This window comes from Merdibacter massiliensis (genome assembly GCF_900155395.1).
GTDB lineage: Bacteria > Bacillota_I > Bacilli_A > Erysipelotrichales > Erysipelotrichaceae > Merdibacter > Merdibacter massiliensis.
Genome location: NZ_LT699728.1, coordinates 173014 through 230684, shown reverse-complemented (window position 1 = coordinate 230684; position 57671 = coordinate 173014). Strand labels below are relative to the sequence as shown.

The following is a 57671-nucleotide window of genomic DNA, read 5'->3' as shown; positions in this document are numbered from 1 at the left end:
TGCGTCCGCGGGCAAACAGTTTCTATGCTATTTTTCGTCTGCGCTCTGTTTTGTCGATGGCGATTCATGAATTTTTCCAAAATCAGGGCTTTGTGTATGTGCATACGCCGTTGATTACTGGAAATGATGCAGAAGGTGCCGGAGAGACCTTTACTGTAACGACGCGGGATGATGCCAATTATGAAGAAGACTTCTTTGGCAAACATGCTTCCCTGACTGTTTCAGGACAGCTGCATGTGGAAGCATTCGCGATGGCTTTCCGTGATGTGTATACATTTGGACCAACTTTCCGTGCTGAGAATTCCAATACGACACGCCATGCTTCTGAATTCTGGATGATCGAACCGGAGATTGCATTTGCTGATCTGGAAGATGACATGGACCTGATCGAAGATATGGTGAAATACTGCATCAACTACTGTCTGGAAAATGCACCGGAAGAAATGAAGTTCTTTGAGAAGATGATCGATAAGGATTGCATCAAACGGATCACGAGCGTACGAGACAGTGAATTTAAACGCATGACTTATTCGGAGGCAATCGAATTGTTGAAAAAAGCCGATGTCAAGTTTGAAAATAATAAGATCGAATGGGGCATGGATCTGCAAAGCGAACATGAGCGTTATTTGTGCGAAAAAGTCGTAAATGGTCCTGTCTTCTTGACAGATTATCCAAAAGATATCAAGGCATTCTATATGCGTTTGAATGATGATGGAAAGACCGTAGCAGCTTGCGACTTGTTAGTGCCTGGTGTCGGCGAATTGGTCGGCGGCAGCCAGCGTGAAGAGCGTTACGATGTCTTGGAAGCGCGCATGAAGGAGATGGGCATGGAGTGTGAAAGCTTGCAATGGTATATGGATCTGCGCCGTTATGGCGGATGCAAACATGCCGGATTTGGACTTGGCTTTGACCGCATGCTGATGTATATGAGCGGCATGCAAAATATCCGCGATGTTGAACCATTCCCGCGTACGCCAAAAAATTTGGTATTTTAAGAAACAGCGAAATTCATCGCTGTTTTTTTCCTGCGTTTCACACGGGGAATACATTGTAATTTTTACGGTTTCTGCTATACTATTTATACGATTGGCAAAGAAGCAGAAAGGAGGATCGATATGCGATATGAACCTCGGAAAAGAAGTTTTCGCATGACATGGAAATTAGGAGTTTTATTTGTTTGTGTTGCGGTATTGATCTCCTTTCTGCTGATTCATTTTTTACGTCAGCCAGAAATACGGGGAAGTTTTCATGCCTGTAATTTCAGCAATAGCGAAATGAAAGATCTCCAAGATCAGTCGACAAATGTCATTGAGCTGGAAGACTATCTGTTTTATGGAGAAACCTTGTCATTGTATATGGATCCATATGACGGGGAACAGGATCCGATTTATGGAAAGATGATGGAGCTGGTCAATATCTGCAGCGGAGAACAGTACAGCTTTACGATCGGAAATACGGCAGACCGCCAGATCTACCTTCCGGATCTGAGCGATGGAACCTATGAAATTTATTTGATCGACAGTTTTGAAAAGAAGCGTGTCGTCTTTTCAAGTGCGATTAGCAGCGATCCCTTTCAAACGATGCGCCGCGATGGAAAAGTGAAACAGGCTACGCTGACCGCTTCACAAGATGCACTGGATATATACGGCGGTTCTTTGACAGCAAATTATGCTTTTCTTACCGTTGAAACAGTGACCCCAAGTGCAGAGAAAGCGGATGTCCTGATCGATCCGTTTGGATTATATACGACGATCTGGGGCGGTGTCGATCAGGGATATAGCGGAAACGGCATCGTCGAATATGAAGAGAGCTATCAAGTAGCGTTGAAGATGCAGGAATATCTAGAAAGTTATGGATTAAAGGTCCTGCTTGCCCGCGGCGAACAAGAGGTAGTCGAATATTATGGTGAAAATTCACGTGCATCCAAAGGGTATCAAAACGACGCCAATTATTTGATCAGTGTCGGTTTTACCTATGGCAGCGGCCATGCGGGAATTGAGACATATCACGGCATTCAGTCTTCCTCACGTCTGACCAACGGGATCATGTATTATTTATTGCAGACATATGGGATCAAGGGAAGCACGACATATACTTCATTGACCAATGTAGCAGGGATCTTTTCCTCTTCAGCAACACAGGGGGAAGATGGAAGAAGTGTATATGATGCGATGCCGGTATTCAGAGAAAGCGGCGGAAAAGCTACTTTGACCGGACAGTACAATGAAAACAGCAAGCAGAATGCAATGTATGCTGACGAGAACGGCATGCAGGGCATTGAACTGGATCTTGCTTGTTTGAGCGATGAGGACGATGTACAAAACTACAAGAAAAACAAAGAAACGATCATCAAAGGATTGTGTGAAGGTTTTCTTTCCACATTAGGTATCGACGTTCAGGCAAATTCATAATAAAGGGGGATGAGAAACATGCGCTATCAGATCAATAAAGGAACAAAAGCATATGGTGCATCTACGATCTTCCAGGATATACAGTTTGAGATCAGAAATAATGAGAAAATTGCCGTGGTCGGCCGCAATGGGTGCGGCAAGACCACTTTATTAAAGATCATTGCCCAAGAAGAAGAATTAGACAGCGGTTCGATCCATAAAGAAAATGGGATACAGATCGGTTACTTGGCACAGACGACATTCAAAGATGAAGAACAAAGCGTTCGAAGCGAGATGGAGAGAGCATTTGAGCGCGTCAAACAGTTGGAAAAAGAATTAAATGCAGCGGCCAAACAGTTAGAAGCGAGTGCAGATGAAAAACAATTGGAAAACTATGCACGGATACAAGAGGCATTTGAAGAGGCCGGCGGCTATCAGTGGGAAAGCGAAATGATGAATATCGTTACCCGTTTTGGCTTCACCAAAGAAGATCTGCAGCGCAAGATCAAGGAATTCAGCGGAGGACAGCGTACCCGTTTGGCATTTGTGAAACTGCTTTTGTCCAAACCGGATATCTTGCTGCTGGATGAGCCGACCAATCATCTGGATATTGAAACGATCGAATGGCTGGAAGGCTACGTGGCACATTATCCCAAAGCTGTCGTGCTGGTATCCCATGACCGCACCTTCTTAGATCATGTCTGCGATGTCGTCTATGAGATCGAGTTTGGCGTCATGCGCCGCTATCCGGGCAACTATACGCACTATGTAGAAACGAAAAAACAAGACCTGGAAATTCAGAAAAGCGCTTATGCCCGACAACAAAAAGAAATTGCGCATATGGAAGAATTGATCGAGAAATTCCGATATAAGAAGAATAAAGCGGCATTCGCCCAATCGAAGATCAAGTATCTGCAGCGCATGGACAAGATCGAAGATCCGCAAAGCGACGATGTGACGTTTCATGCAAAATTTCATGTTGCCAGACGCGGCGGCAACCGTGTGCTGGATATCGAAAATCTGCAGATCGGGTATGATCATCCTTTATGCAATGTCAACTTACAGATCTTGCAGGGACAGCGTGTAGCAGTGATCGGACCCAACGGGCATGGAAAGTCGACGTTGATGAAGACATTGATGGGACAAGTGAGACCGTTGGCGGGCACCTTCTTATTCGGACATCAGATCGACATTGGCTATTTTGATCAGGAACTTGCCCAGTTTGATTCAACAAAGACGGTGTTAGAAGAAGTATGGGACAGTTTTCCGCAATTGGACCGTACGCAGGTGCGTACCGCATTAGGCAGCTTCCTGTTTACCCAGGATGAAGTATTTAAGACGATCGACTGCTTATCCGGAGGAGAAAAGGTGCGATTGAGTTTTGTGAAACTGCTTTTGTCACAGCCAAACTTCCTGATGCTGGATGAGCCGACCAACCATTTAGATTTATTGGGAAAAGAAGCATTAGAAGAATCCTTGGAAAACTATGAAGGAACGATGCTGTTCGTATCACACGATCGCTATTTTATCTCAAAATTAGCAACATCGATCTTGGAGATCAAAGATGGAAAAGCAGTGTATTATGCATTGACATATGATGAATACATGCAAAAAGATCAACAGCAGCCCTCCATCATCGAGAAGGAACAGGAGCCTGCAAAAAAAGGCTATGTCCGAAATTTCAATTATGCCAAAGCGGTCAAACAGCTGGAAGAAAAGATTGCAAAAAAAGAAGAGGAATTGGAATCGCTGCGTCAGCTGCGTTTTGAACCAGAGTATTACCATGATTTTAAAAAGATGAACGCACTGGATGAACAGATTGATCAAGTCCATCTGGAAATTGATCACATGATGGAACAATGGGAAGAATATAGTGAACATTTGACTTAAACAACGACCGGACAACTAAAAATTGTTCGGTTTTTTAGTGCTTCTTTTTTTGTTTGCGTATACATACAGTATCAATGAAGCGGGGGAAACAGATGGAAGAAGCAAAAATGAAGATCCAGGATTTTTATCATATGGTAAAGATCCATGCAATGATGGGAAATGAGGCGGACATATTCACTATTTCTACAGAAGAACTGCAGGGGCTGCTGCGCTGCTATTTGTATTGCTTAGAAGGAATCTTATCGGATCTCAGGGAGAGAACTTGTGAAAGGTGAAAAGATCAATGATTCCTTGGTGCACATGGAGCATTGTATGCATGCATTATTGCGACAATGTAAAAAAAGGGATGAACAAGGACAGAATTTTTTACAAAAAGTGATGGCAGAACAATTGCAGAACCTGATCGAAGCCGCATTTGCAAAGTGTGATTATGAAAATGAAGTGCTGCTGCGCAAGGTATATATCGAAAGACGCTCTTTAAAGGGAATGAGCCAGGAAAGACAAGCCAAAAAGAAAAAAGCCGGACTGAAACAATTCTTTGATTGCTTAAATATGTGAAAAATGTTATTATAAACGTTAGAGAAGCATGTAAGCGATTTACTGCTTGATCTGTTGCAAAGCATATAAAGATTGTATCAGTAGAGGAGGATTTTGTATGTTAAAAGGTATTGCGGCATCTGCCGGTATTTCAATCGCAAAAGCGTATAAGCTGGAATCTCCAAAAGTTGAGATCGTAAAAAAAGAAGGAGATCCTGCTGCAGAGGTTGAAAAATTCAATGCGGCATTAGAAAAAACAAAGAAAGATATTGAAGGGGTCAAAGAACGTGCTGCGAAACGTTTGTCAGAAGAAGAATTAGCAGTATTCGATGCCCATTTGATGATGGCAGGCGATCCAGAATTTGCTGGTCAGATCGTTTCTATGATCGAAAGTGAAAAAGTTAATGCAGAATATGCTGCAGATACAGTAGCAAATCAGATGATCACGATGTTTGAATCGATGGACAATGACTATTTCAGAGAAAGAGCTGCAGATATCAAAGACGTTACTTTCCGTTTAAAATGTAATTTATTAGGTCTGACGATTCCGGATCTGACAGCAATCGACGAAGACAGCATCATCGTTGCTTATGATTTGACACCATCCGATACAGCACAGTTGAATGAATATGTCAAAGGTTTTGCGACCAGCATCGGTGGAAAGACAAGCCATTCTGCCATCATGGCAAACTCATTGGAAATTCCTGCAGTTGTTGGTTGTGGCGATGTCTTGTCAGCAGTAAATCAGGGCGATCTGTTAGTATTGGATGCCATTGAAGGAAAAGTCATCATCAATCCAGATGAAGCAACTGTAAAAGAATATGAAGCAAAAGCAAAAGCTTACAAAGAAGAAAAAGAAGCACTAAAAGTATTGATCAATGCAAAATCTGTTACGACGGATGGACATGAAGTAGAATTAGCCGGTAACATCGGCGGTGTGAAAGATGTAGAAGGCGTATTGAAAAACGGCGGTGAAGGCGTTGGTCTGTTCCGTACGGAATTCCTGTATATGGACAGTGATCACTTCCCAACAGAAGATGAGCAGTTTGAAGCATATAAAGCTGTATTGGAAGGCATGGGCGGAAAGAAAGTCGTTGTTCGTACACTAGATATCGGCGGTGACAAGAAACTGAAATACTTTACTTTCCCTGAAGAAATGAACCCATTCTTAGGTTATCGTGCAATTCGTTTATGCCTGGATCGTACAGATATCTTCCGTACGCAGTTACGTGCGCTGATCCGTGCATCTGTATATGGCAAACTGTGCATCATGTTCCCAATGATCGCTACGGTCAAAGAATTCTGTGATGCAAAAGCAATTTACGAAGAAGAAAAAGCAAACTTGATCAAAGAAGGAGTACAGGTTGCAGATGACATCCAAGTAGGTATGATGGTAGAGATTCCTGCAGCTGCAGTATTGGCAGATCAGTTCGCAAAATATGCCGACTTCTTCTCTATTGGTACAAATGATTTGATCCAGTACTCTATGGCAGCTGACCGTATGAGCGAACATGTATCTTATTTGTATCAGCCATACAATCCATCTGTATTGCGTTTGATCAAGATGACGATCGACGGCGCACATAAAGAAGGCAAATGGGCAGGTATGTGCGGTGCCATGGCTGGTGAAGAATATGCAGCACCGATCTTGTTAGGTTTAGGTCTGGATGAATTCTCTATGTCAGCAACACAGATCTTGAAAGCTCGCCAGATCATCAATGGTCTCAGCAAGAAAGAAATGGAAGCTGTCGCTCAAGAAGCATTGAACAAACAGACAGCAGATGAAGTACTTGCTTACGTAAAGGAAAAATTAGGAAAATAATCATCTGATCAGAGGTGTGTTCATTTTGAACGCACCTTTTTTATGAAATAAGAGGAAATCTTCCCTGAAACCTTATTCAACCGGTTTACTTTTTGCTCAAAATATCTTAAAATTTAATAGTACGTAAAATACAATGAGGAGGAAACTATGAAAATTTCATCACTACAAAAAGCTAGATATGCGTATTCTCCAAAACTTCCAGGAATGCTGAGACACGGCATTGCAGATATCTGCGTTAAAGAAGGGGAAGCTACACAAAGCGTGGCAGATCAAGAAAAGATCAAAGCTTTGTTCCCAAATACGTATGGTGAAAAAGAAATCACTTTCGCGAAAGGAACAAATACAGCACCAGCTAAAAAACAGGTCGTTGGTGTTATTCTTTCCGGTGGACAGGCGCCAGGCGGACATAACGTAATTTGCGGTCTGTATGATGCTTTAAAAGCAACGAATAAAGAAAACGTATTGTACGGTTTCAAAAATGGACCAATCGGTTTGATCGAGGACAACTATGTGATCTTTGATGATGAATACATCGATCAATACAGAAATACAGGTGGTTTTGATATCATCGGTTCAGGAAGAACAAAATTAGAGACAAACGAACAGTTTGCAATCGTTGCAGAAGTATGCAAGAAACATGGCATTACAGCAATCGTTATCATCGGTGGCGATGATTCCAATACCAATGCAGCTGTACTTGCAGAATACTTTGCAGCACACAACACAGGTGTACAGGTAATCGGATGCCCTAAAACAATTGACGGTGACCTGAAAAATGAAGACATCGAATGTTCTTTCGGTTTCGATACAGCAACAAAAACATACAGCGAGATCATCGGCAACATTGAGCGTGATGCAAACTCAGCTAAAAAATATTGGCACTTCATCAAAGTCATGGGACGCAGTGCTTCTCATGTTGCATTGGAATGTGCTCTTGAAACACAGCCAAACATCTGCTTGATCTCTGAAGAAGTGGCAGCTAAAAAGATGTCTCTTTCACAGATCGCCGATTACATTGCCGATTCAGTAGAAAAACGTGCTGCAAAAGGCATGAACTTCGGTGTTGCCATCATTCCTGAAGGTGTTGTTGAATTCGTTCCGGAATTCTCCGTACTGATCCAGGAAATCAACGAATTGCTTGCAGGCAGCAAAGCTGATGCATTTAATGCACTGCCAACATGGAAAGACAAATATGAATTCATCGAAAACGGTCTGACAAAAGAGTCTATGGAAGTATTCGCTATTCTTCCAGAAAGCATTCAGCAGCAATTGTTCTTGGAACGTGATCCACATGGCAACGTGCAAGTATCCTTGATCGAATCAGAGAAATTGTTCTCTGCATTAGTAAAAGACAAATTGGAAGAAAGAAGAAAAGCTGGTACATACAATGGCAAGTTCAGCGCATTGCATCATTTCTTAGGATACGAAGGAAGATGTGCATTCCCTTCTAACTTTGATTCTGATTACTGCTATTCTTTGGGTTACAATGCATGCATGCTGATCCAATACGGATATAATGGATATCTGTCAAAAATCTCTAACTTGTCAAAACCTGCTTCAGAATGGGTAGCTGGCGGTATGCCAATCACAAAAATGATGAACATCGAAAGACGTCACGGTGAAGACAAACCAGTTATCAAGAAAGCATTGGTTGAACTGGACGGCAAACCATTCAAGTATTTTGAAGCACACAGAGATGAATGGTCAGTAGAAACTAGCTTCGTATATCCAGGTGCAATCCAGTACTATGGACCAGAAGAAGTTTGTGATATCACTACAAAAACTTTAGCTTTGGAACATGAATAATAAAGAAAAATAGGGAACAGTGAAAGCTGTTCTCTTTTTTTACCAATAAAGCGACCATATTTGCCACAATGATCGAAAAAGAAAAGAAGTGTGCTATAGTATAAGTGTCAAAAGAAAGAGCTTATAACACAGCTTCTCAAAGAATGCTTAGAGAAAAAGGAAAATAAGGAAACTGTAAAAAAAAACAGAAAGAAGCAGGAGAGAAGTTGTTAAAAAATCAATATCGTGAAACAAGTAAGCAAGAGAGGAAAGGAGTTCATCTGGGATCATAATACAGGATGATGAAGGAGATTCCCTCAAGCAGAAAGTAAAAAAGAACGATATTGGTTCTGAAGCAAAGGAAATGAATGAGACTGATCAGCAGGTGAAAGATACGAAAAGATCAGGAAGTTCAGAAGAAGGTACAAAGCTTCAGGGTTATAGAAGAGAAGGGATGCCGATCGGCATCTCTTTTCTTTTGTCTATAAAAAAAGAAAAAAGCTCATATAACATAGGAAGATAGTGATTGTAAAAAAAATGAGGTAGGGGTATAATGATTTTAGATACAGTAAGTAATACAGAAAGGATGAAAAAAATGAAGAAGTTGTTAAGTTTATTAGTATCGGGTTTTATGATATTCACTTTAATGTCACCTGTACTGGCGGCAAATGAACCAGTAGCAAGTGATGGTGAACAAGAATTTGATACCTTGCAATCAGCTATTGATTCAAATGCTACTAAAATTAAGTTATTAAAAGATGTGATATGATCCCACTAAAGTGGACACACGAAATAAATAAACGTGGTTCTATGGAGGTGGGATTTTTCTATGGGGAGAAAACCAAAATTATCAGTTGAACAAAAAGCGAATATTTGTGAACAGTATTTAGGTGGAAAGAAAAGTGTAAGAGAACTGTCTCAAGAATTTGATGTTGGTGTAACCGTTATACGACTATGGTCAAAGATGTATCAGGCAAATGGTGTAAGTGGTTTACAGACAAGTTTACATAATGCAACCTATACGAAAGAGTTTAAGCAACAAGTGGTGGAAGCTTATTTCAACAAAGAAGGTACCATTAATGATCTGATAATTAAATATAAAATTCCTTCATCTACTACCCTAAGAAAATGGATCAAGAAGTATAATGACCTCGAAGAGCTTAAGGATTATGATCCTAAGCCGGAGGTATATATGAAAGATCGCACTAGAAAGACAACGCTGGCAGAACGCATGGAAATCGTAAATCATTGTCTGGAACACGGGAACAACTATAAACAAACAGCCGAGGTATTCGATGTCTCTTATACGCAGGTCTATCAGTGGGTCAAGAAATATCAGTCATATGGAGAAGACGGACTTGTCGATCGTCGTGGACAGCACAAGAGGAATGAGGAGCTCAGCGATAACGAAATATTAAAGCGTAAGGTCAGGATACTTGAACGTCTGCTTAGAGAAAAGGAGATGGAGATCGATCTATTAAAAAAAGTACAAGAAATCGAAAGGAGGCGATCTTCTCTAAGACGAAAAACGAAGCAAAATACCTAGCAGTCAAGGAACTTCACAAGAAGAAGGATTACAGTATTCAATGGATGTGCAAACGTTTGAATACGAGGCGTTCCGCATACTATAAGTGGCTGAAACGTTCCATACCCAGCAATGAACAGGAAGATATGGAATTGGCAGAAATCATCATAGGCTACCATAAAAGATACGGTGGTATCTTAGGATATCGCAGAATGCGCCTATACATCAATCGCGATTATGACAGGCACTACAATACAAAACGGATCCATCGAATCATGAAAATCATGGATGTACATTCATCCATCAGGAGAACAAGAACGTGCTGCACAGTGGCAAACAAAGCAAACCAAACAGTAGAGAATGTACTTCACCGCGAATTTGAAGCGTCAAAGCCGAATGAAAAATGGACAACGGATGTAACGGAATTCAAGGTCCCGCATTCAACAGAGAAAATATATCTTAGTGCATTTTTAGATCTGTATGACCGTTCGATCATAGCTTGGTCAATCAGTAAGCGAAATGATAATGCGCTTGTATTCGATACGCTTAATAAGGCAATTGAGAAATATCCTGACACACATCCTCTATTTCATTCGGACCGGGGATATCAATATACCAGTCCATTATTCCAGAACAAATTGAAAAATTATGGAATGGTACAATCGATGTCCAGGGTAGCCTGTTGTTTAGACAATGGTCCAACAGAAGGATTATGGGGTATCATTAAAACAGAGATGTACCGAATGTATGAGATCCATACAAAGGAAGATTTAATTCAAGCAATTAGCAAATACATTGATTTTTATAACAATCGACGTTATCAAGCTAGATTCGATTCCAAAGCTCCTATGGAAGTAAGAGAGGAGGCGTTCAATAATAAGGCACCTAAAAAATATCCAATTGCATATAATCCAAAAATAGCAAAATATAAAGAGACCCTAAAAAACAAAGCCCAATCAGCATGATACTAATTGGGCAAGACTTTTTACTTATTAAACATGTCCACTTGACAGGGACCAGATCAATGTAAATGAGAGCATTGTTATTAGTAGTGATAAAGCTGTTACTATTGATCTAAATGGCAATGCTATTACTGCAAATGATGCAGATGCAATTTATGTTGCAAAAGGTGCATCATTGACCATTAATGGCGATGGAGAAGTGATTGCTGGTAAAGCAGGATGTGCTTCTGTTTTCAATAATGGAAATACAGTATTGAATGGTGGAAAATATACAAGAGATGGAGCAACCAATTGGTATACAATTGTCAATCATGGAACAATGACTTTATACGATGGGGTTGCTGTAGAAAATTTAAATACTGCTGATGTTTCAAGTTTAGTAGAAAATGGATACTATAGTTATAGCGGAAATAATGAGAGAAATAATTATGTAGAAGGTACAAATGAAGCGGAACCAGTCCTTACGGTCAATGGTGGTACGTTTAATACTGCAGGCTATAATTCTGTAAAAAATGATGAAGGAGGTTCATTGATTATAAACGGTGGATCCTTTACATCACAGAGAGCTAGCGGATCAGTTATTCAAAACTGGAATAAAGTGGAAATTAACGGTGGTACATTTACTGCTACTAAAGAAAATACTGCTGTGATTTCAAATGGAACATGGGGAAATTATGCCAAAGGCAATGCAGTAATTACCGGTGGTAACTTTATTGTTGATGAGAATGCTGCGAAAGCTGTGATATTAGGTTTTGGTGAAGGCAGTAGCACAGGTGGATCTTTAACTGTTGAAGGCGGATCATTTGACGGTTCTTTCGGTAATCCAACTGTATATTCAGTGGCTATAAAAAACTGTACATCAACAGTAGCTGTACCTACTGATATGCTTGCATCAGACGTTTCACAGATCATGCTGTCAGGAGATACTACTGCATACTATGTTGGAAACCAAGATGTTTTAGCAGAGACCGTTGCTAAAACTAATGATATGAAAGAAATTCAAGTATTAAATGGATCTATTACTCTTTCTAATATTCCAAATGGTGTGGTTGTAACAAATAATAGCGATGGTGAAGTGATCATCAACAATGAAACGGTGGGAAAAGATGATACGTTAACAGTTCATGTATGTGTATATGGAGAACCTACTTTCAATTGGAATACTGATAATTACAGTAAAGCAACTGCTTCTTTTGATTGCGTGGATGGCGATAGTACAGTTAGAATGGATGCTGTGATTACTTCAACAAGAGTTGAGCCAACTGTAGAAAAAGAAGGAAGCATTACATATGTTGCAAAAGTAGTATTTGAAGGAAAAGAGTATACAGATACAAAGACTGTGATATTAGATAAATTAGCACCAGAAGAAAAAGCTCCAATTATTATAAGCGGAAATAATGCTGTTTGGAATCAAGGATCTACAAATGGTTTATCATTTACATCAAATGCTGAATTTAAGGATTTTAAAAATGTCTTAGTGGATGGTAAAGTAGTTGATGCTCAAAATTATTCAGTTAAAGAAGGTAGTACAATTGTTACCTTAAAGATCGAATACTTAAATACATTAAGCGCAGGTACACATACTTTAAGTATTGTTTCAACAAATGGCAGTGCTGATACGAAATTTACTATTAGTACAAAAACAAATAATGAAACACAATCTTCTACAGAAACAACGAAACCAAACACTGAAAGTCCAGAAACAGCTGCTGCAATGTTTGGCGGAATGTTTGCAACGATGGCTGTATTAAGTGCAGGAATTGCAGTTGTTTTGTGGAAGAAAAGAGAACTTTCTAAATAACAAAGGAAGAAGAGGCTGTAACGAATAAGGAATAGCCAAAAATAAAAAATGCATCTAATCTCGAAAGAGAAAGGATGCATTTTTTGGTATAATTTAGCTATGAAAAACATCGAAGTGTTAGAGCTAAATCATTCCTATTTGAGCAATAGGAATTATACCGCATTTCAGATGATTTTACCACTGGATTGTGAAAAAAAGATCGATTCTTCTGATCCGGTGTACAGTTTTCTTGAAGTGATGGAAGGAGTCAACTGGAACAAATATCTTGATCACCCTGCTCACAGAGGGCGTGAAGAATATAATCCCTTCAAGATGATCAAAGTCATCCTGTTTGCGTTCATGAATCATATTTATAGTCTAAGAGATATTGAAAAAAGCTGTAGAACGGACATCCGTTTCATGTTCTTGATGCAGGAGGAAACGCCAAGTCACATGGCATTTCATCGTTTCATCCAAAAGTATTTAAAATATGACATCCAATTCATTTTTAGAGATATATTTGAATCAATTGAGATATTAGATCCGTCAATTGATCATGATACGGTTTATATTGATGGAACCAAGCTTGAGGCCAATGCCAACAAGTTTACTTTCATCTGGAAAAAGACCGCAATCAAAACAAGAGATAAAATATTCACTCGATTAAACGAATGGGTCAAGAAACTGGGTGATCGTATTGAAGCATCTCAAAAAGAGGAGTGGACAATAAAAGACATAGAGAATATGGCTAACCAAATTTTTCATATCGTTGAACAAGAGGGAATCACTTTCATTTATGGAAAAGGTAAGCGAAAAAGCCAGATTCAGCGTTATTATGATGAATTGATGAAATACAAAGAAACACTGCAAAACTGTTTGGAAAGAATTGAACTATGCGGACCTGACAGAAACAGCTGTTCGAAAACAGACCACGATGCAACGATGATGCACATGAAAGAGGACCATTACATGAAGACAGGAATCTTCAAGGCAGGATACAATGCACAGATAGCAGTAAGCAGCGAATATATCCAATTGGCTTGTATCTATCAGGATAGAACCGATCAAAAGACATTTATCAAATTTCTTGAAACATTCAGAGCACTTTATAACAGGATGCCTAAAACAGTAGTAGCGGATGCAGGATATGGATCCTATGATAATTATTTCTTCTGTTTAGAAAATGATATGGAAGCCTATATCAAATATACGATGTATTCAAAAGAAAAAGAAACGAGCTACAAGAAAAAAACATTCATCAAATCAAACTGGAACAGAAATGGAAATGGAAGATATATCTGCCCGGCAGGACATGAATTTAGCTGTATCAATGAAACGGTTGATAAGAGAAGCAAATATTATCGAATCAATCAAACGCACAGCTGTGGCAAATGCACGGATTGCCCACTCAAATCTCAATGTACGAAAGCCAAGGGAGATCGAACGATAAGCGTGAATCCGATACTTGAGGAGTTTGAAAGAACAGCGAGAAAAAAACTAAATAGCGAAGAAGGAATCCATCATCGAGTGCAAAGATCCATACAAAGCGAAGGAGCATTTGGAGTGATAAAAGAAGATTATGCTTATGACAGATTACATAGGAGAAGCATCAAAAATGTAGAAATGGAGTTCCTGTTGGTGTGCGTAGGCTTTAATCTGATGAAATATCATAACAAAAAAACAAGAAAAAAAGCACAAGCATAAATAATGTTGATGGGTTTTCCACAATAGGTGTTTTCATAATGCCAAAAAACAGGGATAATTGGGAGAATTGAAACAATTTCAAAGTAAAGAAAAGAAAAAAGAGGTCGTAACCTCAATAGACAGATTCGTTTAATTAAAATCTTCTATTTCGTTACAGCCTCTTTTCTTTTTTTACCAGTAAAGCGACCATATTTGCCACAATGATCGAAAAAGAAAAGAAGTGTGCTATAGTATAAGTGTCAAAAGAAAGAGCTTATAACACAGCTTCTCAAAGAATGCTTAGAGAAAAAGGAAAATAAGGAAACTATAAAAAAAAACAGAAAGAAGCAGGAGAGAAGTTGTTAAAAATCAATATCGTGAAACAAGTAAGCAAGAGAGGAAAGGAGCTCATCTGGGATCATAATACAGGATGATGAAGGAGATTCCCTCAAGCAGAAAGTAAAAAAGAACGATATTGGTTCTGAAGCAAAGGAAATGAATGAGACTGATTAGCAGGTGAAAGATACGAAAAGATCAGGAAGTTCAGAAGAAGGTACAAAGCTTCAGGGTTATAGAAGAGAAGGGATGCCGACCGGCATCTCTTTTCTTCTGTATAAAAAATAAAAAAGCTCATGTAACGTAGGAAGATGGTGATTGTAAAAAGAACGGGATGGTGGTATAATATTTTCAGATAAAGTAAACAATATGGAGAGGATGAAATAGGATGAAGAAAATATTGAGTTTATTTCTATCAGTTTTTATGGTGTTTTCGCTGTTTTCAATTACTTCGGGTTATGTAATTGATGTAAAAGCAAAAAATTCCAGTTCTTCTGTAGTTAGAATTCAAGATACAGAAACATGGTACTCAGATGAAACAAAAAAATTTAATACATTAGATAGCTTTTGGAATGATGTGATTACTGAAACACCTACTGATTATGTTATAGATGAAAATAATAAAAAAGTAGAAATTGGTAGTGCAGATGCATTGGTTTGGTGGGAAAAAGAAGTTAATGCAGGAAAAAATTTTTCTGGATATACAGTTTGTTTAACTTCTAATATAGATTTATCAGCACATTATTGGACACCAATTTGCACTGGTACTGTTTCTTACTCTAGTGATGGTAAATATTCGATTGCTAATAATAAAGTTCTTCAAAGTACAGTATTTGATGGAAATGGTTATTCTATTAATGGACTTACAACATCTACGGGGGTAAGAGGACCAAATCAAGACAGCAAGCCTGGAGATGGACAAAATTGTTATTACGATTCAGCTTTCATTGGATATAACTGTTGTGATATTACTTTTCAAAATTTAAATTTTAATGGGGCTCGTATAGCGATTTGTAATCCTTTTGACGAAGTAGTGAATACATATGGTAGCAGTATGATTGCCGTTATTGTAGGTGCACAGAATGGAGGATCTTTAACATTAAAAAATGTAAATATTGATAATGCTAATGTACTAGCCATGCAGAAAGCTTCCGCTTTTGTTGGAAACCTGTTAGGAGAATCAACGCTTTCTTATGAAAATTGCTCTATCACAAATAGTACATTTAGCGGATATTTCATGGTAGCACCAATTGCAAGCTATGGTAAAAGTAGTCAAGTTGTGAATGGAGGAATTAAACTAGAGAATAACACAATACAAGTTGTTGAGCAATCTTCTTCATCCTATACTTTTGATTCAAAAAATCAAGCAGAATATTGGGAAGGAGAGTTAAACGCCACTTCAACTGCTTTATTTTATGATGGAAATACTGCGGCAGGTAAAGGCACAGTGTTGGATTTTAACGCAGAAATTTCCGGATATGACTTTGTAACATTACAAGATGCAATTAATCATGCTGGTGATGGAAGTATTATAGTTCTCCTAGATGATGTAACAGAAGATGTTATCATACCTAATAATGCAAATGTAGTAATTGATTTAAATGGTCATACCATTACAAATGTATCTAATCACACGATTTATAACCAAGGGGATTTGCAGATCATTGGTGAAGGAACAGTAGATAACATCACTCATGGAAAAGCTGCTGTTTATAATGAAGTTGGAGCAACTGCTACTTTAGATAGTGGAACTTATACAAGAAGTTTAGAAAACGGAAGCAGTGCTACGGAAAATGGTGGTAATTCCTATTATGTACTTTTAAATCATGGAAACATGGTGATCAATAAAGATGTTAGTGTTACTCAAGATGGAAAATATTCCAGTATGATTGAAAACGGATGGTATAACGGAAAAGAAAATATAAATGCTCTTCCATCTACATTAATTATTAATGGCGGTCAATTTTCTGGCGGTTTAAACACAATCAAAAACGACGATTATGGAAACTTGACAATCAACGATGGTACATTTGAAAACATTGCACAATCCGCAGTTCTTAACTGGAATGAAACAGTGATTAATGGTGGTTCATTTACATCAGGACAAAATGTTGTTTTAAATGGAAAAATCGATGATTATATGGATAAAGGCGTTCTTAAGATCAATGGCGGTACATTTAAAGCCGGAGAGAAATATGAAGTAATTGCAAAAATGAGCGGTGGAAACGATGAATCGCTAGATAATATTACTATTACAGGAGGTACATTCTCTAGTGATGTGACGAAGTATATTGTTGAAGGAACAAAATTGATCCAGACAGATACTGGTTATCAAATCGTACCAGTAACAACAGGCGTTGCTTTAGATAAAACAAGTGTTACATTAAATGAAAAAGAAACGACTACATTGACGGCTACATTAGCTCCAGAAGGTGCTGTGGAAACATTAGAGTGGACAACAGATAATGCAAAGGTTGCTACAGTGGATGAAAATGGAAAAGTAACTGCAGTAGCACCAGGCAAAGCAACAATCACAGTAAAAGCTGGAACTTTTGAAGCAAGTTGTACAGTAACGGTAAATGCAGTAAGCGAAGTAACAGTTGAAACACCAGCAATCGATACGACAAATAAAGATGAGGTACAGGCAGGATTGACTGCAGGTGATCAAACAGCTGCACAAGAAGTGATCAAAGATACAGTTGAGCAGATCAAAGATGTTGCAGGTAATGAACAAACAGTAGTTAATGCGGTTAGTACAGCTGTAACAGAAGGAAAAGATATCACAACAGAACTTGTAATCAATAAAGTTGAAGAAAACAAAGTTGCAAGCGAAGATATAACTGCAGTAGAAACAGCATTATCTTACTTGCAAGATAAAGCCGGCGCAACAAGTGGAACAGTAGCACAGTACTTGGATATCAATGTATTGGTAAAAGTGGATGGAACAACTGTTGGTGAATTGAATCAGTTAAGCAAAGAAATTACCGTATCTATTGCTATTCCGACAGAATTGCAGACAGAAGGACGTCAGTTCTATGTAATTCGTGTACATGGTGATGAAATCACAAGATTGCCGTTAACTAAGAATGCAGATGGAACGTACAGCTTTAAGACAGATCGATTCTCTACTTATGCATTAGTATATGTGGATGGTGCAACAGAAAGCTATCTGACAGGAAATGAATCTATTGCGATCAAACCGGTTACAACTCCACCGACTAGCGGAAATACAGAAACAACGAAACCAAACACAGAAACTCCAGAAACTTCAGCTGCGATGTTTGGCGGAATGTTTGTAACAATGGCTGTATTAAGTGCAGGAATTGCAGTCGTTTTATGGAAGAAAAGAGAACTTTCTAAATAATAAGAGCATAGGAGAACAGTGAAAGCTGTTCTCTTTTCTTTTTTTGGCATTTTATTATAATAGAATTAGTAGAAATGAGGGATTTTATGAATACGAAAGAATACCATTGCGGCGTGATTGACGCGTTTAATGAAATGGTGGGGTGTGGAGTAAAAAAACTGGCATTGTCCCATCCTTTTGATACAGATGAGGAAAGAAAAGAAATTTTGCCGTTTGTGGAAGAAATCTGCGAAAAATATCATACGATGTATTATCTGGAAGATCGTTTATTAGTGTGTGATCTATTTGCGGCCAGTGCACAAAAAGGAAAATATATGATCTTGTTTTATAAAGATAAAAAAGTACTGGAAGAATACCTTGCTTTAAAAAATGTAAAGGCAGAATCGATCCGCCGCAATGAGTATGTGACCGTTCGCCAGGCGATCGCTTATCGCTTTGGCGAGTTGTTGTCATATCCGCAAAGTACGATCGAGAAGTTAATTGCTGAAAATAAAGAGAAAGGATAGAAAAAGATGGCTTGTGTACAGATAGATGGTATCTGGAAAGAAGTTCTGGATGACGCTCGTATCGTGGATTGTCTGCAAGAGACAAAAGATGTATTTGCAGCAATTGCGGATGGAAAATTATTGGATCTGCGCACATCGATCGCTCCTCAAAAAAGTTATGAACTGGTCAAGCGTGACAGTGAAATAGCAAAAGTCATGCTGGAAAAGACTTTATGTTTTGTCATCGTTGTTGCAATCAAACAATGTTTTCCTGCTTTGAAAGTACGTATCGAGCATCGGCTTGATAAAGGATTGTATTGCGAACTGGATGATCATCGCTTGACCCTGGATGAGCAGCAGATATTGCAAAATAAGATAGATGAATTGATTGCATCAAAACAGGAAATCACTAGAAGATATGTCAATAAAGAGGAGGCAGTTGCTGTATTTCAACAAGCGGGAATGGCGGATAAAGCTGAAAATATCTTGCATCGCCATAAGGAAATATGTGCAATTGATACATTATGTGGGGTGGATGATTATTTTTATGGTCATTTATGCATGCACACCGGGTATTTGCAGAAAGTGTATGTGGCTAGCATGAAACAAGGATACTGGTTTGGTTTTCATCCAGATCCGAAACAACAAGAGAAACTGTTTTCTGTTTTTGATGAGTATGAACAATGGGGGAAAATGTTGTCGATCACCAATGTTCCTCAGCTGAATGAAAAAGTAAAAACAGATGGCATCGATGAATTGATCTTGATGAGTGAAGCAAAGATCGAAAGAGAACTGGTTGAATTGAGCAATATCATTGCATCACAGCATCCTTTTCGCCGTTTTATCTTGATCAGCGGTCCTAGTTCTGCCGGGAAAACAACTTTCTCTCACCGCTTAAAAACGCATTTATCCGTACTGGGCTACCATCCGCATACCATTGCAATGGATGATTTCTTTATCAATCGCGATCAATGTCCATTACTGCCTGACCGTACTCCCGATTTTGAAGGCTTGCGGGCAATCGATCTTGCACTTCTTCAGGAGACGATCCATGATCTGTTGCAAGGAAAAGAACGCGAGATTCCGCATTATAATTTTCAAAAAGGACGCCGGGAATGGAGAGGGGAATTTCTTCGTTTATCTGAAAGCGACCTGTTGATCATGGAGGGAATCCATGGCTTGAATCCAAAAGTAATTGAAGGTTTCCATAGTGATGAGGTATTCCGCATTTATGTAAATGCATTGACACATTTAAATTTGGATGCTCATACGCGGATACCGACAGGTGATTATCGCTTGATTCGCCGCATGGTACGGGATTATCAGTTTCGCAACTTTTTGGCTCAGCAAACATTAGAAGGATGGAAACATGTTCGTGAAGGGGAAGATCATTATATCTATCCATATCAGGAAGAAGCAGATGTAATTTTTAATACTTCGATGGTATATGAAATGATGATCTTAAAAAGGATCGCACTGCCTTTGTTAGAAGCAATCACGCCAAAGGAACCTGCCTATGTGGAAGCTCGGCGTCTATTGTCGCTGTTGCAGTATTTCGATGAGGCAGACAGTACGCATATCCCAAGTCATTCCATCTTGGCGGAGTTTGTCGGAAACAGCGTATTCTTTTAAGAAGATTTTCGTTCCTGCCAAAGAGAATAGAAAAAAGCTGCCGTAAAAAGAAATAAACAATAACAAACGATCTGCAGCTGGCTCATGGGATAAAGCCGGAATAATGACCACGATCCATATCCAAAAAAGACCGCGGCAGACAGCAGGCGCAAAGAAGATGCAGAAATATGCGACAGCAGCACTTTTCCAATCGTCAAGGCAAACAGATTGGATAGAAATAAACCGAGAAAAGAGCCGCAGAAGATCGCGGCTTTTTCATTGCTTTGTGCCGCTAATGTAATGGTTGATACCTGTGTTTTGTCGCCTAATTCGGCAATAAAAAAGGCAATGGCAACAGAAAGCCAGATGAAACGCAGTTTTCGTTCTTTTTTGTCTTCTTTGTTTGCTATCTTTAGAGAATGAAAACCAAAGATAAGAAAGACAACAGCAGCGATCCATTGGATATCTTGAACAGAGAGATAGTGATGCAGCCAGGATGCCGCAAAGATGGAAAGAAAGTTGAGCCAGACACAGGCAAATCCCATACCAAACAAGATCGAGCGAAGGGAATAGCGCTGTGAAAATGCCAATAATAAAAATTGCGTCTTATCTGCGATTTCTGCTAAAAAAACAAGCAGGAACGAAGTAAAGAACATCGTATCACCTCTGTTCAAATGTATGCAGTCAACATCGGGTATATGAAAAAAAGCTGTTTGCACAGCTTAGGAATGACAGATATAGACTGCATTTTCATGATCAAGGCTTTCCACTTTGACTTGAATGCTTTCATTTAATGAACTAGGGATGTTCTTGCCGATATAGTCTGCACGAATAGGCAATTCGCGATGTCCGCGGTCGATCAATACTGCCAGCTGGATCTCTTTTGCACGGCCAAAGCTTGTGATCGCGTCCATTGCGGCACGAATCGTTCTTCCTTTGAATAAGACATCATCTACGAGGATGACCTTTTTTTCCTGTACGGGGATCTGCTGGGTAGAAACTTGATCCATCCGTTTATGATCATCTCGCCAGTGTGCGATGTTTAAGCTGTAAGCCGGGACCTGAACACCTTCGAAAGCTTCGATCAAATTCGCCAGTTCCTGTGCCAAATGAAAACCTCTGGTCAAGATACCTACTAAGATCAAGTTGTCCACACCTTTGTTTCGTTCAATGATCTCATGCGTGATTCGTTTTAAAGAGCGCTGGATTGCTAATTCGTCCATGATCAGTTTTTTCTCCACATATATCACCATCTTAAGTATAACTTTTTTTGTAAAAATACGCAATTTCTGAAGATAAAGTTTGTTTGCGATTGGCTTATAGTTCTGTTATAGTTAATAGCGGTGAGCAGATATGGAACAAAAAGAGTTAGATACATTATTTCGCTGTGCAGTCGGATTGTATGGCATCTTGCATGTCCGGCATTTAAAAGAAGTCATCGAACACTACAGCGGGGAGCACTGTACAAGAAAAGAGATCCTTCACTATTTAGAAACTGCAGCAATTCCAGGATGCTGTTTCAAAGATGGTTTCTTGTATCAAGAGGGAATCTTTGACTCATGGCAACAATGGGAAACCATCTTGGAAAGAAGTGCAAACAAACCATTGTATTTTCCCAAGAAAGATGAGTTTCTTCACTATGCAGACGCAAATTATATAGAATGGAATGTGTCATCACAGGCATTATTGGACTTTCTTGCGCAGCAGACATCCTATGGAAATTTACGTCCGTTGGTCGAAAAGATTGCATTGCAACTTCGTCGTGGCAGCTCTCCGCAAGAAGAGATGCGCCATTTGTTAAATGCCAATATCCGCATTCCGGAGGAACAATTAGGTCGATTCGGCAATTTGTTCGTTCAATTTTATAATCATATTCGTTTGTATGTCGATCATGGCTATACACCGGAAGAACTGAAAGATGCCCATTTTAAAAAGCAGCGTACCTGAGTACACTGCTTTATTCTTTTATGATCGCAGTTGCCTGGATCTGCAGCAGTCCGATCAACTGGTTAGGATCCGTTTCGATCTGCAGACCGATCTTTCCGCCGCTAAAGTAGATATGATCTTGCAACAAGGCACTTTCATCGATAAAGGTACGGTATTGTTTTTTCATTGCCAGCGGCGAACATCCGCCGCGGACATAACCGCTGACTTTCGTGATGTCTTTGACATGGATCATTTCAGTATTTTTGACGCCGGCAGCTTTTGCCGCTTTTTTTAGATCCAGTTCTTTTGCAACAGGCACCATAAAGACAAGATATTCTTTTGTATTTGCCTGCGTGATCAGTGTCTTGAAGACACATGATGGATCTTCTTTCATCAAATGGGCGACTTCTACACCATCTACTGCATCTTTTCCATGCGGATATTCATGTACTTGATAATCGATCTTTGCTTGATCTAATAAACGCATTGCGTTTGTTTTTGTCGTTTTCATTGTATTCACCTCGATATGCAACAGTATAGCACAAAACGATATAGAAGACTTTTTTTTCTAAACAACTTTGCTATAATGATTACGAGTGGGAGGATAAGGGAATGACGATCAAAATGATAGCATTGGATCTGGATGGTACATTGCTGCGCAGCGATAAGACCATCGATCCTTTGACTTTGCGCCAATTGAAGCGCGCAAGTGAGGAAGGAATCATTATTGCGATTGCCAGCGGCAGAGATAAAAATGGAACCAAATTTGTATATGAGCCATTGGAACTGGAAAAAGGCAACCACTATCTAGCGCTGGTGAATGGACAGATGATCTACAGCTTTGCTAAAAAAGAGTATGAATTGGATCGTGTATTGGACAATACAGATGCCCAAAAGATCTTGCAGGTCGTGAAACAATATGATGTAGAAGCAATCTTTTGCTGCGGGTATGATTTTTATGACTATATATCCAAGCGGCAGAAAATGAAAAAGCATCTTGCCAGGGTGATTCATGGCAGACCGATGGATTATGGTCTGGCACAGGGACATGGGGAACGCAATTTCATTACGATCAAAGAGAAGGATCATTTTACACAAGATATCAATAAAGTTGTTTTAGTACATACACAACGTTATTTTCGCCGGCATCTCGATGAAATTCGTGCAGAATTGAAAGAATATGACCTGTTGGAAGTGGGACCGCAATGGATCGAGATCATGCCGAAAAATGTGAACAAAGCGAGTGCTTTGGAACAGATTGCAAAAGAAAATGGTTTTACCTTAAAAGAAGTGATCGCTTTTGGCGATGCGGAAAATGATATCGAGATGATCCGCCGCTGCGGTTATGGAATTGCGATGGGCAATGCCATGCAGCAAGTAAAGGATGTGGCTTACGCCCAAACGGATACCAATGAGCGGCAAGGAATTGCCAAAGCATTGTCCCGCTATGTTTTTTGTGAGGAGGATGCAGGATGAAAGAGGTGAAAGCCATTGCGTTTGATATGGACGGCACTTTGCTGATCCGGGATGAAAATGGAGAAGATCGCATCGGATCAAAAACGAAAGAAGTTTTACTGCGTGCGCAGAAAGCCGGGATCCGTTTGATCCTCGCTTCAGGCAGAGCCTATCCCAAGCTGCTGCCTTACGCAAAAGAATTGCAGATGGACCAGCATGGCGGCTGGCTGGTGGAAATCAACGGCACAGCAGTCTATGATCTGCAAAAAGAACAGCGCAGGGTCTTTCATCAATTGCACAGAGAAGAGATCATGGACCTGTTTGAAAAATGTAAAGCAATGGAATTTGAGATGTGCGCGTCGTTGGATGATACGTTGTATTGCTATATCCCCCAGCGCCTGATCCCGATCAAACAGGCCTATGTGAAAGCACATGGACTGGCGGATGATGTTCCATTGACTGCAGGCGCCTTCGCCCTTGTGTATGACAATCGAAAAGGGTATCCGCACCAGTACTTCATTCAAGAAGCGAGTGAACTGCCATTAACAATGAATAAATTGTGTGTGACAGATGAACCAGAGCGGCTTCCTCTTGTCAATGATCTCTTGCAGGAATATCAAGGTAAATTATGGTGGGGCGCTACAACACCGCGCTGGTTGGAAATCTTGCCTATCGGGGTCAATAAGGGAGAAGGAGTCCGTCATTGTTGTGAACGGATGGGAATCGATCCCCAACAGGTAATGGCTTTTGGCGATGGCGAAAATGATATCGATATGCTGCGCGTTTGCGGCTATGGATATGCGATGGGCAATGCGCTGGACAGCGTAAAAAGAATCGCGTATGATGTATGTGACAATAATAGAAATGAAGGTCCGGCAAAAGTGATCGAACAGATGCTGGACACGATGTAGGAAGGAGATATTTCTATGAAAATTATCAATGAAGCAGAATTTAATCAAATTACAAAAGAAAAACCATTCGTATTAGTCGATTTCTTCGCAACTTGGTGCGGACCATGTAAGATGCTTTCTCCTGTACTGGAAGAGCTGGCAGAAGAATTCGGTTCACAAATCGAAATCGTAAAAGTGGATGTAGATCAGCAATCTTCTTTAGCAGCTCAATACAAGATCATGTCTGTACCAACGATGATGCTGTTCAAAAATGGTGAATTGATCCAGAAAATCAGCGGTTATCAGCCAAAACCACAGTTGGCCTCATTCTTAAAGCAGTTTATGTAAAAGCTGCTTTTTCTTTTTGTGCAGAGATGCTATACTGGTAACACGAGGTGGTAGAATTGAAGATCACAGGGATTTCCGAAGAACAAGTACAGAAAGAAGCAGAGAAACAGTTTCAGCCGCTGTTTGTACAAATAGAGAGCGGATCTTTGTTTCTAAAAGATTGTCCTGACGGGAGCTATCAGTGTGAAGCAATGCCGGATACTTTGTATGTCAGCACTTCATTGGGGTATCATGAAGTCATGATCCAGGGCAATAAAACAAGGGTCAAAGTAGAAATATGGCTTGTTTTCTTAAAACAGACGCCCTATGCAACAATTTATGAAGGAAAGAAACACTGTTATGTCGCAGTGGAAGAAGGCGGAGAGATCCATTTTCAGCCTTATGAAGAGTTTCTAAAGTGGATCGTGCAAAAGATCCAGCCCGCCGCATGATGCGGATATGGTTCGATCTATGTGAATAATGATAAATGTGTGAAGGTTAAGTGAAGAAAATGTAAACCCTAACTTTTCACACTTTTTATTTAATGGTATAATATAGGTAATAAGAGCTATATCGATCGGTAGCTGGGAGGAGATTAGAATGAAAAAAACATTGGTAGGAGCAGCTGCTGCTCTATTATTATTAGCGGGCTGTGGTTCCGGATCACCGGAAGAAAAAGAAGTGAAAACTTGCAGTATTGAACAAGATGGACAAAAAATCGATATTACATTAGAGGGGACAGACAATGTATTGCAAACGATCACGGTCGGTGTAGATATCGATTTGGGAATGGATATCTCAGAAGATCAAAAAGATGCAATGAAATCCATGATCTTGTCTTCTTTAGGTTTTGAAGAAGGCGATGATGTGCAGGTCAACCTGGAAAGCAATGACGGTGTATTAAGTGCTGATGTCGTGTTTGATGCATCAAAAGAAAGTCAGTTTATGCAAGCAATCGGCGTAGATTCCAGCGATCCAGAACTGCCGTTGGATGAAATGGTCAAAGAAATGGAGAACCAAGGCGCAACTTGTAAATAATAGCAGATAGATCTCTCTTTTAACGATCGAAACAAAGAGAGATCTTTTTTTATGGAAATAGAAAGACCTGTCATTGACAGGCCTTTCCGAATTAGGGGATAGAATGATATACGCAAAATAGGGATTTTCTAGGGATGTTTTGCGTACGACAGATCTTTTTCATCTGTCAATGTTAGTATACCCATGGCAGATGAAATAATTTGTCGAAATTACTGGAAATCTTCTTTTTTTACGATTTCTTTGATATAGATATCTCTTTTTGGGTAAGGCAGCTCAATGCCTTCTTCGTCAAAGCGCTGTTTGATGGCGATACGAAGATCCGATAACATGACAAAACAAGTAGAATTGTCATTGGAATAGACGGTTGCCCGCAGTTCAATGCCGCTGTCCTTAAAATCAGTCACCCGTACGATTACTTTCGGCACACCGTTTTTGATCTCTTGCGGTGTACGCGGGTCACAATACTTCGGGTGTTTTGCGACTTCTTCTTCTATGAGCTGAATAGCTTTTTTTAGATCGCTGTCATAAGCAATCGATATATAAAGAAAATCCGCCTTGGCAGAATGAATATCGGAAATATTTTCTAAGACTGCCGTATTCATTTGTGCATTGGGAATGATGATGCGTGTATTTTCAAATGTCTGAATCACCGTGTGGCGTACTGTGATCTCGACGACCGTCCCTATATATTGACCGTTGTTGACACGAACCAGATCCTGGATGTGGAAAGGACGAAACAGCAAGATCATGAGGCCGCTGATCAGATTTCCGACGGTTTCCTGTGCCGCAAGACCTAAGACGACAGCAAGAATACCGCCGCTGGCCAATAACGGATTCAATACGGCCTGGGCAGGAACAAACAGATTTAAGATCGCGTATGCAGCAATGATCCAGATAATTACTTTTTTGATCTTTAAGATCACTTTTTGATTGCGCGGATGGATCTTTTTGATCACATGCGAGATATATTTAGAAATTGCAGCGGAAAACAACAAGATCAGCAGGATCAATAAAATCGTATCGATCAGTCCGTAACGTAAAAAACTGTTATTTCCCCACGCATTTAACTGCTTTAGAAGATCCATGGGGCATCACCTCACCTTTGTAGTAAGTATTATATCGCAGAAACAGCAAAAAAGGATAAAAAAAGCAAATGAAAAGTAAGAAAAAAGCCTGAAAATAAGTGGAATTATGTGATTGTATTGCAACGCTTTTAGAATGTTTTATAATAATTACAAGAGTAAGAGGTGTTTCTATGCGGATGAAGAGCAAGAAGCTGAAAAGATGGAATCTGCCTGCCTATGGAGAGAAACTGGATTGTGTAAAAAGCAAACCGTATTCGATCTTGATCATGATCGTGCTCATTGGTCTTGCCTTGATTTCCATTGATCAAAAAGTCATTGGAATCGCAATCATCGTGCTTGCGTGTTATCAGATCGGGTTTGCCAACAATCAAGTGCTCTGTGAGTTTTATGACCGCTATGTCGTTTTTTATAAAACGCAGGAACCGGATGAGTGTTTCATCTTATTTTGGCAGGATGTTGCAAAATGGCAATATCGATGCGGATGGATGCAGGATGAACTGCACGTCATATTAAAAGATGGGACCACTATGGATTTTTGTTCTTTATCCCGCCGAAAAATAGAACGCTACTTTCGCAAATATGTTCCGGATGTAGAAATGCCGATAACAAAGCAGCATATCTGAAGCCTGTGTGAACGGGCTTTTGTTTTTTTGGCAAATAGATTATAATAGGAAGGAATTGAGGTGTCATTCATGAATAAAAATGGTTTACATACAATGAAAGAATTTGTAAATATGAAAAAGCAGACGCTGGTATTTTCCATCCTGAGCCTGCTTTATTTTGTTGTGTATACAGGCGTTTCGATCGTTCTGGGCATGATCGTATCCGATATAGCGACCTGCATCGGATTCTGGCTGTTGAATCTATTGTCCACTTATGTCTATATGCGTTTTTTCTTTCATATAGTAGCGGCATTGCGTCAGGAAGAAACGGTGATCTATTTTCGCGATTGTATCCCTATGTTAGTGCTGGAGAGCATCTTATTTTTCTTCACGATTGCGGTATATTACAGCTTTGTGCTTTTTGTCAGCGTGTATACGGTGATTGCCGTGATCGCCTATCTGTATTGTTTCTTCTGTGTTGCTTTCCAATTGTTTTGTTTTTATCAAGTTTACCGCGGCAATCGCTCGATCCCAAAGATCGTCAGCGGAGCGCTGCAGGGAATGCTTGCTTCTTGGAAAAACATCTTGGCAGCTTGCGGAGGTTTGGCTGTCGGTTATATCGTATTGTATGTGTGCTCCATGGGGGTACAGCTGACTTTCAGCATGATGCTGCCGCATGTGCTGATATTGAATATTGGGGTAACGATGAATCGCTGGATGGAAGTCATCACGGTGATCTTGACGATGTTCATGACCGGTGTCTTTGATATGACGATGTGGATCTTCCTGCTGTATCAGGTTGTGGCGGCACTTTTGTTCTCCTATTTTTTCATCCATTGGATCGGATGGATCGTTCGCTTATGTGAATCATCATGGAATTAAAGAAGATCACAAACAGCCAGCGTTTGATCCAGAGGCTGGAAACGATGGGAATCTCCAGTGTGGAAGCATTGTTAGACTACTATCCGTTTCGTTATGAAGTGATGCAGGAAACACCGGTTGCACAATGGAACATCAATGATACGATCACCTGTGAAGGAACCATCCTTCGGCGGGGAACTTTGCTTCGTCTGGCGAATCATCGAACGATGACGCTTTTTTCTATCTTGTGTCAGTCACAAGAGTTTCAGGTAACGCTGTTCAATCGTCCCTGGGTCTCGCAGTTTCAGCCGGGAAAAATCATCACGCTGATCGGCAAATACAATGGAAAAAGCCGGATCACGGCTTCACAATATTATCTAAAGCCTTTGGCAGAGTTGGCAGGGATCCATCCTGTCTATAATCTGAAAGAAGGAATCAAGCAAAATGAACTGCGGCGTTTGATCCAGAAAGCTTACAGCGTATGCGGGCAAGATATCGCTACCTTTCTGCCGTCTGCTTTACTGCATCGTTATCGGCTTTGTAGCCGTCGTCAGGCCATCGCATGGATCCATTTCCCCCATTCCATGGAAGAAGTCAAACAGGCATTGCGTCATTTGAAATATGAGGAATTTTTTCGCTTTCAGTTGGTGATGCAGGCCATTCATCTGGAAAATAAAGAAATCGTAAAAGGAAACGCAAAACAGTTTTCGAAAGCAGAAGTGCTCGCATTGGAGAAAAGCCTGCCTTTCACTTTGACGGATGGGCAGAAACAAGCAATCCAGGAGATCTTAGATGATCTGTCTGGCGAGCATCTGATGTATCGAATGTTGCAGGGAGATGTGGGTTGCGGCAAGACGATGGTGGCTGCTTTCGGCTTATATGCCTGTGTGCTTGCCCATAAACAAGGCGCATTGTTGGCTCCTACGGAAATATTGGCCAGACAGCATTGCGAAAACCTGCAGCAGCTGTTCAAAGACCATGAGGTCCGTGTCGCTTTGCTTTGTTCCTCATTGAAACCGGCACAGAAAAAAATCATATTGGAAGAATTAGCAAATAATACAATTGATATTATCGTAGGTACACATGCCTTGTTTCAAGAAGATGTGCACTTTTATGATCTGGGGATGGTCGTTGCGGATGAACAGCACCGTTTTGGCGTGACCCAGCGCAGACAGCTGTTAGAAAAAGGGGAGAAGGTAGATTTCCTGTTGATGAGCGCGACGCCGATTCCCCGTACACTGGCACAATCCTTATTCGGCGATATGGATGTATCGATCATCTCCCATCTGCCGAAAGGACGTATGCCGATCGAAACGCACTTTGTCCCTTCTTCCAGCATGGGACCTGTCTTGGAACAAGTCCTGCAGTTAGTTGATCAAGGAGACCAGTGTTATGTCGTCTGTCCGGCCATTGAAAAAAATGAAGAGATGCCTTTGCGCAATGTATTGGATATTTATGAAGGAATGCAGCGTCTGTTAGGAAAACGCTATACGATTGCTTTGTTGCATGGACGCATGAGCGGAGAAGAAAAACAAGCGATCATGGAAGCTTTTCTAGCAAAAAAAATCCAGTTTTTGATATCGACCACAGTCATCGAAGTCGGAATCGATGTAAAAAGCGCCAATGTTATGGTCATCTATGATGCCCATCGTTTCGGCTTGTCTACGATCCATCAGCTGCGGGGAAGAGTGGGCAGAGGCAAACGCAAAGGGTATTGTTACTTATTGAGCGCTACGCAGGATCCTCAGGCAATCGAACGTTTGAAGATGTTAGAAAAACTGCAGGATGGTTTTGCCATTTCACAATACGACTTGCAATTGCGCGGTCCCGGCGATTTATTAGGAACCAGACAGAGCGGCGTACCGGGTTTTGTTCTTGCCAATGTCATCAGTGACGGCAAGATGCTGGAAGCAGCACGAACGGATGCAGCATATGTCTTATCGCATCTGGAAGATGCGGAGTATCGTTATTTACACTCATATATCCAGGAAGCATTGAAAAAGGCTGCCTACATAGATTAGCTTTGTGCTATAATACTGCTTAGCATATGGAAAGGGAGGATAGGATGGAATTCAGCAAAAATAAGAAAAAGATCCGTGATAAGAGTTTTTTCTTTGTGTGGATGGCTTGTTTGATCTTTTCTCTCTTTTTCATCGGATATTTTTTCTTCCTGCGTACCAGTGAGGTGGATGTGACCAAACATATTCAATTGTTGTACAGCGGGGAAAACGGCAGTGCAACGCTGCAAGTAAAAAATGAAGAAATCAGTGTCAATCAACGGTTACAAGATTTTTATGACTCGCTGCGTTATACGGTGACGCCCAACGAGGATCTTTCCAATGGGGACCAGATCACGATCACGACTGAATATGATCATGACCTTGCGCAGCAATACCATCTGGAACCGGTCAACCAGGTGCGGATCATCACTGTGGAAGGATTGCCGAACCGTTATGAAAATGCACAGGCAATTCCACAGGATTTGCTGTCTACGCTGAGCACACATGCCGACAATTATCTGAAAAAGCATCTTGCATCCATATTGGAAAATGATTTTACCGATTTTTATGAAGCAGAAAATGTGGAATTGGATGCTTCCAAGATTATTTATCAAGCATTTATGAAATCAAACAATGATGAAAACAGCGATCGTTTGATCGTCGTTTATCAATTAGATGCACACGGCATGATCAATCGCAGTGATGAGGAAAAAGATCTTCAAGAGTTAACAAGTACGATTTATTACATGGTCGTCTTTCCATCCATCAATGATTCTGGCGTCATCACAGAAACAAATGCTTATGGAGAAAAGCTGCTGGTTTCTTTAAGCGAAAAAGAGGACGAAGATGAACGGATCGATCAGCTGGAATCCTATTTACAGCGAAAAGGGAAAGAGAATTATCAGATCGAGCAGGTCAATACGGAGTCAAGAGAAGCAACCGCAAGCAAATAAAAACGGCATTGTATAAGGCCGTTTTTATTTATATGTGTGCCGGGCATGGCACGAATTCAGTTGGAGATAAACCAACCACAGGTAGTTACCGCCAAGTGTAGCGAACCACAAGTCGTTAACAGTGATGTTGAGGATGGAGGAAGTGGTGTAGCGATTCTTTCGAGCGTACGAACAGAAACCGGATATAAGGCTAAATGGTGGATAAGGTTGCATATCAAACCGAAGTCCAAAAGGTAAACGTAAAACCAAGACAGTAAATCAGGACGTTGTGAAAGAAACAGGATTCGTGAATTACCCCGGGAGGTCTTGTGGACGATGAAATCCAATATCTTTAAAATCAGTGATGGTAACATCGGTCGAAAAAGGTTTACCACAAGAAGTCAGCTGAGGTCGTAGTAGGTAGAGACATCTATACCCAAGGACCTAATGTTTATATGGTGCAGCTCACCATGCGCAATGTTTGGATAGTTCGAAATCGAGGATAGTTCCATAAGTGGGAATCGTAATCCCATGGGAATGAAGGTAGAGGGAATGGTTCCAAATATATTTACAAAAGGAAGGAGAAGCAACAACATGAAATTGATCGAAGTGATCTTAAGAGATGAAAATCTCGAAGAGGCAATCAAAAGAGTCAAAAGTAATAAAGGTGTACCTGGCATTGATAAGATGACAGTGGATGAAATTGACGAGTATTTCAAGGCCTATAGGGAACAGATAAAGAAACAGATACTGGCGAAGAAATACAAACCTCAACCTGTAAGAAGAGTCTATATTCCTAAATCAAATGGAAAGAAAAGACCCCTGGGAATTCCGACAGTAGTAGACAGGGTCATCCAACAGGCGATAGCTCAAGTGTTATCAGATATTTATGATAGTAAATTCAGTGAGAATAGTTTTGGATTCCGACCAAACAGGAGTGCACATGATGCCATCCTGCGAACACTGGACTACTTAAATGAAGGATACGAATGGGTCATCGATTTAGATATAGAAGCATACTTCGATACAGTAAATCACGATAAATTAATTTCAATACTTAGAGAGCATGTGAATGATTCGACAACATTGCATTTGATTCGTAAATTCCTGCAGGCAGGAATCATGGAAAATGGTTTTGTCAAAGCAAATGCCATAGGAATGCCACAAGGAGGACCTCTAAGTCCAATTCTATCAAATATTTACTTAGATAAATTTGATAAGGAACTGGAAGAAAGGGGACTATGCTTTGTGAGATATGCAGATGATAGTAATATCTTCGTTAAAAGCGAGATGGCAGCAAATCGAGTGATGAAGTCCGTCACATCATGGCTGGAGAGAAAATTATTCCTAAAAGTCAGTGCAACCAAAACAAAGGTAGTACGACCAACGAATAGTAATTTTCTAGGTTTTGCATACTGGAAGAACTCATCAAAATGGGAATGTATTCCTACAAAGAAGAGTAAGAAAAGCCTGTATGATAAATGTCGAAAGGAACTCATTCGAAAGAAATGTGTAGCACAGACCAACGCTAAAACATTCACCAGGATAAACCAAATCGTCAAAGGATGGATAAACTACTTTCGAATCGGAAGGATGAAGAACTTCATCGATGAATTTGGACAATGGTTAAGGCACAAAATAAGGGTCATCATCTTAAAACAGTGGAAAGTACCACCGAGGATATATAAAAATCTACAAAAGTTGAATGAGAAATTGCCATATCACTTCAGTGATGAACAACTCTACTCGGTAGCGAATACAAGGCTTGGCCTATATAAACAAGCAAATGGGAATGTAATTAATTTCTTACTTAATGCGGATATTCTAGCCATAAGAAAAGAGGAAAGACCTGGATTGGTCAATCCTCTAGCATACTATCTAAGATAGGTTGTATTAACATATAAATGTAGCGCCGTATACGAGACCCGTACGTACGGTGCAATGAGAGGGGCGAAGATTAATTTCTTCCCTCTACTCTATTGCAATTGTTCTTTCAATGCATCCAGATCTTGTTTTTCTGATTCGTGAAATACGATCTGAACGGCATCCTCTTCGCTATAACGCGGAATGAGATGGACATGGAAATGCATGATGCTTTGTCCGGCAACTTCATTTAGATTGCTTAAGATATTCATGCCCTTCGCCCCGGTTTTTTCCATGATGTGTTTTCCCAGCGTTTGTGCTACCTGCATCAAATGTGCCAAGATCTCTGGATCGCAAGTCAAGAAATTATCAAAATGTTGTTTTGGCACGACCAGGGTATGTCCTTTGGTCACTTGTGACAGATCGAGGAAAGCAATCACTTTGTCATCCTCATAAATCTTGCTGGAAGGAATCTTTCCTTCTGCGATATCGCAAAATATACACATATTTGACTACCTCCTATCATGGCTATTGTAGCAGAAATCAGACAGAAAAAAAAGCGTATGTGCACGGTGCATCATACGCATTCTTTTTTTATGAAAGGCTGCTAGTAGAAGAGGTAGAAGAAGCTGATTCTGCAATATCCGGACGCTGTACCAAATATTGCGGATAGCTTGTCTTGATCGAATTGAAGATATCTGTATCATAAACGGTGAAGTTATATTTCTTTAAGAAATAAACCATGCAATCGCTTGTGACGGAATCTTTTTCAGCCAAGGTAGAGATGATATCGTCTTTGATCGTATCGTAGTCATTGGATACGAAGTAGGCAATATAGTAAGTACCTGTTGTAGAGTCCACGATCACTTCATTGATCACTTTGTTTTCTTCTTTTGCATCTTTTAATTTATTCATCACGACGCTTGGCAATCCGCTGTCAGTATAATACAGCTGTTCATTGCCTTTATAAGTGGAAGTATCGCCGTATTTGTCTACGACTGTTTGAAAATCTTCTCCATCTTTGAGTGCATCCAAGGCCTGACTTGCCTGATCCTGCTCGCTTGTCGCAAAGATACGTGCTTTGACAGGCTGGTATTTTTCCATGAATTCTTCATTGTCTTCCTCAAAGTATTTCTTATTTAATTCCGTTTGTTCATACGTCGGCAAGATCACTTTTTTGATGTATTCTTCTTTGTCTGTATAACCTAGACGCTGTACATATTCTTCCATCGTCATGCCGTAATAAGATTGTGCCTGTTCAGCATAGCTGTCATAATCATCTTGTGCTTTTTTATTCATATCATCCGTTACTTCTACTTCGTTTTCGTAGATTTTTTCACGGATCAGCGAAAGTGTGTAATCGGTACCGCTGCCTGCTTTCATCTGCGGATACAGATCGCCGTCGGTGATCTTTGTATCGCCAACAGTTACTACCACATCATTTCCATGAGAGATGTTGGCATAGGCATTTCCACAGCCGGCAAGCATGAGTGCAGCACCCAGCATACAGATCATTTTTGTTTTTTTCATTTGTACGCCCTCCTTTACTCATCTAAGCCAGCGTAGATACGCAAACGGCTTTCCATATTTTCATCAGTGAACTTGATATCTAGCTGATCAGCAGCATTGAATAAGATCTCGCTTGCCAATGTGGAATTACGATTGACCAGAGTAGAAACAAGTGAGCTCCAAACATCATTATTATCGCTTTCTTTCACTGCATCTTTGCCAACGGTATCGGCATGGATCAATACCAGCTTGTCTCCGCTGTCACTGTCCACTTTGACCCAGGCACTGGTTTCTCCCTCTTTCAAAGCCAATGCAGCTTTGAGCATATCATCCGTAAATGTCGTAGAGCTGGATGTCTTCTCATCGATATAACCATAGAAGCCGTTTTCATCGCTGATCGTTGACTGTGACTGCTCTTTCGCCACATCGGCAAATGCACTGCCATCTTCTAGTGCCTGATCGATCTTTTCCTGTGAAGCTTTTTCATCGTCAGTGAGTGAGCTTGCATCATTGACTGCCAGCTCGATGATCGAGATCACATGCGGATTCTTTACATCTTTCATCAGATCATCGAAATGTTCTTTGACATAATTGCGCTGTAACACAGCTTCTTTTTGCGCCAGCATGCAGAAACGATCCAGTTCATCTTCTCCTAAACCGACGTTTTTCAACATGTCGGCGATCAGATCATCCGCACTGCTGCCGGAAGAACTCGTGCTTGACTGTGCCTGTGCTTCCAAATTCGAACGCAGTGTTTTCGCAGCTTCTTTCATCTCGTCTGTTTCTTCAGTTACGCTTTGTTCGATGACTGCATTACGGAAACGGTAATACAGCTGTGAAACAGAGAAACGGCTCATCTCATCGTAGAGATCATCGGCTGTCAGATCATAGCCGTCGATGGACGCAATCAATTCTTTGCCATCCACACTTTTTCCTTTGACAAAGTCTTTTGTCGTATCCCATACGTAGTAGATCGAAAAGCCGCACAGCAGGATCGCGATCAATACGACAAACCAGTTTTTCTTTAGTATTTCCACCATAAATTTCATCCTTTCAGTTGCTTTTTCATTATATGCGATTCTAGATGAAAAAGCAATTTTTCAAAGCAATTCACGTAATTTTCACATAGCCACAATTTCTGCGCTTTCCTTGAGACGTTTGAATTGAGGTTTTATCGCTTTTTTGCTATGATATGTCCGTTGATGAAAGGAAGATGCACATTGAGTACATTAACTGTAAAAGACCTACATGTACAGGTGGAAGATAAAGAAATATTAAAAGGAGTCAATTTGACTGTTCAGGAAGGCGAGACCCATGCTTTGATGGGGCCAAACGGCAATGGAAAAAGCACATTGCTGGCTGCCATCATGGGAAACCCCAAATATACGGTAACACAGGGAGAGATCTTGTTGGATGGCAAAGATGTCTTGGCGATGGAAGTAGACGAGCGCAGCAAAGCCGGTTTATTTTTAGGAATGCAGTATCCAAGCGAGATCAGCGGCGTGACCAATTCGGATTTCCTGCGTACAGCGATGAATGCGCGCAGAGAACGTCCGATTCCTTTGTTCCAGTTTATCCGCCAGATGGAAAAAACGATTCAAAAGATGCAGATGAAAGAAGATCTGGCCCATCGTTTTTTGAATGAAGGATTTTCCGGCGGTGAAAAGAAACGCAATGAGATCATTCAGATGCTGATGCTGGAACCAAGCATTGCAATGTTAGATGAGATCGATTCCGGTTTAGATGTGGATGCCTTGAAGATCGTTGCACAGGCTGTATTGGAGCTGCAGGAAAAGACAAAATTAGGCATGATCGTCGTTTCGCATTATGCCCGTTTCTTAGAATATGTAAGACCGACCCATGCGCATGTGCTGATGGATGGAAAGATCGTTGTCAGCGGCGGCAGTGAATTGATCGAAAAGATCGATCAGGAAGGATATGAGTGGGTCGAAGAGACATATCATGTCAGCAGTGCCAAACAAGTGGAAAAGAAAGTGGAATTATTAGGCAGCTGTGGTGCACACCGCGGGGAGTAAGCAGATGAAACAAGTATTTCAAGATCACTTTGATGCACAGCTGCAGATAGAAGATACACAAGCCTATGCCCTGACATTTGCACCACACAGCACAGGCAGCGTGTATGTGCGCGTCAGCAGCGGGCTGCTGGATATGGAATTGTTGGCATCTGCTTACAGCGAGACGACCGTATTTCTGGATATCCAAAGCAAACAAGCGCTGCAAAGCAAGATCCAGGTACAGGCACAGGAAGGTGCCTGGATCCATGTCGTTGTCTTAGATGTGGAAAAGATTCCGGCAACGTATAAGATTCAAGGCGAGCATTTCGGCAGTGAGGCCCATATCGAGATCCATAGCGCAACATTGGCGGCGGCCGATAAAAAATGGAACATGGAGATCCTGCACCGTTATCCGTATACTTATGGAATCATGGAAAATTATTGCGTCGTCGAAGATGACGTGCGTTGTGAAGTAGAAGCCATCGGCAATATCAAGAGCGGGGCACATGACAGTGTCAGCCATCAGAAAACGCGTGTATTGACGATGAGCGAGCGGCATCAGGCACAAGTGACACCGATCTTATATATTGATGAAAATGAAGTAAAAGCATCGCATGCCATGACCTTGGGCCAGCCGGATGGAGATCAGCTGTATTATTTACAGACCAGAGGGCTGAACAAAGAAATGGCATTGGGATTGTTATCGATCGGATATTTCTTGCCGATCATCGAGCGAATCACGAATAGTGAGCTTAGAGAAGAAGTAAAATGTAGAGTGGAAGAAAAGGTGGGATTGTATGGACATCGCGAACATTCGTAAAGATTTTCCGTTGTTATCACAGACCATGATGGGACATCCGCTCATCTATTTTGACAATGGCGCTACGACATTGAAACCGACCTGCGTCATTGATGCAGTAACCAATTACTATACGACATTGGGAGCGAATGCCCACCGCGGCGATTATGAACTGAGTGCAAAGGTGGATGAAGCCTACGAGTCGGCCAGAGAAAGAGTGGCACAGTTTCTGCATGCGCCAAGCAAAGAACAGATCGTGTTTACTGCAGGGACAAGTTCATCGCTCAATCAGATTGCGATCGGTTATGCAAAGAAAATCTTAAAACAAGGAGATGTCGTGCTCAGCACCATGGCGGAGCATGCTTCCAGTATTTTGCCGTTTCAGCGTGCAGCACATGAATGCAAAGCAGATGTGGAATACATCGCTTTGGATGCAGAAGGGCGCATCACGATGGAAAATGTCAAAAAAGCCATGCATGAAAAAGTAAAGATGATCGTCCTGGCACAGGTCAGCAATGTCTTGGGACAAGTGGCGCCGATCAAAGAAATCTGCAAACTGGCGCATGAACAAGGCGTGATCGTGGTGGTGGACGGTGCCCAATCGACACCGCATATGCCGATCGATGTGCAAGATCTGGACTGTGATTTCTTTGCCTTCAGTGCACATAAATTGTGCGGACCAAGCGGTGTTGGCGTATTGTACGGCAAAAAAGAGCTGTTGGAAGCCTGTGAACCGTTGTATCTGGGCGGCGGCAGCAATGCCCGTTTTGATGTCTGCGGCAATTTGCAGCTGAAAGAAGTGCCGTATCGTTTTGAAAGCGGAACACCGGCTATCGAAGGCGTACTGGGAATGCGTGCAGCGATCGATTATTTAGAAAATATTTCGATGCAGTCGATCCATGATCATGAATTAGAACTGCGTACGTATATGGTGGAAAAGATGAAAGAGATGCCCCATGTCATTTTATATAATGAGACGGCGCAAAGCGGGATCATCACATTTAATGTAAAGAATATCTTTGCCCAGGATGCGGCAAGTTATTTCAACAACAATGGGATCGCATTGCGCAGCGGCCAGCATTGTGCGAAATTGTTAGTCGAATTTTTAGGGGTAGGCGCAACGCTGCGCGCCAGTGTTTATCTGTATAATACAAAAGAAGAAGCCAATCGTTTCCTGCAGGTACTGCAGGAGTGCACGATGGAACGCTGTTTGGATATCTTCTTTTAAGGAGGGATGAAAGATGGCAGATTTGTTAAAAGATCCGATGGTCTTGCGTCAGATCATCATGGATCACTATGAATACCCGCGCAATCATACACTTACTCAGGAATCAGGCTATGCGCAAAAGCACATGGCCTCGGAATCCTGCATCGATGATATTTATGTACAATCCAAGATCGAAGACGGCATCGTCAAAGATGTGCGCTTTGACGGGGTCGCCTGTACGATCTCGACTGCCAGCACTTCGATCATGAGCGAATTGGTCCAAGGAAAAAGCATTGCAGAAGCAAAAGAGATCATCCGCAATTATTTTGCGATGATCGATCAAAAGGAATACGATGGTGATCTGCTGGAAGAAGCAGTCGCATTTGCCAATGTGGGAAAACAAGCCAACCGGATCAAATGCGCCACGATCGGATGGAAAGCATTGGAAGAATTAATAGAGGAAAGTGAAGGAAACGACGATGAAAAATGAGCTGCATCTGGAAGAACAGTATGCATACGGCTTTCATGATGAAGATGTCAGCGTCTATAAAACAGAAAAAGGTTTGAGCCGCGAAGTCGTTGAAACGATTTCAAAGATCAAGCAGGAACCTGACTGGATGCGTGAAATCCGTTTGAAAGCATATGATTCTTTTATAGAACAAAAAAATCCAAGCTGGGGACCAGACCTTAGCGGGATCCAGTTTGACGAGTATACTTATTACATCAAACCAAGCGAAAAGCAGGGAAAAGACTGGAATGAAGTACCGGAAACGATCAAGAATACATTTGACCGCTTGGGCATCCCGGAAGCAGAAGCCAAATATCTGGCTGGTGTATCGACACAATATGAATCCGAAGTTGTCTATCATAACATGCTGGAAGAAGTCCAGGAAAAAGGAGTCATTTTCCTGGATACGGATTCCGCATTGCGCCAGTATCCCGATCTGGTCAAAAAATATTTTGGAAAGCTCGTGCCGTATACGGATAATAAATACGCTGCATTAAACACAGCAGTATGGAGCGGCGGTTCTTTTATCTATGTGCCAAAAGGCGTTACTTTGGAAAAACCGCTGCAGTCGTATTTTCGTATCAACAGCATGCAGATGGGACAATTTGAACGGACATTGATCATCGTGGATGAAGGAGCGGACGTACATTATGTGGAAGGCTGTACAGCACCGCAGTATTCCAAAGATTCCCTGCATGCCGCGATCGTTGAGATCTATGTACATAAGAATGGCCGCTGCCGTTATTCCACGGTGCAGAACTGGTCAGACAACATCATCAACCTGGTAACCAAACGTGCCAAGGTCATGGCCAATGGTTCGATGGAGTGGGTCGACGGCAATATCGGTTCGCGTCTGAACATGAAATATCCGGCTTGTATCTTGGCAGAAGAAGGAGCCAAAGGAACGATGATCTCCATTGCGGTCGCTTCCAAAAACATGATCCAGGATGCGGGGGCAAAGATGATCCATCTGGCACCGCATACGACCAGCAACATCATCTCCAAATCCGTTGCGCGTAACGGCGGCGAAACCAATTTCCGCGACTATATCTATCATTCGCCAAAAGCGGATGGTGCCAAAAGCAAGATCGAATGCGATACGCTGATCTTAGACAAGCTGTCGCGCAGCGATACGATACCGACCAATTTGTCCAAAAACCAAAGCAGTCAGATCGAACATGAAGCGACTGTTTCCAATGTCAGCGAAGAACAGCTGTTCTATCTGATGTCGCGCGGACTCAGCCGCCAGCAGGCGATGGAAATGATCGTCATGGGCTTCTTGGAGCCGTTTACGCGTGAGCTGCCGATGGAATATGCCGTTGAGCTCAATCAGCTCTTAAAATTAGATATGAGTGATTCCATTGGATAATCAGCAATTGCGCGCTCAAGCGCTTGTTGCCAGAAAGGCATTGAGCGAAGAAGAACGCTGGCGTTTCAGCAAAACGATTTGTGAAAAACTGCAGCCGTATCTGACAGATGCCAAACGGATCGCATTGTATATGGCCATGGAAGAAGAAGTGGACCTGCATTTTCTCTTCCTGCCCTTATTGAAAGAGAAAGAAATCTATCTGCCTGTCTGCAAGCCGAAAGGAGAAATGGATCTGTGCCAGCTGGATCCCAATGGAGACATGATCGAAAATCGCTATGGGATCTTGGAACCGAAAGCAAAACAGATCATCGATCCCATGCAGTTAGATGTGATCATTGTTCCCATGGTCGCTTTTGATGCAAAAGGAAACCGGCTGGGACATGGGATGGGCTACTATGACCGCTATCTCAAAAAAAGCCGTGCATTACGGATTGGTGTGGCATTTGCCTGTCAACAAGCGACAGACATACAGCCGCAGCCGCATGATGTGATGATGGATGTCATCATCACCCAAGAACAGATTTATTCGATCTCTGTCAAATAAGCAGACGATCACGGGGATTCTTCATTTGAAGGATCTCTTTTTGTTTGTGATCGGAAACATGGGTGTAGATCTGTGTCGTCGTGATCGAACTATGTCCCAGGATATGCTGGATATAACGGATATCGACCTCCTCTTCCAATAACATGGAAGCAAACGTATGCCGAAACATATGCGGGGTCATCCATAAGGATCCCTGTTCTTTGCAATAACGATGCAGCAAGATGCGAATAGACTGGTCGGAGATCCGCGTGCCGTTGCGGTTCAAAAAGAAATATGCATCTGTTTCCAGATGCGAGTGTGCGATCGCATGATAAGCGCTTAAGGCATTTCGCACAGTAGAAGAACCAATCGACAGCATCCGTTCTTTTTTTCCTTTCCCATAGATCCGAACGGTGTATTCATTCAGGTCGATATCTTTTAAACGCAGATCGCACAGTTCGGAAATGCGCAAACCGGTGGAAAACAGCAATTCGAAGATGGCAACATTGCGCAAGGCACATTTATTTTGATAAGGCGTCGTGGCACAGGGAATCTGTTCATATAAATAATGAAAAAAGCGCTGCATCTGTGCTAGCGGGATCGTACGCGGCAATAAAAAAGGCTTTTGAAAATGGGTACGGATCTTATCCAATGGATTTTCTTCGATCTGTTCATAAAAAACGAGATACTGGAAGAACGCATGCAGGCTGGCCAGTTTGCGTTGTACGCTTTTGACGGAAAACACAGTATGTAAGTGAATCAGATATTCTTCCAAAATGAAGCGGTCCAATTCACGCGCATCTAAAAATTCATAAAATTGCTGCAAGTCACAGCGGTACGCCTTGATCGTTTTCCAATCCAGACGGCTTCGCTGCTCGCAATCTTTCAAATACATCATCAACATTTTTTCTGTTATCATATATTCCTCCATTTTCCCGCGCCTAAGGTCGCGCGGACACAAATATTTCATCAATATATCTCACACGTCTCATTTTTTCGTGTTACCATATAAGAGAGGTGGTACACTACAGAGCACGTGGAGGTGAGTAGGAATTCTACTCAATTGAATATCCTGTATATATATAAGTTGCCGTCATCATCTCAAGCACAAATAAGTAGGACTTTGAGCCTGGACACTTATGATTGTTCAATCAACTGTTGTCGATTCGCTTTGATGACAGTCAATGCCACCTCTCCTTTTGCATGAAAGGATTTTTTTTATGGTAATGAAAATCGTTCGTTTCAACTGTTGTGGCATGGATGTTCACAAAAACCTGGTTGTCGCTACTATTGGGATCACCGATAGAAAGAGCAACATTACAGAATACTTCCAACGATCCTTCTCCACTTTAAACTCCGACCTATACCGTTTAAAGGATTGGCTGCGATCTCATCACTGTTCTGATGTCTGTATGGAGTCTACCGGTAAATACTGGATCCCGATCTTTAACATTCTTGAAGATGAGACCAATGTCCATTTAACTCACCCCAAGTATGTCAAAGCCATCAAAGGCAAGAAGACAGATAAGAAAGATTCCAAATGGATCTGTGATCTCTTCAAACATGATCTGATCAAGTTTTCGTTTATCCCTCCCAAAGAAATTCGGGAGATGCGTGAGATCGCACGTTACAGATACAAACTGGTCTGCATGCGTTCTTCAGAACGGAATCGTTATCAAAACTGTATGACCGTTTCTAATGTCGGTCTGGCTTCTGTTGTTTCAGATCCTTTTGGCAAGACGGCTTCCAACATTATGAAAGAAGTCATGAAATCCAATGTGATCGATGATGACAAGATCCTAAAGCTCGTTCACAAAAACTGTAAGAACAAAGATAAGATACTGGACTCTCTTCATGGCTATCACATTGAATCGGATCAACGATTCAAGATGGAAAAATCTTTGGATCATATGGAATATTTAGATCAGCTCATTGATTCATGCGAAGTGGAATTGATTAAGCGTGCGTATCCTTTTCGCAGATCTTTTCAGCACATCACACAAATAAAAGGAATCAGTGCTTTATCTGCTATTCTTATCATCTCTGAAATAGGAATTGATATGTCTCAGTTCGAATCCGACAAACAGCTTGTCAGTTGGGCCGGACTTTCTCCTGCCAACAACGAGAGTGCCGGCAAGAAAAAGTCAGTCCGCATCTCAAAAGCTGGACAGTATCTCAAACCTCTGCTTGTCCAATGTGCTTTATCGGCCATCAAAGATAAGACATCTTATTTTGGAAGAAAGTATTCCAATATCAAGAAACGACGAGGTCATAAGAAAGCAATCATTGCGATCGCACGCATGATGATGGTCAGCATCTACCGCATGATCCTTACAGGAGAAGAATTTAATCCATGTGACCATGAATCCTTTATGGATCCAAAACCAAACGCCAATCCTTCACTTACAGTTGAAAAAGCATTGAACTTTTTAAAACAATCTGGCATTGATATTTCTTCTATTCCAGTCAACTTATAAATTTTTTCGATATCTTTTACCTCCTGTTTTTAAGTCGGCCCTTTTTGCGCATTTTTATTCACACTTTTCCTCCTCTCAATGTCGGTGTAGTTCTTTTTTATCATGGAATATAAAAAAAGCAATGTTTTCACAGAAAAAGGAAACATCGCCTTTGTTGATGAGAGAAGGGAATTATGGTATCATTTTGAATGTCTAAAAGATAGGGAGGTGTACGATTTGAAAAAAATAGGTGTCAGTTTGCTTGCTTTTTTCATGATCATTTCGCTTGGCGGCAATTTTTTGTTGGAAGCCAAAGATACAGCAACAGAAAATGGATATGGAGAAGCAAGCGACAGCATTGAAGAAGTTGAAATCGTCACAGAAGATACATATGTTCCAGTAGATCCAGAAGTTTCTCAGCTGATGGAAAATGTAGCGATGGGTTCATCCATGGCTTCTCAACCGATGCTGATGTCAAGCGGGGAACCTTACTGGCAGGAAGATAATGGAATCAAATCATTTTACGATGGGTATGGAAACTTAGTTTACAGCAAAGGTTCAAAAAAAGTCATCGATGTATCGGAACATAACGGAAAGATCAATTGGGAGAAAGTCAAAGCCAGCGGGGTGGATGGCGTCATTATTCGTCTTGGTTGGGGATATTTAGGAAAAGATAACTATTTTGATTATAATATCTCTGAATGTAACCGATTGGGTATTCCTTATGGATTATATTTATACAGTTATGCATATGATGCCAACTTTGCTTATTCAGAAGCGAACGGAGCTGCAGAGATGTTAGAAGGGGTCGACCTCAATCTATCTTATCCATTCTACTATGACATCGAAAAATTTGATGCATGGGATGATGATGGAACGACACGCAGACCGCCTACCACGATCAAAGCATACGAAAGCATCATCTCCACTTTCATCACGACACTAGCAAAAAAGGACAGCCGTTTGAGCAGGAAAATTCATGTATATAGTTACCGCAGTTATTTGACCGGAGTATTAAATAGCCCTAACATTATCTATCCTTATGTGTCATGGGCAGCAGAATACGGACCAGATTTGAAATTCACCAACAACAATTACAGCGGTCCACAAGGCTGGCAGTATTCTTCCAGTGGTTCTGTTTCCGGTATATCAGGCAGAGTGGACATGAACTGTTTCTCAGATCAATTCTATAATAAAGCGTTGACGGATACTCTTCCAAGCAGTATCCAGGAGAAACTAAATGCACAGAAATTGACATTCTCCAATGGCTATGTCAGCGGATTTGCTTTAGGTAGTGACATCTCTACTTTGTCTGCAGCATTATCCAGCGTTGGCGCAGTTACCATTACCAATGCATCCGGCAATGTCATTACCAGTGGAAAAGTTGCCACCGGTCAAACCATTACCGTTACCATACAAGATCAGACGACAGGCACCAGCAGTTATGCAATGCAAGTCGTCATACGTGGTGATCTGAATGGCGATGGAAATATTGGTGCAACTGATTTATATAAACTGAAAATGCATATTATAAATAAAGGAAAATTAAGCGGTGCAAACTTAGAAGCAGCAAAATTAGCAAATAATTCTGCAGGAGCAACTTCTTTATTAAAAATAAAAAATGATATTATCGGAAAAGAAAAAATCAAGCAATAAGGGGGAATTCGTATGAAAAAAATCACAAAATCTATTCTTTGCTTCTGTATGTCTTTATTATTTGTAATGCCAATATCTGTACGTGCAAATGCATCTATCAGTATGCCAGGTACTGCTTATGTTGGAGATACGGTTACCGTTTCTATTTCCGTTCCAAGCAATTCAAAGTCATGGGCATATTCAGTTAGTGGAGCTGTTTCGGCAGAACCTATGGGATTTGAGGGTGAATCAACGACAAATACTTATAGCTTTAAAGCATCGAGTGCAGGCACTTATACAGTATCTGTGTATGGGCAATATTCAGATGGATCGACTGACTATACAATTAATACAAGTGCTTCTGTCAATGTTATAAAAAAACCTACTACAAGTTCTTCTCATAGTTCATCCAGCGGCAGTTCTTCTAGCGGCTCATCTAGCAGTTCATCCAGTAGTTCTTCGCAGAGTTCTAGTTCATCCAAGCCGGCGCAAGAGCCTGCAGATGATTCGCGTTCTAAAAATTATGATTTGAGTTCACTAACTGTAGATAAAGGAACATTATCTCCAAAATTTGATCCAGATACGACTACTTATAAAGTGAGTTTGCCAAATGATGCAACAGAAATTACTGTATCTGCCAAAGCAGAGGATTCAAAAGCAACTGTTTCTGGTACAGGAAAGAAAGAATTAAAAGCGGGAGATAATAAGATTGAAGTTACCTGTACTTCTGAATATGGCACCAAACAGGTTTATACGATCAATGTATATGTGGATGAAGAGCCATTGGTCTATTTTGATTTAGATGGTGCGAAACTAGGTGTCGTTCGAAATACAACAGATGTGAAAGCACCGGAAGGATTTAAAGAGAGCAAAGTGAAAACAGATGATGGTGAGATCACTGCTTGGACCAATGAAAAGATGAACCAAACCATCGTGTACCTGATTGATGAAAATGATGAAAAGGGATTCTATCTGTTGGAAGATGGAAAAGTGACTTCTTCATTTAAACCAATCAGCGTAGCAGGACGTACATTGTATCAGATCGATATTCCCAAAGCAAAACAGTCATTGACAGAGATGACATTTACAACGGTAAAAATCAAAGATCTTGAATTGCCAGGATGGACGTTTAACAATAAAGATCTCAACAATTTCTTAGTGATCTATGTCATGAATGAAAAGGGAGAACGCTGTTATTACCAATATGACAGCACGGAAGAAACTTTACAGTTGTTTAATGGTTTAACGATTGATAATGAAGCTTATCAAAGCGTAAAACAAATGGAAATGGTTGGCTTTGCAATCGCCGGCGTGGCTGTTGTTGCTTTGATCGGACTTGGTGTCTGGATGTTGATCAAACAGAAAAAAGCAAAAACGATAGAATAGTTTGAAAAGGTGCTCATTTGAGCATCTTTTTTAATAAAAGCAAGAAAATACTTGCAAAAAAGGAAATAGTTTGCTATTATATACGAGCACTGATGTGAAGACATCAGAGATATGCGCCCATAGCTCAACTGGATAGAGCGTTTGACTACGGATCAAAAGGTTGTGGGTTCGATTCCTGCTGGGCGCGCCATTTTTTTGTAAGAGAACGGGATGTAGCACAGCTTGGTAGTGCACTTGATTTGGGATCAAGGGGTCGCAGGTTCAAATCCTGTCATCCCGACCATGAAAAAAATGGCTGGATAGCTTAGTTGGCTAGAGCATCCGGTTCATACCCGGAAGGTCGTGAGTTCGAGTCTCACTCCAGCCACCAAATGAGATAAGAAAAGGACCCTTAGCTCAGTTGGTCAGAGCATCCGGCTCATAACCGGTGGGTCGTAGGTTCGAGTCCTACAGGGTCCACCAAAAAAAAGAGATGGAGGAATACCCAAGTGGTTGAAGGGTCCGGTCTTGAAAACCGGTAGGTCGTGAAAGCGGCGCCTGGGTTCGAATCCCAGTTCCTCCGCCAGTAAGGAAAAAGACATCGCGGGATGGAGCAGTCTGGTAGCTCGTCGGGCTCATAACCCGAAGGTCGTTGGTTCAAATCCTTCTCCCGCAACCAAGATGGTCTCGTAGCTCAGTCGGTAGAGCAAAGGACTGAAAATCCTTGTGTCGTTGGTTCGATTCCGACCGAGACCACCATGAAGAAAAGAAAGTGATGAATAGATGCTATTCATCATTTTTTATGTTTAGAAAATGGAGGGGGAAACTGAAAATTATATGAATTTTGCAAATAAATTGCACCCTGAAGAATAAGAAAAGTGTTATAATTTTCTTTAAAAAAGACAAGGAGAGAGAACATGAAAAAGAAAGTATTTCGTATGCTTTTGACACTGGCAATGATTTTTAGTATGATGCCTGCTGCTGTTCATGCAGCAGATCAAACCGGAATTCAATACATAGATGAAAATGGTGAACTACAATCGTATGTAGGAGAATATACTACGGTTACAGAAGATACCTCTAGCATGAGTGATGGCTGGTATCTGGTAACAGGTGATGTCACCATAGAAGATCAAATTACAGTTACTGGTGATGTGGTGCTGGTGCTAGGAAATGGTGCAACACTGGATGCAAAACAGGGGATTATAGTTAATAAAGAGCATCAGGTAACTATTACAGCACAGTCTGTTGATGATTTAATGGGCCATTTAATTGCAAATGGCGGAGACAAAAATGCTGGTATCGGAGGTGGCGATGGCGGCAATATTGTAATTAACGGTGGCAATATCAGTGCAATCGGAGGGACTAACGGCGGTGCCGGCATTGGCGGTTGGAATGGTGATGCTTGGACAGAGTCAATTGTCAACAGCATTACAATCAATGGTGGCAAAATTACTGCAACAGGTATAAAAAATACAGCAGGAATCGGTAGTGGTAACCATGGGGATGTTAATAGTATTACGATTAATGGCGGAATAATATCAGCAGTCAGCAATACTGAAGGCGGCGCTGGTATTGGTAGTACTGCTTATGGGAATGTTGGTAGCATCCTTATCACTGGAGGATCCGTAACTGCAGAAGGAGGAGAAAAGGGTGCTGGTATTGGCAGCGGATATGTAAGTGATTGCAGCAATATTGTCATCACTGGCGGTACGATTACTGCTAATGGAGGAAAAGACGGTGCTGCAGGAATCGGTGGCGGTTATTGGTATGGCGGTGTTGGAGACATCGAAATTTCAGGAGGTATTGTCTTTGCAACTGGCGGCAGCGGGGGCGCCGGAATCGGTGGCGGTGGATATAAAGGAACTTCAGGTAATATTACACTGAAGGGCGGTATCATAACTGCAACAGGCGGATCGGGTGCCGATGACATTGGCAATGGTTCAGACTATAAAAGCTCTGCAAGTTTTTATACCGAACCAGGAAGCGATGTAGTGATTTATGCTAACAGCATAGTAGGTAGTGAAAATACTGATGATTGGAGCTGCATCTGGTTCAAAGGCACAAATGGTACAGCGTATGGTGAGATACAGATTGACAGCAGTGTGACCATTCAGTCTAATGAAACCCTCGAAATTCCAAATGGTTCGATTCTTACCGTCGCAGATCAGGGTAGTCTTGAAAATAAAGGAACTATTAATAACTTAGGAAAAATTCAAATTGAGCCAAATGGCAGCTATACCGGCAATGCACCTTTAGGGAATCCTGTTGAGTATGTGACAACTTATTTTGATCCAAAAACAAATGAAACAAAGTCTGTTGCAGCAAAAGAATTTGCTGCAGAGACATCATTAACTGATGGTTGGTATCTTGTCAGCGGTACGAATGATGTTTCACAAAAAATTACTGTTTCGGGCAGTGTTCATCTGATCCTGGCAGATGATGCTGTTTGTAATGTAAGTGGAATCGATATCAATCAGGGCGGCAGTCTTGCTGTGTATTCACAATCTGATGATATAAATACGATGGGCATATTGAATGTTACACGCAGTGTTTCATCAGATGGAGCTATTAATTATTCATCAAATGAAGAAGCAGCAAGTAGTAGAGAAATTCTTACTATTAATGGTGGAAAGATTAATATAAAGAATTCTGCATCAGATGGAAGAGGTATTTGCACCAATACTGGAACTGTTTCCATAAATGGTGGCAGAATCGATATCAGCAGTGGTTATGATGGAATATACTATGATCCCAACAAACCTTTTAATAACCCACAAACAGTTATATCAGGAGGAATTGTTACTATTGAAAATAAGTCGGGAACAAGCCTCTATAACCTATCAACCAGTAAAGAAGGACATGCAGTAATTTATGCAGATTCTATAGGAAAGACTGACAATAAAAATAGTTGGAACTGCATCTTGTTCAAACCGTCTGAACATACGGGTAGTGTCTGTGGGAATGTTACGTTGATGGATGATTTGGCGATTGATGAAACTGTTGCCTTCAACGTGCCTGCTACGAGCTCTCTCATCATACCGGAAGGTGTATCTTTCTCCAATAATGGAAGTATTGCGAATGATGGGACCATAAATGTAAATATTGGCGGTACATACACTGGTGAGCAGCCTGCGAATCATAAAGTTAATTATCAAATCGGCTGGGATACGAATGAAGACAACAAGGCAGAGTATGTGAGCTATTACACATTTGGGGATATGCCGAATTATGATAAGACAATGCCATCCAAGGAAGGCACAGATCATTCTTCCTATGCGTTTATCGGCTGGTTACCAGAAGTAACCACTGTAACCGAATCGAAGCTTTATACTGCACAGTTTGAAGAAATTCCCAATACATATACAGTTACGTTGCCAACAAATCCTTTGGGATACCAGATTGGTACAGAGGACAGCACAACGGTGGAATATGGCAAAACATTTCAATTTACTGTCAATATTGAGAATGGATATAAAAAAGCAGATCATTTTGCAGTAAAGGCGAATGGCAATGTTTTAACACCAGATGAAGAAGGTGTTTATACAGTAACTGTCAATGGTGAAACAGAAATCAATGTTGAGGGTGTTGTTGACGGTATTGCACCAACCTTTACCGGAATCACGCCGGATGCCACATACTATACAACACAGAAAGTAACCGTAAATGATACGAATTTAGACAGTGTAACAGTAAATGGAAAAAAAGTGGAAGGCACAAGCTTTACTCTAGCAGGAAATACGGATATGACGTATACAATCGCTGCAAAAGACAAAGCAGGAAATAGTGCTAGCATTACGGTATATATGAAGAACATCTCTTCTTTGACTCCATCAGATGCAATCACGACAGCGGATAAACAACAGTTGGAAGAGAAGAAAGATTCACTTACAGAACTGTTGAACAATGAAAATTTAACTAATCAGGAAAAAGAACAGTTACAAGCAGTGCTAGATAAAGTGAATGCAGCACTAGAATCAATAGAAAAGATTACGTCCATGCAGGAAGCAATCGATAAATTACCTGTAAGTCTGGAACCGGATGATCTTGCAGCGATCGAACAAATCGAAACTATAGCAGAACAGTATGATCAGCTGAGCGGCAATGAAAAACAGCAGTTAAGCACATCCATAGATAAACTGAACCAGCTGTTGGCAGACAGCAAGAATTATCAAATACTGGCAGGAAAGGACAGTGTTTGGTACAAAGGCAGCAATCAGGATTTAACGATTACGGCAAACGGAGCACCAGAGCGGTTGGATTCTTTGTTGTTAGACGGCAAGACACTGGCAAAAGAAGCATATACAGTGCAAAAGGGAAGTACGATCGTTACTTTAAAAGCTAGTTATTTAGATAAATTAGCAGCAGGAGAACATACATTGACCTTTGTATATGTGAATGGAGAAACAAAGGTAAACTTTACGATCGTTGCCCCAGCACAACAAGAAAATGAGAATCCAACAGAGAATTCGCAAACAAGTGCAGCAAATACGATTTTGCCATGGGCAGTATTTGCAGTCGTTTGTGCAGGAGCAGTGATTGCATTGATCGTCTATCGCAAAAAGAACTCGCATTAGATAATTGTAAAAAAGATCCGATATAAGATATTTAAATTTTGAATTTATATGTAGTTATGACTGTTTCTTTATGTATTTAAAAAGAAACAGTCATTTTTATATTAAGCATTTATTGCTAAAAATAGATATTTAAAAATGAAAGGAGATTTTTCTGTAGCAAATGACAGATGATACACTGGTAGATTTGAACTTGCTTTATTGGAAATACGGATAAAGAAAAATTGCTGGTATGTCCTGTCCAGCAGGTACCAGCGAATGTGATGATAAGAAAGAAAATGTGGAAAAAGCAGAATCTGTTCTTTTTTGTGCAGGTTATCGCATAGTTGAATGAGACTAGTTTCTCTTTTTTATAGAAGAAATGCTATGGTATAATAAAAACAAAGAATTGAGGGATCATTGTGGCGATTAGTTTAGAATTATATCAGTTACGCAGTTTTTTGTTTTTTTGTGTTTGTGAACATTTGTTGCAAAAAGGCGGCTTTGCGTCAGCAAAAGTAAAGGAAGAAGATGGACTGCGTACGTATCGGGAATATGGCAGAGAGGTAAAAGGAAGAGCACAATGGCATGATGTGGATGGTGTCTATGTGTTTCATGCTGCCACGCCGTTTATGCAGCCGCTTCGTTTATGTGTAGAAGCACGTTTTTATGATCGAAAGATCGGAAAGGCGCATATCCGTGAATTTATGGGGAAAATGCAGGATATCTCGCAAGTGTATCTGCGAGAGAGTGACGGCTGTCTCTCTTCAAGAAAACAATATCATGACCAAGGTGTATTCTTTTCGATGAATGGCTTTACGCAGGAGGCGGAAGATCTGGCAGCGGCACATGGCATCCAAACGATTTCTTATGGTGTCCAGCCGTTGATGGAACCGATTTATCGGGCCATTGTGGATAGTGCAAGATGGATCCAGGATAAGATCACCTTTGATGATCCGGATGAAGTTGCTTGTTTTTACCAACAGCTTCGCAATGTGATCGTTGCAGATGCAGAAAGCGATGCACATGCTTTACAGGAACAGTATGGCGATGAATGGATGATGTTGGTGGATGAAATTACCAATGAGCTGCAGATGATCCAATCTTCTTTGTTCATTACGAATAATCATGGTGTATACTTACATGCCCTCAGCAGAGATGCATTCCCGATTGATTCTTTCATGCATACGGATGAAGGTATCTGTCAAATACATTTGGAAAAGAAAAATAGAAGAAAATATCATTACTTTACGGTCAATGACAGCAGCAAGCGTTTTTATTTTACACGTCCTTCTTTTTTAGAAGATGCGCAGCTGTTGGGTGTTCGGCCGACGATGCAGCAATCATTATTTGATTTCAATGAGGAACAAAAAGAAAGTGTCTTACAGCTTTGTGTACAGGATCAAGGCATCATGCGCTATCTTCGTTTAGGAGTAGAAGCAAGGCTTTGGGTAGATTAAATCGATCGTTTTTGTTACATAATCTATAAATTTTCTGTGAAAATAGCTGCACTTGTTAACAAATACGGATTTTTATGCTATCCTTTAAAAGTATGTAAAAAATTCAGAGGTGAAAAGTGTGAATAAAACTGTAAAAAAAAAGCCGACTTAAAAATAAGTAGTAAAAATATCGAAAAAATTTATAAGTTGATTTGAATAGAAGATATATCAATGCCGGATTGTTTCAAAAAGTTTAATGCTTCTTCAACTGTTAGTGATTGTTTGGTATCGGATCGTGGATTCATGAAGGATTCATAATCCGTTGGTTGAAATACTTCGCCTGTTAGGATCATGTGATAGATACTGACCAACATCATGCGTGCGATCGCAATGATGGCTTTCTTGTGACCACGTCGTTTCTTGATATTGGAATACTTTCTTCCAAAATAAGATGTCTTATCTTTGATGGTCGATAAAGCACATTGGACAAGCAGTGGTTTGAGATATTGTCCAGCTTTGGAGATACGAACTGACTTTTTCTTGCCGGCACTTTCGTTGTTGGCAGGAGAAAGTCCAGCCCAACTGACAAGTTGTTTGTCGGATTCAAACTGAGACATATCGATTCCTATTTCAGAGATGATCAGAATGGCCGATAAGGAACTGATTCCTTTTATTTGTATGATATGCTGGAAAGATTCGCGTAAAGGATAAGCCCGCTTGACCAATTCTGCTTCACATGAATTGATGAGTTGATCCAAGTACTCCATATGATTCAATGATTTTTCCATCTTGAATCGTTGATCCGCTTCGATGTGATAGCCGTGAAGGGAGTCTAGTATCTTATCTTTGTTCTTACAATTTTTGTGAATGAGTTTTAAGATCTTGTCATCATCAATCACGTTTGGCTTCATGACTTCTTTCATGATATTGGAAGCTGTCTTGCCAAAAGGATCGGAGACAACAGAAGCTAATCCGATATTGGAAACGGTCATACAGTTCTGATAACGATTCCGTTCTGAAGAACGCATGCAGACCAGCTTGTATCGGTAACGGGCGATCTCACGCAGTTCTCGGATTTCTTTTGGAGGGATAAACGAGAATTTGATCAGATCATGTTTGAAGAGATCACAGATCCATTTGGAATCTTTCTTATCAGTTTTTTTGCCTTTGATGGCTTTGACATACTTGGGATGAGTTAAATGGACATTGATCTCACCTTCAAGAATGTTGAAGATAGGGATCCAGTATTTACCGGTAGATTCCATGCAGACATCACAACAGTGATAAGAATTCAGCCAATCCTTTAAACGATATAGGTCCGAGTTTAAAGTGGAAAAAGATTGTTGGAAATATTCTGTGATGTTCGACTGTCTATCGGTGATACCAATAGTAGCGACGACCAGATCTTTGTGAACATCCATGCCACAGCAGTTGAAACGAACGATTTTCATTGCCATATAAAAAAGCTCCTTTCATACAAAAGGAGAGGTGGCATTGACTGTCATCAAAGCGAATCGACAACAGTTGATTGAACAATCATAAGTGTCCAGGCTCAAAGTCCTACTTATTTGTGCTTGATATGATGACGGCAACTTATAAAAATACAGGATATTCAATTGAGTAGAATTCCTACTCACCTCCACGTGCTCTGTAGTATACCACCTCTCTTATAGGGTAACACGAAAATAAAGCATGTGGGATTTATTGATGAAATATTTGTGTCCGCGCGACTTTAGGCGCGGGGAAATGGAGGAAAAGATGAAAAAACTTTGGAAGAAACCTGCTTGGTATTTGTTCTTATTGTTATTGATCGTTTCTATTGCTGCAGTAGTACAGGTATTGATGTTAGGTGTCCTGCCAACGCTATATTTAGTGATTGGAATTGTCGCTTTATTGTTGATCGTCTTATTGCTTTATTTTATGTTATTGAGCAAACGTGTCAATAAAGTCAATCGTGTATTAGGATCGATTCTTACTGTGATCGTCTGTGTTGCATTGATCATCGGAAATATGTATTTGTTCAAAACAAATTCCTTATTTGATGCAATCACACATGACGGTCAGCAGAAACATGAGATTTCGGTTGTCGTTAAAGCAGATTCTGGCATTGATTCCATCAAAGATCTGCATGCTACGATTGGTACTTCTACTTCTATGGATGATGATGTCGTTAATGATTTTAAAGATGATGTGAAGACAAAAGAGAATGTCACGGTACAGACAGAAGATGATGGCGCTTTGTTAGAGATGGTAGATGCATTGTATAAAGATGACAGCAAAGCAATCTTATTAGATGAATCTTATCGTTCGATCGTTACAGATCAAAGCGATTATGCCAATTTCAGTGATGAAACCAAGGTTATTTATACTTATGTATATTATACAGAGATGAGTGCAGATACTTCTGCAGTCGATGTGACAAAACAGCCGTTTACGGTACTGGTAACAGGCATCGATACATATGGCAGCATTAGTACGGTATCCCGCAGCGATGTCAATATGTTGGTTACAGTGAATCCAACGACCAAATGTATTCAGTTAGTCAGCATCCCGCGTGATTATTATGTGGAAACAGACTGTGATCCAAGTTTAGGCTGCGGTATCGGTCAAATGGATAAACTGACGCATACTGGTCTGCATGGCGCTGATACGACACGTGCAACGTTAGAAAAACTGTTTGGTATTGATATCAACTATACTTTGCGTGTCAATTTCTCCAGTGTACAAAACATTGTTGATGCCTTAGGCGGTATCACAGTGGACAACACAGATGGTTATGCTTTCAGTATCGGTGGATACAGCTTTACGCAAAGCGTGATGGAACTGAATGGCGATCAGGCATTGATGTTCTCCAGAGAGCGTCATTCTTTCGTAGAAGGTGACCGTGAGCGTGGACGCAACCAGATGCGTGTCATTCAAGGAATGATCGATAAAGCAACTTCTCCAGCTATCTTAACTGGATATATGAGCTTCTTGGATGCTGTCGGGGACTCTTTTGAAACAGATATGAGTTCTTCTGATATTCGTGCATTAGTCAATATGCAGTTGTCCCAAGGCGGCAGCTGGACGATGGGTACTGTCAGTGTGAATGGTACAGGAGGCACAGATTACTGTTATGAGCTTGGCAACTATGCTTATGTCATGTATCCGGACATGGATACAGTGGATGCTGCTGTACAGGCAATAAAAACAGTAGAAAATGGCGGACAGCCAACGAATCAATAACAGAATGAAAAGCAACAAGCAATGACTGCAAAACTTGTTGCTTTTTTGCATTTTGTAAGGGAATTTGCATTTTACAGCAAATATAGTAAAATAGAATGGGGAAATACCAACACCCTCACAATATTGTAAAAGAGGGCAGTGAAAGATTATACAGTTTCTTTACATGTAATATTTGGTTACCCTTTGACTATTTTGATAGAGATGTTTAAAATAGTCTTGTTATTATTAGGGATAAGGATGATAGAAAGATGATTAGTAAGTTTTTAAAGAATCCAATTTATAAGAAGTATCGATCTGTGATCATCTGTCTGGTGGACATGGCAGTAGTGGCAGTATCTTATTTCTTTGCTTTTTATATCGCCAGCTTAAATTTTCGCTTTAAAGAAATTCAAGATGTAAAAAGCGGTTCGATCGCGGAAGGCTTTTTATTGACGATGGGAGTATATTTAGTAAGTTTCTTATTATTCCGTATTTATAAGAGCTTATGGAAATATACAGGACCTTCCGAAGTTCTTCGAATCGTTATGGCAGTGATCGTTGCGGTTATATGTTCCTTGCTGTTAATGCCTTGGATGCCGATTCGCGGCATGGAAATGCGTACTGTAGTCGTTACCGGTGTGTTCGTAATTTTATTGATGTGCAATGTGCGATTGGGTTATCGTTTATTGCGACGTCATGAATCAGAAGGAAAGAAGACAACCAATGCGGTAATCATTGGTGCAGGAGATGCTGGTTATATTTTATGTAAAGAGATCATTCAAAATCATACGTTTGATGCCAATGTCATTGGATTTATCGATGATGCCAGAGCCGGCAAGATCGTTTATGGCAAAAAAGTCTTGGCAGATACGCAACATATGCAGGATGTTGTAGAAAAATATCAGATTACCTTAGCATTTATTGCGATACCAAGTGCATCGAAAAAAGATATTCGCCGGATTTATGATATTTGCAAGAATTTGCATTTAGAAACAAAGATCATGAAACAAGGCGATGAAATCTTAGAGAACCCAGATGCTCCGAAACACTATCCAGTAGAAGATATCAGCATCGAGGACCTGCTGGGACGAGGAGAAATTCATTTGGATCAACAAGAGATCCGTTCCTATATCTCTGGAAAAGTGGTTGCAGTAACGGGTGCCGGAGGATCAATTGGTTCGGAATTGTGCCGTCAGATCGTGAAATTCAAGCCAAAAGAACTGGTCATGATCGATATCAATGAAAACAGCTTATATATGCTGGAACAAGAATTTAATCGGGATCGTGTACATGGCAGAATGGATAAAAGTATCATCATTGATTCTTTTATTGCATCTATTCGTGACCGGGTTGCCATTGATTCGATTTTCAAGGAAAAACAGCCGGAGGTAGTGTATCATGCAGCGGCACACAAACATGTACCGCTTATGGAAACAAGACCGATGGAAGCAGTGAAGAATAATGTATTTGGAACAAACAATGTCATTCAATGCTGTATCAAGAATAAAGTATCCCGCTTCATCATGATTTCAACAGATAAAGCAGTCAATCCAACCAATGTCATGGGTGCCACAAAACGTATGACGGAAATGATCTTGCAGGCAAACGGGAATAATGGAGTTACCAAAATGGCAGCGGTTCGTTTTGGCAATGTATTAGGTTCCAATGGTTCTGTCATTCCTATCTTTAAGAATCAGATCAAAGAAGGTGGTCCTGTGACCATCACAGATAAAAATATCATTCGTTATTTTATGACGATACCGGAAGCTGCGCAGTTAGTACTGCAGGCTGGTTATTATGCAGACAAAGGAGAAATCTTTGTACTGGATATGGGGGAACCTGTCAAGATCTTGGATCTTGCGGAAAAGATGATCCGCTTATCCGGTTTAGAACCGTATAAAGATATTGATATCGTAGAAATCGGGCTTCGTCCTGGTGAA

49 protein-coding genes and 7 tRNA genes (2 of these 56 only partly in view) are annotated in these 57671 nt (G+C 40.7%); 47 read left to right on the top strand and 9 right to left on the bottom strand.

The genetic code is table 11. The features are described from left to right. The 16 genes from asnS to BQ9859_RS11155 form a co-directional block, all read left to right on the top strand. A protein-coding gene (gene asnS, locus BQ9859_RS11225) for an asparagine--tRNA ligase (RefSeq protein WP_075878247.1) crosses the window boundary here: on the top strand, window positions 1–995 show its 3' portion. 391 nt of this gene lie to the left of the window's left edge; 995 of the gene's 1386 nt are visible here — the last part of the coding sequence; its start codon lies off the left edge, out of view; the stop codon is at window positions 993–995. Between the two features lie 120 nt (window positions 996–1115). Further along, window positions 1116–2411: an N-acetylmuramoyl-L-alanine amidase gene (locus BQ9859_RS11220; protein WP_075878246.1), complete on the top strand. Its 1296-nt coding sequence runs from the start codon at window positions 1116–1118 to the stop codon at window positions 2409–2411. An 18-nt stretch (window positions 2412–2429) separates the two neighbouring features. Next, window positions 2430–4280 carry a ribosomal protection-like ABC-F family protein gene (abc-f, locus tag BQ9859_RS11215; RefSeq protein WP_075878245.1) on the top strand — a complete coding sequence of 617 codons (1851 nt, stop codon included), beginning with the start codon at window positions 2430–2432 and terminating at the stop codon, window positions 4278–4280. Between the two features lie 92 nt (window positions 4281–4372). Further along, on the top strand, window positions 4373–4555 hold the full coding sequence (locus tag BQ9859_RS11210; RefSeq protein WP_075878244.1) for a hypothetical protein: 183 nt from the start codon (window positions 4373–4375) through the stop codon (window positions 4553–4555). Next, window positions 4545–4838 carry a hypothetical protein gene (locus BQ9859_RS11205; RefSeq protein ID WP_075878243.1) on the top strand — a complete coding sequence of 98 codons (294 nt, stop codon included), beginning with the start codon at window positions 4545–4547 and terminating at the stop codon, window positions 4836–4838. The genes BQ9859_RS11210 and BQ9859_RS11205 overlap by 11 nt, the downstream gene beginning before the upstream one ends. A gap of 97 nt (window positions 4839–4935) precedes the next feature. Continuing rightward, complete coding sequence (ptsP, locus tag BQ9859_RS11200) at window positions 4936–6639, top strand: phosphoenolpyruvate--protein phosphotransferase (protein WP_075878242.1); 1704 nt, start codon at window positions 4936–4938, stop codon at window positions 6637–6639. Between the two features lie 147 nt (window positions 6640–6786). Beyond that, window positions 6787–8445 (top strand): diphosphate--fructose-6-phosphate 1-phosphotransferase, encoded by a 1659-nt coding sequence (locus BQ9859_RS11195; RefSeq protein WP_075878241.1) that lies wholly within the window; start codon window positions 6787–6789, stop codon window positions 8443–8445. 343 nt (window positions 8446–8788) lie between these two features. Further along, complete coding sequence (locus BQ9859_RS12480) at window positions 8789–8947, top strand: hypothetical protein (protein ID WP_154666065.1); 159 nt, start codon at window positions 8789–8791, stop codon at window positions 8945–8947. 72 nt (window positions 8948–9019) lie between these two features. After that, window positions 9020–9193, top strand: a complete 174-nt coding sequence (locus tag BQ9859_RS12475; protein ID WP_154666064.1) for a hypothetical protein — start codon at window positions 9020–9022, stop codon at window positions 9191–9193. A gap of 60 nt (window positions 9194–9253) precedes the next feature. Beyond that, entirely contained in the window at window positions 9254–9970 is a 717-nt protein-coding gene (locus tag BQ9859_RS11185; protein WP_075878239.1) for a helix-turn-helix domain-containing protein, read from the top strand. Next, window positions 9901–10914 (top strand): IS3 family transposase, encoded by a 1014-nt coding sequence (locus BQ9859_RS11180; RefSeq protein WP_143404432.1) that lies wholly within the window; start codon window positions 9901–9903, stop codon window positions 10912–10914. Before BQ9859_RS11185 ends, BQ9859_RS11180 begins: the two co-directional genes overlap by 70 nt. 172 nt (window positions 10915–11086) lie before the next feature. Further along, complete coding sequence (locus tag BQ9859_RS11175; RefSeq protein ID WP_075878237.1) at window positions 11087–12712, top strand: hypothetical protein; 1626 nt, start codon at window positions 11087–11089, stop codon at window positions 12710–12712. A gap of 99 nt (window positions 12713–12811) precedes the next feature. Next, entirely contained in the window at window positions 12812–14395 is a 1584-nt protein-coding gene (locus tag BQ9859_RS11170) for an IS1182 family transposase (RefSeq protein ID WP_075878236.1), read from the top strand. 703 nt (window positions 14396–15098) lie between these two features. Further along, window positions 15099–18074 carry an Ig-like domain-containing protein gene (locus BQ9859_RS11165; protein WP_075878235.1) on the top strand — a complete coding sequence of 992 codons (2976 nt, stop codon included), beginning with the start codon at window positions 15099–15101 and terminating at the stop codon, window positions 18072–18074. 86 nt (window positions 18075–18160) lie between these two features. After that, window positions 18161–18580, top strand: a complete 420-nt coding sequence (locus BQ9859_RS11160) for a hypothetical protein (protein WP_083662882.1) — start codon at window positions 18161–18163, stop codon at window positions 18578–18580. Window positions 18581–18586: 6 nt separating this feature from the next. Then, the gene (locus tag BQ9859_RS11155) at window positions 18587–20191 is read left to right on the top strand and encodes a nucleoside kinase (protein ID WP_075878233.1); all 1605 of its coding nucleotides are present in this window, start codon (window positions 18587–18589) and stop codon (window positions 20189–20191) included. On the opposite strand, the gene BQ9859_RS11150 is transcribed toward BQ9859_RS11155, so the two are convergent. Both BQ9859_RS11150 and pyrR read right to left on the bottom strand, forming a co-directional pair. Beyond that, on the bottom strand, window positions 20188–20826 hold the full coding sequence (locus tag BQ9859_RS11150) for a TMEM165/GDT1 family protein (RefSeq protein WP_075878232.1): 639 nt from the start codon (window positions 20824–20826) through the stop codon (window positions 20188–20190). The genes BQ9859_RS11155 and BQ9859_RS11150 overlap by 4 nt on opposite strands. Before the next feature lie 66 nt (window positions 20827–20892). After that, window positions 20893–21411 (bottom strand): bifunctional pyr operon transcriptional regulator/uracil phosphoribosyltransferase PyrR, encoded by a 519-nt coding sequence (gene pyrR, locus BQ9859_RS11145; RefSeq protein WP_075878231.1) that lies wholly within the window; start codon window positions 21409–21411, stop codon window positions 20893–20895. Between the two features lie 112 nt (window positions 21412–21523). On the opposite strand from pyrR, the gene BQ9859_RS11140 reads away from it, so the two are divergent. Continuing rightward, a complete protein-coding gene (locus BQ9859_RS11140; RefSeq protein WP_075878230.1) occupies window positions 21524–22117 on the top strand; it encodes a hypothetical protein in 594 nt (197 codons plus the stop codon). Between the two features lie 10 nt (window positions 22118–22127). On the opposite strand, the gene ybaK is transcribed toward BQ9859_RS11140, so the two are convergent. Beyond that, entirely contained in the window at window positions 22128–22607 is a 480-nt protein-coding gene (gene ybaK / locus BQ9859_RS11135) for a Cys-tRNA(Pro) deacylase (RefSeq protein ID WP_075878229.1), read from the bottom strand. A 101-nt stretch (window positions 22608–22708) separates the two neighbouring features. On the opposite strand from ybaK, the gene BQ9859_RS11130 reads away from it, so the two are divergent. The 5 genes from BQ9859_RS11130 (at window position 22709) to BQ9859_RS11110 (ending at window position 25806) form a co-directional block, all read left to right on the top strand. Beyond that, complete coding sequence (locus BQ9859_RS11130; RefSeq protein ID WP_075878228.1) at window positions 22709–23572, top strand: Cof-type HAD-IIB family hydrolase; 864 nt, start codon at window positions 22709–22711, stop codon at window positions 23570–23572. Next, window positions 23569–24462, top strand: coding sequence for a Cof-type HAD-IIB family hydrolase (locus BQ9859_RS11125; RefSeq protein WP_075878227.1), 894 nt, complete (start codon window positions 23569–23571; stop codon window positions 24460–24462). Before BQ9859_RS11130 ends, BQ9859_RS11125 begins: the two co-directional genes overlap by 4 nt. 15 nt (window positions 24463–24477) lie before the next feature. Next, window positions 24478–24789, top strand: a complete 312-nt coding sequence (gene trxA, locus BQ9859_RS11120) for a thioredoxin (RefSeq protein WP_075878226.1) — start codon at window positions 24478–24480, stop codon at window positions 24787–24789. A gap of 56 nt (window positions 24790–24845) precedes the next feature. After that, the gene (locus BQ9859_RS11115; protein ID WP_075878225.1) at window positions 24846–25220 is read left to right on the top strand and encodes a hypothetical protein; all 375 of its coding nucleotides are present in this window, start codon (window positions 24846–24848) and stop codon (window positions 25218–25220) included. A gap of 148 nt (window positions 25221–25368) precedes the next feature. Then, window positions 25369–25806, top strand: a complete 438-nt coding sequence (locus BQ9859_RS11110; protein ID WP_075878224.1) for a hypothetical protein — start codon at window positions 25369–25371, stop codon at window positions 25804–25806. A 209-nt stretch (window positions 25807–26015) separates the two neighbouring features. On the opposite strand, the gene BQ9859_RS11105 is transcribed toward BQ9859_RS11110, so the two are convergent. Continuing rightward, on the bottom strand, window positions 26016–26891 hold the full coding sequence (locus BQ9859_RS11105) for a mechanosensitive ion channel family protein (protein WP_075878223.1): 876 nt from the start codon (window positions 26889–26891) through the stop codon (window positions 26016–26018). Between the two features lie 170 nt (window positions 26892–27061). On the opposite strand from BQ9859_RS11105, the gene BQ9859_RS11100 reads away from it, so the two are divergent. The 5 genes from BQ9859_RS11100 (at window position 27062) to ltrA (ending at window position 33173) form a co-directional block, all read left to right on the top strand. After that, the gene (locus BQ9859_RS11100) at window positions 27062–27514 is read left to right on the top strand and encodes a hypothetical protein (protein ID WP_075878222.1); all 453 of its coding nucleotides are present in this window, start codon (window positions 27062–27064) and stop codon (window positions 27512–27514) included. A gap of 69 nt (window positions 27515–27583) precedes the next feature. Next, window positions 27584–28375, top strand: a complete 792-nt coding sequence (locus BQ9859_RS11095) for a hypothetical protein (protein WP_075878221.1) — start codon at window positions 27584–27586, stop codon at window positions 28373–28375. Further along, a complete protein-coding gene (recG, locus tag BQ9859_RS11090) occupies window positions 28366–30375 on the top strand; it encodes an ATP-dependent DNA helicase RecG (RefSeq protein ID WP_075878220.1) in 2010 nt (669 codons plus the stop codon). The genes BQ9859_RS11095 and recG overlap by 10 nt, the downstream gene beginning before the upstream one ends. A gap of 44 nt (window positions 30376–30419) precedes the next feature. Next, the gene (locus tag BQ9859_RS11085; protein WP_075878219.1) at window positions 30420–31307 is read left to right on the top strand and encodes a hypothetical protein; all 888 of its coding nucleotides are present in this window, start codon (window positions 30420–30422) and stop codon (window positions 31305–31307) included. A gap of 573 nt (window positions 31308–31880) precedes the next feature. After that, window positions 31881–33173, top strand: coding sequence for a group II intron reverse transcriptase/maturase (ltrA, locus tag BQ9859_RS11075; RefSeq protein WP_075876852.1), 1293 nt, complete (start codon window positions 31881–31883; stop codon window positions 33171–33173). Between the two features lie 89 nt (window positions 33174–33262). On the opposite strand, the gene BQ9859_RS11070 is transcribed toward ltrA, so the two are convergent. The 3 genes from BQ9859_RS11070 to BQ9859_RS11060 all read right to left on the bottom strand — a co-directional run bounded on the left by BQ9859_RS11070 (window position 33263) and on the right by BQ9859_RS11060 (window position 35698). Then, window positions 33263–33655 carry an HIT family protein gene (locus BQ9859_RS11070; RefSeq protein WP_075878218.1) on the bottom strand — a complete coding sequence of 131 codons (393 nt, stop codon included), beginning with the start codon at window positions 33653–33655 and terminating at the stop codon, window positions 33263–33265. Between the two features lie 88 nt (window positions 33656–33743). Beyond that, complete coding sequence (locus BQ9859_RS11065) at window positions 33744–34679, bottom strand: peptidylprolyl isomerase (RefSeq protein WP_075878217.1); 936 nt, start codon at window positions 34677–34679, stop codon at window positions 33744–33746. A gap of 14 nt (window positions 34680–34693) precedes the next feature. Further along, window positions 34694–35698, bottom strand: coding sequence for a peptidylprolyl isomerase (locus tag BQ9859_RS11060; RefSeq protein WP_075878216.1), 1005 nt, complete (start codon window positions 35696–35698; stop codon window positions 34694–34696). Window positions 35699–35878: 180 nt separating this feature from the next. On the opposite strand from BQ9859_RS11060, the gene sufC reads away from it, so the two are divergent. From sufC to BQ9859_RS11030, 6 genes are read left to right on the top strand one after another with little or no spacing between them, the layout of a single operon-like run. Then, window positions 35879–36694, top strand: coding sequence for a Fe-S cluster assembly ATPase SufC (gene sufC, locus BQ9859_RS11055; protein WP_075878215.1), 816 nt, complete (start codon window positions 35879–35881; stop codon window positions 36692–36694). A gap of 4 nt (window positions 36695–36698) precedes the next feature. Further along, on the top strand, window positions 36699–37493 hold the full coding sequence (locus BQ9859_RS11050; RefSeq protein ID WP_075878214.1) for a SufD family Fe-S cluster assembly protein: 795 nt from the start codon (window positions 36699–36701) through the stop codon (window positions 37491–37493). Continuing rightward, entirely contained in the window at window positions 37471–38700 is a 1230-nt protein-coding gene (locus BQ9859_RS11045) for an aminotransferase class V-fold PLP-dependent enzyme (protein WP_075878213.1), read from the top strand. The genes BQ9859_RS11050 and BQ9859_RS11045 overlap by 23 nt, the downstream gene beginning before the upstream one ends. Window positions 38701–38713: 13 nt before the next feature. After that, window positions 38714–39169, top strand: coding sequence for a Fe-S cluster assembly sulfur transfer protein SufU (gene sufU, locus BQ9859_RS11040; protein WP_075878212.1), 456 nt, complete (start codon window positions 38714–38716; stop codon window positions 39167–39169). After that, complete coding sequence (gene sufB / locus BQ9859_RS11035) at window positions 39159–40556, top strand: Fe-S cluster assembly protein SufB (RefSeq protein ID WP_075878211.1); 1398 nt, start codon at window positions 39159–39161, stop codon at window positions 40554–40556. The genes sufU and sufB overlap by 11 nt, the downstream gene beginning before the upstream one ends. Then, on the top strand, window positions 40549–41100 hold the full coding sequence (locus BQ9859_RS11030; RefSeq protein WP_235846438.1) for a 5-formyltetrahydrofolate cyclo-ligase: 552 nt from the start codon (window positions 40549–40551) through the stop codon (window positions 41098–41100). Before sufB ends, BQ9859_RS11030 begins: the two co-directional genes overlap by 8 nt. Here BQ9859_RS11030 and BQ9859_RS11025 read toward each other — a convergent pair. Further along, on the bottom strand, window positions 41093–42049 hold the full coding sequence (locus BQ9859_RS11025; protein WP_235846437.1) for a tyrosine-type recombinase/integrase: 957 nt from the start codon (window positions 42047–42049) through the stop codon (window positions 41093–41095). The genes BQ9859_RS11030 and BQ9859_RS11025 overlap by 8 nt on opposite strands. Before the next feature lie 250 nt (window positions 42050–42299). Here BQ9859_RS11025 and BQ9859_RS11020 point away from each other — a divergent pair, with 250 nt between their 5' ends. The 12 genes from BQ9859_RS11020 to BQ9859_RS10965 all read left to right on the top strand — a co-directional run bounded on the left by BQ9859_RS11020 (window position 42300) and on the right by BQ9859_RS10965 (window position 52548). Next, window positions 42300–43556, top strand: a complete 1257-nt coding sequence (locus BQ9859_RS11020) for an IS110 family RNA-guided transposase (protein ID WP_075878208.1) — start codon at window positions 42300–42302, stop codon at window positions 43554–43556. Window positions 43557–43772: 216 nt separating this feature from the next. Beyond that, the gene (locus BQ9859_RS11015) at window positions 43773–45191 is read left to right on the top strand and encodes a GH25 family lysozyme (protein WP_161941299.1); all 1419 of its coding nucleotides are present in this window, start codon (window positions 43773–43775) and stop codon (window positions 45189–45191) included. A gap of 12 nt (window positions 45192–45203) precedes the next feature. Next, window positions 45204–46556 (top strand): cadherin-like beta sandwich domain-containing protein, encoded by a 1353-nt coding sequence (locus BQ9859_RS11010; protein WP_075878206.1) that lies wholly within the window; start codon window positions 45204–45206, stop codon window positions 46554–46556. Window positions 46557–46669: 113 nt separating this feature from the next. Beyond that, window positions 46670–46746: transfer RNA gene (locus BQ9859_RS11005), tRNA-Arg, on the top strand. A gap of 16 nt (window positions 46747–46762) precedes the next feature. Continuing rightward, window positions 46763–46839, top strand: a tRNA-Pro gene (locus BQ9859_RS11000). A 10-nt stretch (window positions 46840–46849) separates the two neighbouring features. After that, window positions 46850–46926, top strand: a tRNA-Met gene (locus BQ9859_RS10995). Window positions 46927–46941: 15 nt separating this feature from the next. Beyond that, window positions 46942–47018 (top strand) — tRNA-Ile (locus tag BQ9859_RS10990). A gap of 12 nt (window positions 47019–47030) precedes the next feature. Next, a tRNA-Ser gene (locus tag BQ9859_RS10985) sits at window positions 47031–47121 on the top strand. A gap of 16 nt (window positions 47122–47137) precedes the next feature. After that, window positions 47138–47214, top strand: a tRNA-Met gene (locus BQ9859_RS10980). Window positions 47215–47218: 4 nt separating this feature from the next. Then, window positions 47219–47294: transfer RNA gene (locus BQ9859_RS10975), tRNA-Phe, on the top strand. A 158-nt stretch (window positions 47295–47452) separates the two neighbouring features. Continuing rightward, window positions 47453–51112 carry a X2-like carbohydrate binding domain-containing protein gene (locus tag BQ9859_RS10970; RefSeq protein ID WP_075878205.1) on the top strand — a complete coding sequence of 1220 codons (3660 nt, stop codon included), beginning with the start codon at window positions 47453–47455 and terminating at the stop codon, window positions 51110–51112. A 398-nt stretch (window positions 51113–51510) separates the two neighbouring features. Beyond that, a complete protein-coding gene (locus BQ9859_RS10965) occupies window positions 51511–52548 on the top strand; it encodes a restriction endonuclease (RefSeq protein WP_075878204.1) in 1038 nt (345 codons plus the stop codon). Between the two features lie 179 nt (window positions 52549–52727). Here the strand turns inward: BQ9859_RS10965 and BQ9859_RS10960 are convergent, their stop codons facing one another. Further along, window positions 52728–53984: an IS110 family RNA-guided transposase gene (locus BQ9859_RS10960; RefSeq protein ID WP_075878203.1), complete on the bottom strand. Its 1257-nt coding sequence runs from the start codon at window positions 53982–53984 to the stop codon at window positions 52728–52730. 235 nt (window positions 53985–54219) lie between these two features. Here BQ9859_RS10960 and BQ9859_RS10955 point away from each other — a divergent pair, with 235 nt between their 5' ends. Both BQ9859_RS10955 and BQ9859_RS10950 read left to right on the top strand, forming a co-directional pair. Beyond that, window positions 54220–55752 carry an LCP family protein gene (locus BQ9859_RS10955; RefSeq protein WP_083662879.1) on the top strand — a complete coding sequence of 511 codons (1533 nt, stop codon included), beginning with the start codon at window positions 54220–54222 and terminating at the stop codon, window positions 55750–55752. 248 nt (window positions 55753–56000) lie between these two features. After that, window positions 56001–57671: the 5' portion of a polysaccharide biosynthesis protein gene (locus BQ9859_RS10950; protein ID WP_075878202.1), read on the top strand. It continues 207 nt past the right edge of the window; 1671 of the gene's 1878 nt are visible here — the first part of the coding sequence; the start codon lies at window positions 56001–56003; the stop codon falls past the right edge of the window.

Coding starts and splice junctions, on each gene's coding strand:
- BQ9859_RS11070 (WP_075878218.1), bottom strand. CDS start 33,655: ATGTGTATATTTTGCGATATCGCAGAAGGAAAGATTCCTTCCAGCAAG.
- BQ9859_RS11155 (WP_075878233.1), top strand. CDS start 18,587: ATGGCTTGTGTACAGATAGATGGTATCTGGAAAGAAGTTCTGGATGAC.
- ptsP (WP_075878242.1), top strand. CDS start 4,936: ATGTTAAAAGGTATTGCGGCATCTGCCGGTATTTCAATCGCAAAAGCG.
- sufB (WP_075878211.1), top strand. CDS start 39,159: ATGAAAAATGAGCTGCATCTGGAAGAACAGTATGCATACGGCTTTCAT.
- ybaK (WP_075878229.1), bottom strand. CDS start 22,607: ATGAAAACGACAAAAACAAACGCAATGCGTTTATTAGATCAAGCAAAG.
- BQ9859_RS11100 (WP_075878222.1), top strand. CDS start 27,062: ATGCGGATGAAGAGCAAGAAGCTGAAAAGATGGAATCTGCCTGCCTAT.
- BQ9859_RS11220 (WP_075878246.1), top strand. CDS start 1,116: ATGCGATATGAACCTCGGAAAAGAAGTTTTCGCATGACATGGAAATTA.
- BQ9859_RS11020 (WP_075878208.1), top strand. CDS start 42,300: ATGGTAATGAAAATCGTTCGTTTCAACTGTTGTGGCATGGATGTTCAC.
- BQ9859_RS11140 (WP_075878230.1), top strand. CDS start 21,524: ATGGAACAAAAAGAGTTAGATACATTATTTCGCTGTGCAGTCGGATTG.
- ltrA (WP_075876852.1), top strand. CDS start 31,881: ATGAAATTGATCGAAGTGATCTTAAGAGATGAAAATCTCGAAGAGGCA.
- BQ9859_RS11160 (WP_083662882.1), top strand. CDS start 18,161: ATGAATACGAAAGAATACCATTGCGGCGTGATTGACGCGTTTAATGAA.
- trxA (WP_075878226.1), top strand. CDS start 24,478: ATGAAAATTATCAATGAAGCAGAATTTAATCAAATTACAAAAGAAAAA.
- BQ9859_RS11010 (WP_075878206.1), top strand. CDS start 45,204: ATGAAAAAAATCACAAAATCTATTCTTTGCTTCTGTATGTCTTTATTA.
- BQ9859_RS11130 (WP_075878228.1), top strand. CDS start 22,709: ATGACGATCAAAATGATAGCATTGGATCTGGATGGTACATTGCTGCGC.
- BQ9859_RS11025 (WP_235846437.1), bottom strand. CDS start 42,049: ATGAAATATTTGTGTCCGCGCGACCTTAGGCGCGGGAAAATGGAGGAA.
- BQ9859_RS10970 (WP_075878205.1), top strand. CDS start 47,453: ATGAAAAAGAAAGTATTTCGTATGCTTTTGACACTGGCAATGATTTTT.
- BQ9859_RS11060 (WP_075878216.1), bottom strand. CDS start 35,698: ATGGTGGAAATACTAAAGAAAAACTGGTTTGTCGTATTGATCGCGATC.
- BQ9859_RS10955 (WP_083662879.1), top strand. CDS start 54,220: ATGTGGGATTTATTGATGAAATATTTGTGTCCGCGCGACTTTAGGCGC.
- BQ9859_RS11195 (WP_075878241.1), top strand. CDS start 6,787: ATGAAAATTTCATCACTACAAAAAGCTAGATATGCGTATTCTCCAAAA.
- sufU (WP_075878212.1), top strand. CDS start 38,714: ATGGCAGATTTGTTAAAAGATCCGATGGTCTTGCGTCAGATCATCATG.
- BQ9859_RS11045 (WP_075878213.1), top strand. CDS start 37,471: ATGGACATCGCGAACATTCGTAAAGATTTTCCGTTGTTATCACAGACC.
- BQ9859_RS12475 (WP_154666064.1), top strand. CDS start 9,020: ATGAAGAAGTTGTTAAGTTTATTAGTATCGGGTTTTATGATATTCACT.
- abc-f (WP_075878245.1), top strand. CDS start 2,430: ATGCGCTATCAGATCAATAAAGGAACAAAAGCATATGGTGCATCTACG.
- BQ9859_RS10960 (WP_075878203.1), bottom strand. CDS start 53,984: ATGGCAATGAAAATCGTTCGTTTCAACTGCTGTGGCATGGATGTTCAC.
- BQ9859_RS12480 (WP_154666065.1), top strand. CDS start 8,789: ATGAATGAGACTGATCAGCAGGTGAAAGATACGAAAAGATCAGGAAGT.
- BQ9859_RS11065 (WP_075878217.1), bottom strand. CDS start 34,679: ATGAAAAAAACAAAAATGATCTGTATGCTGGGTGCTGCACTCATGCTT.
- BQ9859_RS11150 (WP_075878232.1), bottom strand. CDS start 20,826: ATGTTCTTTACTTCGTTCCTGCTTGTTTTTTTAGCAGAAATCGCAGAT.
- BQ9859_RS11165 (WP_075878235.1), top strand. CDS start 15,099: ATGAAGAAAATATTGAGTTTATTTCTATCAGTTTTTATGGTGTTTTCG.
- BQ9859_RS11105 (WP_075878223.1), bottom strand. CDS start 26,891: ATGGATCTTCTAAAGCAGTTAAATGCGTGGGGAAATAACAGTTTTTTA.
- recG (WP_075878220.1), top strand. CDS start 28,366: ATGGAATTAAAGAAGATCACAAACAGCCAGCGTTTGATCCAGAGGCTG.
- BQ9859_RS11095 (WP_075878221.1), top strand. CDS start 27,584: ATGAATAAAAATGGTTTACATACAATGAAAGAATTTGTAAATATGAAA.
- BQ9859_RS11050 (WP_075878214.1), top strand. CDS start 36,699: ATGAAACAAGTATTTCAAGATCACTTTGATGCACAGCTGCAGATAGAA.
- BQ9859_RS11085 (WP_075878219.1), top strand. CDS start 30,420: ATGGAATTCAGCAAAAATAAGAAAAAGATCCGTGATAAGAGTTTTTTC.
- BQ9859_RS11125 (WP_075878227.1), top strand. CDS start 23,569: ATGAAAGAGGTGAAAGCCATTGCGTTTGATATGGACGGCACTTTGCTG.
- BQ9859_RS11185 (WP_075878239.1), top strand. CDS start 9,254: ATGGGGAGAAAACCAAAATTATCAGTTGAACAAAAAGCGAATATTTGT.
- BQ9859_RS11110 (WP_075878224.1), top strand. CDS start 25,369: ATGAAAAAAACATTGGTAGGAGCAGCTGCTGCTCTATTATTATTAGCG.
- BQ9859_RS11170 (WP_075878236.1), top strand. CDS start 12,812: ATGAAAAACATCGAAGTGTTAGAGCTAAATCATTCCTATTTGAGCAAT.
- BQ9859_RS11210 (WP_075878244.1), top strand. CDS start 4,373: ATGGAAGAAGCAAAAATGAAGATCCAGGATTTTTATCATATGGTAAAG.